We start from the raw sequence: 57,671 nt of genomic DNA on the forward strand, positions 1-57,671 counted from the left end.
CAGTATAATTTTTATTGAATTTTTCAGAGAACAAAATATAAACTACAAATTCTTCCATTTTGTCAAATTGTTTTAAGAAAAAAAAAAACACCACTTTATAAAAAGTGGTGTTTTTACCTTGTAGCGAGGACGGGAGTTGAACCCGTGACCTCAGGGTTATGAATCCTGCGCTCTAACCAACTGAGCTACCTCGCCTGGACTGCTATCATGAATTCCTGATTGCGGGTGCAAAGATAGAAATAATATTAAAGCATACAAGCATAAAGTGAAGAAAAAAAAATATTTTTAAAAACGCATTGTTTTTGGACATATATTCTTATATTTCGAAAAAATTAAAAGTAGCACATGGATTCAAAAATACGTTACGAAATCGAGTTTCCGATCAATTCTTCGCCGCAATTATTGTATCAATATATATCAACGCCGTCAGGTTTACAAGAATGGTTTGCTGACAATGTTAATTCTAGAGGTGAGTTTTTTACTTTCATTTGGAATGATTCACAAGAAAAAGCACGTCTTGCTTCTAAAAAATCCGGAGAAAAAGTAAAATTCAAATGGGTAGATGAAAGTAGTAAGGATACAGAATATTTTTTCGAATTGCATATTTTAGTTGATGAGTTGACTAAAGATGTTTCATTAATGGTTGTCGATTTTGCTGATAAAGAGGAAGTAGGAGAGGCTAAACAATTGTGGGAGAATCAAATTTCAGATTTAAAACATCTTATAGGATCAGTTTAGTAAAATTCTATTTTATACCTTATATTTGCCCTGAACAAAATTCAGGGTTTTTTTATGATTAATTTTAACGGTAACATCGGGCAGGAAGAGAATATATTAACTCAAAATCGTGCTTTTTTATACGGTGACGGAATATTCGAAACAGTAAAAATTATCAACGGAAAAATTTTGTTCCTAGAAGATCATTACTTTAGATTAATGGCTTCGATGCGTGTGGTTAGAATGCAGATTCCAATGAATTTTACAATGGAATATTTTGAAGAACAAATTCTTAATTTGGTAAACAAATTAAATATTGCATCTTCAGCGAGAGCCAGAATAACTGTTTTTAGAAATGATGGTGGTCTTTATCTTCCAAAAAGCAATGATATCTCTTTTTTAATTAATGCTATTGTGCTTGGCAATACTTCTTACTCCTTAAATACAAAAGAATATGAAGTAGATTTGTATAAAGACTTCTATGTGACCAAACAATTATTATCGTCTCTTAAAACAACTAATAAGATGATTAATATTACTGGTAGTATCTATGCCCATGAAAATGATTTAGCTAATTGTATTTTGCTAAATGACAGCAAAAATGTGGTAGAAGCACTTCAGGGAAATCTTTTTATGGTTGTTGGAAAAAAACTCGTTACGCCTCCAGTTTCAGAAGGAGCTTTAAACGGAATTATGCGTAAGCAGATTTTAGCTTTAGCTAAGAAAATAGAAGGCATAGAGGTGTCTGAAGAAATAATTTCGCCATTTGATCTTCAAAAAGCAGACGAATTATTCCTGACCAATGTAATCACGGGCATACAGCCGATAACTAAATATCGAAAAAAGGATTTTACAACAAATCTGGCTCATTTATTAGTACAGAAACTAAATGAATCCATTTCTGAAAATTAATTCAGATATGGATTTTCAGGTGCGTTAGACCAAATTAGATAATCACCGCCAAGCTCAATAATCTGCTCTTTCCAAAAGTGGGTAGTAGATTTTCCGATAATTTTGTTTTTGTAATTATTATCAGCAATGATCCAAGAGTTTCCCTGCATTTCATTTTCAAGCTGATTTTCGTCCCAACCTGTGTAGCCTAAGAAAAAGCGAATGTTGTTTTTGCTAATAGCTCCACTGTTTATTAAGTCTTTTGTCGACTCAAAATCGCCTCCCCAGTAAATTCCGTTAGAAATCTCTACACTGTTTGGAATTAAATCTGGAATGTTGTGAATAAAATAAAGGTTGTCTTGTTCTACAGGGCCTCCGTTATATATCTTAAAGTTGGCATCAATCTCCGGTATTAAGTCACTAATGGTGTATTTTAATGGCTTATTGATAATAAAACCTATTGATCCTTCTTTGTTATGGTCTGCTAATAAAATTACCGATCTGTTAAAAGATAAATCTCCAATTATTGAAGGCTCGGCAATAAGCAGGTGTCCTTTTTTTAATTTTTCTGAAATCATACGGTTACAATTTTTATTAAATTTAATCATAAAAAAATTAAAATCACAAAAAAAATCGTTAAACCGCATAAAAAAACCTTCCATGAGGAAGGTTTTAATTATATTATAAGTTTAGAGAACTTTCTTACTTAGTTCACTGCACCTTCTAATTCAGCTCCAGCTTTGAATTTTACAACGTTTTTAGCTGCAATCTTAATAGTTTTTCCTGTTTGTGGGTTTCTACCATCTCTAGCAGCTCTGTTTGAAACTGACCAAGATCCAAATCCTACTAATGAAACTCTTCCGCCTTTTTTCAAAGTAGTTCCTACATTACCTAAAAATGACTCTAAAGCTAATTTCGCCGCAGCTTTTGTGATTCCTGCATCAGCAGCGATAGCATCGATTAATTCTGATTTGTTCATAATAATTAGTTATTAATTGTTGGTTAAAAAAAATTGTTAATACACAAATTTAGTAGGAAATCCGTTGCGTGCAAGTGTTTTCTTTAATTTTAGCAAAAATTGTTAATAACTTGCTTTTTTTGTTCATAAAGCGTGTTGTTCATCGATTTTACTTACGTATAAACCCTTGTTTTACTGACCTTAATACACTTTTGCAGCGTCCGAAAAGCTAACTCCATTTAATAATTCGGAGGCAAGCATTCTCTTTTTTCCTGGAAATTGTAGACTTAATAACTGAATAAAGCCCTCTTTTATTGCAATCTTGATTTCTTTTTTATTACTAATTAACTTTCCTGTCTCATAAGAATGTGATTCTGAGACTAGTTTTGCTTCGTAGATTTTTATATTTAATTCTTCATTCTGATCCTTTAAGAAACACCAAGATGCAGGATATGGACTCAAACCGCGAATCAAATTATTGATTTCTACTCCCGATTTGCTCCAGTCGATTTTGCAGTTTTCTTTGTTTAATTTATAAGCTGTTTTAATTTCGGCATTGTCTTCCTGAATGGTTGTCTTCACATTTCCTTTTTCAATGACTTTTAAAGTATCAATTACAGTCGAGCTTCCTAAATGCATTAAACGATCGTGCAGTTGTCCAGCAGTTTCTTCTGGTTCTATATTGATTTCAGAATTTAAAATCATTGCACCGGTATCAATTTTATCATCAATAAAAAATGTAGTGACACCAGTTTTGGTTTCTCCATTAATGATGGCCCAATTGATAGGGGCAGCACCTCTATAGTTGGGCAATAAAGAAGCATGTAAGTTGAATGTTCCTAAAGCAGGCATTTCCCAAACTACTTTTGGCAACATTCTAAAAGCAACTACAATTTGTAAATTGGCATTTAAAGCTTTTAATTCTGCTAAGAAATTTTCGTCTTTTAAATTGGTTGGCTGTAATAAAGTAAGATTGTTGGCAAGTGCGTATTCTTTTACTGCCGAATATTTTATTTTTTGTCCGCGCCCAGCTGGTTTGTCTGCAGCAGTAATTACGCCGACAACTTCATAGTTATTTTTAATAATGGTGTCCAAAATGCCCACGGCAAATTCTGGCGTTCCCATAAATATAATTCTCAATTTCTCCATTATGATTTTAAAGTGTATTTATTATTCGCTTGTATGGTAATATGATTGTTTTCGAGTAATTCTTGAAGAACCGAAATAATGTCTTTGGTATCCATTTTTATTTGGTTTTCAATTTCTCTGGAAGTTAAAGAGGCTGTTTTTAGCAACGAAAGGATTTTATCGGCAATCGAATCGGCTTCGGTTATTTTTCCTTTTTGTGTTATGCAGTAGGAACAAATGCCACAGTTTTCTTTGGTTTCTTCTCCAAAATAATCCAACACCAATCTGTTTTTGCAAGATTTGGTGTCTTTTATATAGTGTAAAACAGATAAAAGTTGTTCTTTTTTTACCAGGTTTTGTTTTTCTAAATATTTCGAAACTCTATTTATAGTATGATCATCTTCTCGAACTTCGTTGAACAATATAGTAGCGTCGTTGTTTTTAGATTTATATTCAATGATTTCTTTTTCTTTCAGTTTTTCTAAAAGAGCAATAATTTGTTCTTCTGTTCGATTTGATTTTTTTGCAATTAAACCTAGATTCAAATTTGATTTTACTTCATAAACGCCAGGATAAGTTCTTAAAATGGCCAAAATAATCTCTTCATCATTAGGATTAAGACTCATGTACCGAATCACTTCTTTGGATTCAATTAAAAACTGAATATTGATTTTTTCTGAAAATTCCTGAGACATTGTAATGATTCCCTGCTGATTCAAAAACTGTAAAGCATTGTACGTTTTTAAAGTTGGAAAATCATATTTGTTGCAAAAATGATTCATTTTAAAAGAAAACGATTCATCCAGTCCTTCGCCGTAGGCAATCTGGAAATAATTGCACAATTTGTTGTATACTGTTTTTAAGAATTTTTTATCTGGAAGAATATTCAAAAACTGCTCTTCGGTCTGAATTGCGTCAGAATTATTATAAAGCAAAACGGAAAAAGCTTTTGCTCCATTTCGTCCAGCACGTCCAGATTCCTGATAGTAATTTTCTAAGTTTTCCGGAAGCTGTGTATGAATAACCGTTTTTACATTGTCCTTGTCGATTCCCATTCCAAAGGCATTCGTAGCAACAATAACTTGTGCCTGCTCAGACATCCACAATTGCATGTTTTTGTCTTTTTCTTTTGAAGAAAGTCCGCCGTGATAATATGTTGCAGTAAAACCTAAAGATTGTAATTGCGAAGAAATGTTCAAACACGCTTTACGATTGCGTACGTAAATGATGGAAGGTTGCGGGTTCTTTTTTAAAATTTGTTCGGTTCTATATAATTTATCTTCTACCTCAAAAACCATATAGGCGATATTTTTTCGCTCAAATGATTGTTGAAAATGTTTCGGATTTTTTAATTCTAGTTGTGTTCTAATATCTTCAATAACTCTTGGAGTTGCCGTTGCTGTCAAAGCTAAAAAAGGAATTTTCGGAAAATACTTTTTCAGTTCTGAAATTTTAAGATACGCAGGTCTAAAATCGTGTCCCCATTGCGAAACACAATGTGCTTCGTCAACCGCAATTAAATTGATAGGTAGGTTTTTAATACGTTCCAAAATCCAATCAGATTGTAATCTTTCTGGCGATAGATATAAGAATTTGTAATTTCCGTATTGGCAATTATCTAAAAGATCAATTAATTCTTCGGTATGAATTCCGCCAGTAAGTGCGATGGCTTTAATGTCTCGTTTTTGAAGATTCATCACCTGGTCTTTCATTAAGGCAATCAAAGGTGAAATAACGAGACAAATTCCTTCCTGCATCATTGCGGGTACTTGGAAACAGATCGATTTTCCGCCTCCTGTCGGGAGTACGGCAAAAGTGTCCTGTCCTTCAAGAACAGAATCGATGATTTCTTTTTGCAACGGTCTAAAACTGTCGTGTTTCCAGTATTTTAGAAGAATATCCTGCGCTCCGAGCATTGCGTAAGTTTTAAAGTTAAAAATTTAGAAAAACAGTTTCTAGTTTTACAACTTTAAACCATGTCGCTAAATTTTGTCTAAGATATAAAGAATTCTGTTTTCAACTGTATCTTTTGGAACTTCAATCAGTTCGTAACCATATTTTTTATAGGTCTCAATAAGATGTTCCTGAATTTTAACAGCCTGCTCAAAATTTTCATAGCGTTCAGAATCACTTTGGTAAATTTCTTCCCAAGGCGGTAGAATAAAAGTTTTAGTGTATTTGTAATCTTCACAAGCTTGAACAAAACCTTCCGGATATTCGTCTCCGATATAGTCCATATAAGCTACGACATCTGGAATTCCTCGGTCAATAAAAACCACATTATCTGGTTCTTCAAGAGCGTTTTTGTATTGTTCAATACGTCCCTCTAGTAACATTTGACTAAACAAAAGAGGTTGTTCTAAAAACAATTGTTCGATACCTTCTTGCTGCGCTTTCATGGTAACCTGTCTGGATATTTCAGGATAGCAGCAAAAGCCACGAGCTACCAATTCGTTAATAAGTGTTGATTTTCCAGTACCAGGTCCGCCAAGCAAGACTATAATTTCTTTTTGCACTATTCTAAAAATAAAGCGCAAATTTACCTAAACTTATTTATAATTAAAAAGAATATTTATTAGAAACGAAAGATTTGATATTTTGATAAAGAGAGTTACTACTTTCGGTACTGTCTTTTGGGATAAAAAACATTATAAAAGATATCTCCTCAAATCGGAATTATTTCTAATAGACGACTCCTGCAAGGTTTTCAAAACCTTGTAGGTATTCGATAAACATTGCGTTGAACTGGACTGAAGTCCAGCTCTACAATATATGTTGTTCCTTCGGAACTGGAAAAAAGAGTCAGAGGCTCTCAGGATATTGTAGGGCTGGACTTCAGTCCAGTTGAAATGATAATTTATATGTGTCGCTCCGCTGGAGCTTTTGATTGTGTTAAATTGAATTTGCTATAAATATTTTGCTCCGCTGGAGCATTTTTTAAAATGATAAATCAAAAAAGATATTCCCAAATAAATTTATTTGAATTGCCGTTGGTTTTAACCAACGGGATTTTTGAATGTATAGAATTTCGGCTTTAGCCAAAAAAATTACTCACAAAACAAATACTTCCCAGAATTCTTTCCTTTTTTATTAGAAGGAACAATCAAATGCGAGTGAAACTTTTTACCATTCAAAACATCATTCACAAAATCCAAAACATATTGTTTCCCTTCATGAAAAAGGTAGCCTGAAAATTCATGTCCGCCACCACAGAAAGTAATCAATTCAATGTCCTTATATAAATCTTGCATTTGATTGTAAACGGCATAAGAACCAAAAAGAATCAGCCAGCCAGAAGCATTTGTTGGACAAGAACGATGCGAACCAGCCGCGTACGGAACAGTATCATCATTATTTCCGTGAGCCAATAACATAGGAATCGCTTTTTCTTTCGTAATCAAATTAATATCCTGAATAGCTCCCGAACCTCCAATGAAACCTTTGTATTTGAAGTTTTCTGGAAGATTGCTTTTGTATAAATTCATTAATTTATAATCCCAAAAAGAAGCTTGGAAACCAATTTCAGCGCCAGCACTAATACCAGAAATAAAGAATTTTGAAGTGTCAAGATTGTATTTGTCGGCATTTTCAATCATGAAAGCTGTCGCTTGCCACATATCGCTCACGCCAATTTGAATCGCTTTTATTTTTTCGGTTAAAGTTCCTTTACAGCCAAAATCTTTTCCTTTCATGTATAAACTATACGAAATACTCGCAACCGCATAGCCATTTTTAGCCATGAATAAACCGAAGTCTTTTTCGCTTGTACGCTCTCCGCCAGAAAAACCTCCGCCAAAAGCGAACATAATCAAAGGGATTTTTTCTCCTGCTTTTTTCTTTGGTAGATATAAATCTAAATCTAGTTTTAAAGTGTCGTTTTGAAAATAAGTCAGCGTTTTGACTTCTTGTGCGTTGCTATTGTAAAAAGTGAAAAATGTAAAAAGTAAGAAGAAGATTTTTTTCATTGTATTGTGTTTTTAATCTCGCAAAGTCGCGGAGTCGCAAAGTTTTTTTGCCACAAATTCCACGAATTTTCGCTAATTTTTATTTTTTTGATTTGCCAAGTTACTTAAAATTGATGAAATTGAATTTTAGGATTGAATAATTTGTGTTAATTAGTGGAATTTGTGGCAAAAAAACACCCTGATTTTTAGAGTCAAAAAATCTAAAATCTAAAATCTGAAATCTGAAATCAAAACCGTATATTTGCGTTTATTTTTAATTACGAATGGAGAACGATAAAGAAAAAAATACAGCCGAATTTTACGAAAGATTGAAATTGGAGCTTGATAACGCAAATACTTGGCCAGCAGAATACTTGTATAAATTCATTGTGCCATCTGTAGCAGATAATGTAGAGCGTGTCGAAAAAGCTTTTGACAGAATGGGAGCGGTTATTAAAACAACAAAATCAAAAACAGGTAAATTTACCAGTGTGTCTGTAGATGTTACCATGCACAGCTCAGATGATGTCATCAGTAAATACAAAGAAGTTTCTACAATAGAAGGTATAGTTTCATTATAGACTTATGATCGAAAAATATAAAAGAGAAGCCGCAAGCGATGTTGTTTACAATCTGGAATATAATTCCGAGAGACAACGCTTAATTATTCCCGAATATGGTCGTCATTTACAAAAATTGATTGATCAGGCAACCGCAATCGAAGATGATGAAACGCGCAATAAAGCAGCGAAATATATCATTCAGGTTATGGGAAGTCTGAATCCGCATTTGCGTGATGTACCAGATTTTCAGCATAAACTTTGGGATCAGCTTTTTATCATGTCTGATTTCAAACTGAATGTAGAATCGCCTTATCCGATTCCGTCAAGAGAAGTTCTGGAGTTGAAACCGGATGCTTTGCAATATCCACAAAACTTTCCAAAATATAGATTTTATGGAAACAACATCAAATATATGATTGATGTTGCTAATAAATGGGAAGAAGGCGAAATGAAAAATGCATTGGTAATGGTTATTGCCAATCATATGAAAAAATCTTTCTTAAGCTGGAACAAAGACACTGTAAAAGACGATGTAATTTTTGAGCATTTGTATGAATTGTCTGGAGGCAAAATTAATTTATTGCAAAGCACAGAAGAACTGCTAAATACAACAGATTTAATGCGTACCAACAAGCGTATGTCTAATAAAACAGCTTCTGGTGTACAGCCAAAAAATCAGAATAACAAAAACAATAATAATAAAGGCGGTCAGAAAAAGACGTTTCAAAAAAATAATAATCAGAAATAAAAAAGCTGCTAAGTTGCTAAGCTACTAAGTTGCTGAGTTTATACTTAGAATCTTAGGATCTCAGAATCTTAGAAACTTTGAAAGAACCTAAAAAAGATCTATGGGAATTTTTAAAATCGAAGGAGGAACTCCTTTAAAAGGAGAAATCACTCCGCAAGGAGCAAAAAATGAGGCGTTACAAATTTTATGTGCCGTGCTTCTAACAGGAGAGAAAGTAAAAATTAATAACATTCCTGATATTATAGACATCAATAAATTAATCACTTTGTTGGGTAATTTAGGGGTGAAGATTCAGCGTAATGAGCCAGGTTCGATTACTTTTCAAGCTGATGAAGTTAATGTAGGTTATTTAGAAACTGAAGCTTTCAAAAAAGAAGGTGGAGCGCTTCGTGGTTCTATTATGATTGTTGGTCCGCTTTTGGCTCGTTTCGGAAAAGGATACATTCCAAAACCAGGAGGAGATAAAATCGGTCGTCGTAGATTAGATACACACTTTGAAGGTTTTATTAACCTTGGAGCAAAGTTTAGATACAACAGAGAAGATCACTTTTATGGAGTAGAATCTCCAGCAGAAGGACTTCAGGGAACAGATATGCTTTTAGACGAGGCATCTGTAACCGGAACTGCAAACATTGTAATGGCTGCGGTTTTAGCAAAAGGAACAACTACAGTTTACAACGCTGCTTGCGAGCCTTACTTACAACAGTTATGTAAAATGCTAAACTCTATGGGAGCAAAAATCACTGGAGTTGGTTCTAACTTATTGACTATCGAAGGTGTTGAAAGCCTTGGAGGATGCGAGCACAGAATTCTTCCTGATATGATTGAAATCGGTTCTTGGATTGGTCTTGCGGCTATGACAAAAAGCGAAATCACAATCAAAAATGTTAGTTGGGAAAATTTAGGTTTGATTCCAAATACTTTCAGAAAACTAGGTATTACAATCGAAAAACGTAACGATGATATTTACATTCCTGCTCATAAAGACGGATATGAAGTAAAAACAGATATCGACGGTTCTATCTTAACTATTGCCGATGCACCATGGCCAGGATTTACACCTGACTTGTTAAGTATCGTTTTAGTTGTGGCAACACAAGCAAAAGGAGACGTTTTAATTCATCAAAAAATGTTCGAAAGCCGTTTATTCTTCGTGGATAAACTAATTGATATGGGAGCAAAAATCATGTTATGTGACCCGCACAGAGCTGTGGTTATGGGACATAATTTCGAATCTCAATTGAAAGCAACTACAATGTCTTCTCCTGATATTCGTGCGGGAATTTCATTATTGATTGCAGCGCTTTCTGCAAAAGGTACAAGTACAATTCAGAATATTGAACAAATCGACCGTGGATACGAGCATATCGATGAACGTTTAAGAGCAATTGGCGCTAAAATCGTAAGAGCATAAAAAAGTTAGCCACGACCCGAGCGATAGCGAACAGGCGAAGCAATTCATGAATTACACTAATTTTTAAATTTGAAATTCAATTACACGAATTTATTTTAAAAATTTGAGTAATAAAACACAAAGCTAATCTTCGTGTAATTTGTGAAATTCGTGGCGAAAAAAAATAGTTTGAATGACAAACGAACAAAAAGCTATAAAAGCTACTATCTTTAGTATAGTCGGAAACACCTGCTTAGCCCTTGTAAAAGGCTTAGCAGGTTTTTTTGGCAATTCTTATGCCTTGATTGCCGATGCGATTGAGTCAACAACTGATATATTTTCGTCATTTTTGGTTTTATTCGGAATTAAATATTCGAATAAACCGGCAGATGAAAATCATCCTTACGGTCACGGTCGTGCAGAACCTTTAATTACATTTTTGGTTGTCGGATTTTTAATTACTTCTGCAACTATTATTGGTTACGAAAGTATTGCCAATATTGGAACTTCGCATGATTTGCCAAAATCTTGGACATTATATGTTTTAGGAGCCATTATTATCTGGAAAGAATATTCATTCCGTTTGGTGATGAAAAGAAGCCGACAAACAAATAGTTCTTCTCTTGCGGCAGATGCTTGGCATCATCGTAGCGATGCAATTACTTCTGTTGCAGCGTTTATCGGAATTACGGTTGCACTGGTAATGGGAAAAGGTTACGAATCTGCTGATGATTGGGCGGCACTTTTTGCAGCTTTTTTCATTTTGTACAACAGTTATAAAATCTTCAGACCTGCACTTGGCGAAATCATGGATGAAAATCTTAATGATGATTTGGTGGAAGAAATTCGTGTTGTTGCTTTAACAGTACCAGGAATTCTAGGAACTGAAAAATGTTACATCAGAAAAGCGGGAATGCGTTATCACGTAGACCTTCATGCAATTGTTTCAGCTAAAATTTCAGTTAAAGAAGGACATGATTTGTCTCATAAATTACAAGATAAATTAAAAGAAGAAATTCCGCAATTAGGAAATGTCCTGATTCATATTGAGCCAGATGATTATCATTGTTAGTGGTTCAAAGGGACAAAGTAACAAAGGGACAAAGGAACAGAGGGACAGAGGGACAAAGGTCCTGAGGTGCTAAGAAGCTAAGGTTTCTTTCTGTTGAAACTATATTTTGTCAGGCTGAGCGAAGTCGAAGCCCACGCAAAGAGAATCAAAAAAAAATCCGCTTAAATCTGTAAAATCTGCGTGAAACCAGACATAAAGATTTGAGCGGTTTTTTTAAGGTAGCAATAACTTTGTCTCTTTGTTACTTTGTTGCTTTGTCCCTCTGTTACTCTGTTACTTTGTCCCCCTAATCTAAAACATTCAAAATCTTCACCCCAAATACAACTCCATTTTGCTGAATACCACTTTGATAAGAATGTACATAGTCAACACGGAATAATTTGAATTTTCCAAAACCAAGATTGTCCAAACCAACAGTAAATTCAGAATAAGGTTTTCTATCTGGAATGGCTAAGGAGTGAAATCCTAGGTTAAGAGTTGATTTTAAAAGATTTAAAAGCGGAATTTTATTCATTATAAAACCAGTGTCATTGTATTCAGAATGCAATTCAAAATAGCTGTCATTAGTGCTGTTTGTGTAGTAAGGCATTAAATTAAAAACATTCAGATAACGACTACTTGTGCCAATATGGGTTTGGTTTCCATTAAAATGTCTGTAATCTATAAAAGAGATATTCTCTGCATTAAAGAACTTTCCTGCTCTGAAATTAGTTCCGAGAACTCCTTTGTTGTTTAGAGATAAATCGTACTGAACAGAGGCGCCAATTCTTTCAAACTCATATTTCTTTTCACTTGCTGCGAATGCTTTTTCGAAAGCTAAATAAATGGTTGGATATTTATCGTTTTTGAAATTATATCTTCCGTCTGGTCTTGAAATATATTTGTTTCCAAAATTAATTCTTGTTGTAATAAGCGCTTTAAATAAATGATGCTGATCGAAGGCAGGAGTTGTAAAATCATTTGGAGCCAAAGGATTGTTTGACGAATAAAGATCATCTTTTTTAAAGAAAGAATAATCAGTCGTATTGAAAAGTGGTTTTCGTTGTTCGTAGCCAATTCTTCCAGTCAAATTAATTCCGTTTGCGATATCTTGTCCGTAATTGATTTGCGCAAATTCTAAATTGTACAGTTTCATATAATTATCCTTGAAAAACAAAGAACTTATCGAATTGACCAATTTGGTAATAGGTTCAGCACTGTTAAATTGTGCTGTTTTTGTTCCTCCAGATCCCCAAATAGTGGCATTGTTGATGTTGTTGAAACGATGACTGAATTCTCCGATCGCACGAAAACGTTCATCTGAAAAACCATAATTGAAAGTAGTGCTTATAAAAGTTTCTTTCCCTTTTTCATCATCCCATTTTCTAAAAGAAAAACCAGAATCGAAATTAAACCCCTGAACGGTATTAAAACTTAAAGAAGAAATATTCAACAAGCCTTTATACTCAAAAGAATATTTTTCGAATGTGTTTCTATAATCATAACCCATTGCAATATCCCAAACTTTAAATTTATTGTTTTTAGCATCTATCGAATCGGTATATTTTCTGGATTTTCTGATGGTTTGAAGGCTATCCTTTTTATTGTAATCGTTTTGTTCCTCAATCGTTAACGGAATCGGACGAATTTCATTCCAGAAAGAATCATCTTTTTTGTTTGCATTTGCTTCAAAAGCAACGATTTCGTTTCCAAAAGTTTTCTTCTCGAAAGAATATGGAAATTCATAATTGGAATAAACATAATTGAAATTTCCGGAAAACTTTATTCCAAATAATCCAGCATTAAACGAAAGGGTTTGTGCATTTTTAGACCATATTTTATTCTTAGAATTGTAACTGAAGCTTTGTTTTAGGTTCATTGTTTCAGTAAATTCATTTTTCATTCTGTAACCTTTTATGTCTAAATCTATGGCATAAATGGCAAAACTATCATCGACAATATAGATATAGCCTTCAAAGACAGGTTCCTTGTCGCGTCTTGGAATGACTTTAATCTTATTCACTTGTTGATTATTATCGTCGTAAAAAGTGCTTTCTAATTTATATTTGTAATAGCTGAAAGCATTGTCTGCGATTGGAGAAATCATTCTAACATCAAAATCTAAAGTGTTGTCATAGAAGTCATAAGTAGATAAAGCTGCGGTATTGTAGCTATAACCACGATTGTTTCCTGAAATTTTCGAAGCAATAATTTTTTCCTTCAATTTATCTGGTTTCTGAAAAGTGACTTTCGAAATAGTCTCCGACAAGTATAGAATTCCAGTTCCGGTTGAATCTAAGTTGGAAGCCATATCTGGACCTAAATCTACTTTCTGACCAAGAATTTTTTTAGGAAGATCTTTCACTTTGAACATACCTTTCGAATAAAAATCGGCTGTATAGCGTCCAGTTTTATATGAGTTTTCCTTTTTATTTGCAATTGCACTTTTGATAATCGCATTTGCGGGATTATTTTTGGGATCAATAACTACCTCGTTTAGCGCAAAGCTTTCTTCCTGAAGTTTTACATCTAAAGTGATGGTTTTGGAATCTGAACCAACTTTGATTTTTTGAGTTTTAAAACCCAGATATTGAAAAACGATTTTGTTTTTACCAATTTCTTTTATATTCAATTGATACTTTCCTTGCTCGTTTGAGGTTGTTCCAGCATAAGTGTTTTCTTCAAAAACCGATACAAAAGGAAGTGGATTTCCTTTGTCATCTGTTATAGTTCCTTTGATTTGGGCAAAGTTTGAAATCGAAAATAATAGAAAGGCAATTAAAGTAAAGTTTCTCATGAAAGGGTGGTATATCTTACAAAAATATAATAAGTTAAATCTGAGCTTATTAATAATTTGTTAAATTGTATGAGAGACTAAAAAGACTGATTTTTACAAATTTGATTTGTCAAGCTAAGCTGAAGTCGAAGCACATTTTCCCTTCGACTTCATTCAATAGCTTTTTTATAGAAAAGACTGAATTGCCAATTCGTAGCTTTTAAGTCCGAAGCCTAAAATAACACCTTTGGCATTTCCAGATAAATAAGATTGATGTCTAAAGCTTTCGCGAGCATAAGTATTAGAAATGTGAACTTCGATAACAGGAGTTGTAACCGCTTTCATTGCGTCTCCCAAACCAATGGAAGTGTGCGTGTATGCCCCTGCGTTTAAGATGATTCCATCAAACGTAAAACCGCATTCTTGAATTTTACCAATTAATTCACCTTCAATATTACTTTGATAGTAAGAAAGTTCAACGTTAGGAAATTTTTGTTTCAACGTTTCAAAATAATCTTCAAAGGTTTGACTTCCATAAACTTCGGGTTCTCTTTTTCCTAAAAGATTCAAATTTGGTCCGTTGATAATGCAGATTTTCATGTTTACTTGTTTGTGATTATTATTGACATTCCAATTAAATTTTGACATTGTCATTGATTTGTAAAAATAAAAAAACCGCACTAATAAATAGAGCGGTTTTTGTAAAAGTATGTGATATTCTTTTAGAACATGAATCCAGCTGAAATTTGGAATACTGAGTTTTTGATATCAGCATTTTTAGAAGCTTCAGTTAGACCAAATCCGTAACGTCCTTGAAGAAAGATGCTTTCAGTAAGTTTTAAACCTAGACCTGCATTTAAACCAAAGTCAAATGTTTCAGCATTTTTAACATCAAAATCATTTTTCTCGCTTAGTAAGAAAGAGGCTTGTGGACCAACTTCTAAACTAAATGATTTAGTCAAATAGATTTTTGCCATTACAGGAATAGATAAATATCCTAATTCATTTTTGAATTCACCAAAAGCATTTTTGTAAGAAGCACCTTGTGTAGAGTACAAAAGCTCAGGTTGGATAGAGAATTTTTCTAATAATTTTACTTCTGCAACTAAACCTGCGTGGTAGCTTGTGATTCCGTCTTTGCTGTAGTCGATTCCATCAAGACTTGCATCTCCAGTCTGATTAGCAAAGTTAACCCCTGCTTTAACCCCGATTTTTAATAATTGCGCTTGCATTGCTGCTGATGTTGCCATGAACAAAACAGCTGCTAAAAGTATTTTTTTCATAAATAGGTTTTTTAAAATTTGGTATTTTAAATGTTATCTAAAGTTCAAAACTACATATTTAGCATTTTATTGCATTATGTTTTCGATTAAATAATTAATAAAATTCCCACTCAAATGTGAAATTTTGGGTTTTCAGAGCCGGAAATCTCTATTATCGTTCTGATTATCAGGATGATTTTTAGTGACTTTTTTCTGTCTTATTTTAATACTTTTTTGGCTTACTGTGTATTGTATTTTGTAAGTCTAATCTTAGTTTTGATTGGATTAATTTAAAATTTGAATCATGAAAAAAATTGTTTTAGCTGCTATCGCAGTAATGACTTTTGGTTTTGCAAATGCGCAAGAACAAACAGCAAAAGGAAAATGGTTAATTGAAGCTAATACTGGTTTTGGTGTTGGTGATGGCATTGAATCTTTAGCGAATACAAGCTTCCACTTAGCATCTTCTGATGGAGAAACAGCATGGGGTTTAGGTGCTGAAGGGGGCTACTTTGTAGCTGATAATTTAGCTGTTAAAGCTGGTTTAGGTTACAGTGATTTTGGACATAGTGTTAATGCATTCTCTTACAAAGTGGGAGCGAAATACTATTTATTAAATAAATTTCCTTTAGAAGCTTCTTACACTGGAGCAAGTGTTAAAGATGCTGATGAAAATCCATCTTTCATTGGTTTACAAGGTGGTTATGCTTGGTTTGTAGGTAAAAATATATCAATTGAGCCAGGTTTGCGTTACAACATTTCTATGAATGAAGATTATTCGAAAGATATTTTCCAATTTAATATTGGCTTTGCATTACATTTCTAAGAAAAACATTTAGTTAGTTTTTTAAAGGCCTTTCTCTTTTTGAGGAAGGCTTTTTTATTTGTTTACCAAATTTTAAGGCAATTGATTATGATTTAACAATTTATGTACTTATTACTACTTTATTTGTTAAATTCCAAATTAGTTTTTATGAAGAATATTTTTATATTTGATTTAATTAATTTTTAACCCTAAACAAATTAGAATGAAAAAAATAATTTTATCTGCCATTGCAATGATGGCTTTTGCATTTTCAAATGCTCAGGAAACAAGGTTTGGAGTAAAAGGAGGTCTTAATATTTCAACAGTAGTTGGAGGAGATGTGGATAATACTAAATCACTCATAGGATTTCATGTTGGAGGTTTAGCTGAAATTCACATAGTTGAAAAGTTTTATATTCAACCAGAGCTTTTATTTTCAGCTCAAGGAACTAAAGTTGATAGTGATTTTGGAGGTGATGCTACACTTAAATTAAATTATTTGAACATTCCTGTTGTGGCGAAGTACTACATAGTTGATAAAAAATTTAATGTTGAGGCTGGTCCGCAATTAGGAGTTTTATTGTCTGCTAAAGCTGAGGGTGAAGATATTAAGGATTTTACAAGATCTGTAGATTTCGGATTTAATATTGGAGCTGGATATAGTTTTACAGACAATCTTTCAGTTGGTCTTCGTTATACAATAGGTTTATCTCCTCTTTCTGATAGAGATATCGATAACACAGATGATTATTATGATAGTGCTAAAAATAGTAATTTACAACTTTCTCTAGCCTATAAATTCTAATCAGGATTTTAAAATAGAATAAACCTTCCATGAAAATGGAAGGTTTTTTTATACCAAAAAATCACTTACTTTGCAGCTATGAATTGGAGTAGGTATATAAAAGATTATCAGTCGTATTTGAGGATAGAACGTGGTTTGTCTAAAAATACAATTGAAAACTATGGCTTCGATATTGAACGTTTGTGTCTTTTTTTGGAAACCAATCAAATCGATGTTTCGCCAATAAAAATTGCCGATGAGACCTTGCAGCAATTCATTTATGCTGTTGCCAAAGAAGTCAACCCAAGATCTCAGGCACGTATTATTTCAGGACTGAAAAGCTTTTTTAATTATCTAGTTTTTGAAGATTATAGAAATGACAATCCGCTAGAATTGATAGAAGCGCCAAAAACGGGTCGGAAATTACCCGATACACTTTCTCTTCAGGAAATTGACGCTTTAATTGAAAATATAGATTTAAGTACCAACGAAGGAGAGCGAAATCGTGCTATGTTGGAAACTTTATATGGCTGCGGACTCCGTGTTTCGGAACTTATTACACTCAAAATTTCAGATTTGTTTTTTGATGAAGGGTTTATTAAAATAACCGGAAAAGGCAACAAAGAACGTTTTGTGCCAATTGGATCGTTAACGCAAAAATATATCGATATCTATAGAAAAGAAATTCGTGCCCATTTAAATGTAAAAAAAGGCGCAGAAGATACTTTGTTCTTAAATAGAAGGGGAAATCAATTAACGCGCGCGATGATATTTACGATAATAAAGGATCTTGCACAAAAAATTGGATTGAAAAAAAGTATAAGTCCGCATACATTACGCCATTCTTTTGCTACACATTTGCTAGAAAATGGTGCAGACTTAAGATCAATCCAGCTGATGTTAGGACATGAATCAATCACTACCACAGAGATTTATGTTCACTTAGATAGAAGTTTTTTAAAAGAGGTAATGCATAGTTTTCATCCAAGAAAATAATTTTTAGCAATTTTATATGTATTATTGCAAAAATTTATATATTGTGTTAAAATTTTGTTTTAATAAAAACAAAATTATATAAAGTTGTGATTTTTCTTTCTTTTGGCATAGAAAAACTCTTGAAATTTTATTTACATAAAAAAGTATAATATGGTTTTTGATTTATATGGGAATGACGATTGCTTAGAGGTAAATAATTTTTATAAAAAATTGTTGGCCGAAATGCCTGACCTACTTTTTCAATTTATTATTGATGCTGATAATAATTATTCATTTCCCCTTGTGAGTAAATCAGCTGACGAAATATTTGAGCTTACTGCAAAAGATTTTACCAATGATATAAAATTTCTGATTTACGATCGAATCTTGCCTCAAGATCGCGAACATTTTTTTCAGTCCTTAGTTAAGGCAAGGAAAGAAATCAAGCCTTGGGAAGTTGAGTTTAGAGCAATTTTGCCAAAAAAGGGAATGAGATGGTTTAAAATTTCTTGTAAAACAGAGTCGGCGAGTGAAGGAAAAGTGATTTTTTACGGACATGTTTCGGATATTACGGAGTTGAAGGACAAGGAAGAAAAGCTTCGTATATCGGAAGAGCGTTTTCAATTTGCACTTGATGCATCAACTGCTGGTATCTGGGATTGGGATATGGTTACAAATAGTGTTTTTTACTCTTCTTTGTCGCTTAAAATTTTAGAATTAGAATCTACTGATGTTTTTGATGATCCAGAACGCTGGGATAAAATTGTGCATCCAGACGATTTGCCAAAATACTATTCTGATATCCAAGAACATTTTGATAATAAGATTCCGTATTATGAAAATTACCATCGTGTCATGACATCGAGCGGTAATTATAAGTGGATTCTAGATCGTGGAAAAGTAATTAAGCGTGATGAGAACGGAAAGCCTTTGCGAGTAATTGGTACGCATACCGATGTTTCTGCTCAAAAAGAAAAAGAACTGGAGCTTATAAAAACAATGAAATTATACAGCGATCAAAATAGTCGTTTGTTGAATTTCTCGCACATAGTTTCGCATAATTTGAATACACAAGCAGGAAATATAAAATCGATTTTAGATTTTATTGATGCCGATGTGAATAAGCAAACCGTCTCAGAAATGCTAGAGCATTTAAGAACGGTTTCAAATGATTTGAATGAAACGATTTCAAATCTTACACAGATTGTAAAAACGCAGAGCAATATCAATATTGCTGTGGTTCCATTGATGCTTTGTGAGTATATAGAAAAAACTATTTCGACAATTAAGGGGTATGATAAGCAGCGTAAAGTGACGATTGTAAACAACGTTCCAAAATATTTGACGATTAATTTTAATCCGGCTTATATGGAAAGTGTTTTATTGAATTTTACCACAAATGCGATAAAATATGCACACCCAGAGAGAGATCCTGTTATTGTTTTTGATTTTTCGATTGAGCCGGAAGGGTATAAGTCGCTAAAAATTACAGATAATGGTTTAGGTATCGATTTGAAAACTTATGGTGATTTGTTGTTTGGAATGTATAAAACATTTCATAAACACGAGGAAGCACGTGGAATCGGTTTGTATATTACCAGAAATCAAATTGAAGCGATGAAAGGAACCGTTTTGGTGGAAAGTGAAGTTGGTGTAGGTACCAGTTTTAAAATTGTTTTTAATGATATGTAAATGTAAATTAATATAAAAAAAGAAAGGCTGTCCGATTGACAGCCTTTCTTTTTTATTTATGTTTTCCAAGATTATTTAGCAATGTTTACAGCTCTAGTTTCTCTAATAACTGTAACTTTTACTTGTCCAGGATAAGTCATTTCTGTTTGAATTTTTTGTGAAATTTCAAAAGATAAGTTTGCTGCATTATCATCAGAAACTTTTTCGCTTTCTACAATTACACGAAGTTCTCTACCTGCTTGGATTGCATATGCGTTTTTAACACCACTGAATCCGTAAGCTACATCTTCCAAATCTTTTAAACGTTGAATGTAAGAATCCAACACTTGGCGTCTTGCTCCTGGTCTTGCTCCAGAAATAGCATCACAAACCTGAATAATTGGAGATAATAAAGATTTCATTTCGATCTCGTCGTGGTGTGCTCCAATTGCGTTGCAAACTTCTTCTTTTTCTCCGTATTTCTCAGCCCACTGCATACCTAAAAGTGCGTGTGGTAAATCACTTTCTGTATCTGGCACTTTTCCGATATCGTGCAATAAACCAGCTCTTTTAGCTAGTTTTACGTTTAGCCCTAATTCTGCAGCCATAATACCGCAAAGTTTAGAGACTTCTCTTGAGTGTTGTAACAAGTTTTGTCCGTAAGAAGAACGGTATTTCATTCTACCAACCACTTTAATCAATTCTGGATGTAAACCATGAATTCCTAAGTCGATCACAGTACGTTTTCCAACTTCGATAATTTCGTCATCAATTTGTTTGGCTGTTTTAGCAACAACTTCTTCAATTCTTGCTGGGTGGATACGTCCATCTGTTACCAATTTGTGTAAAGACAAACGTGCAATTTCTCTACGAACAGGATCGAAACAAGAAAGAATAATTGCTTCTGGTGTATCGTCTACAATAATCTCAACTCCAGTTGCAGCTTCAAGAGCTCTAATGTTACGTCCTTCACGACCAATAATACGTCCTTTTACATCGTCTGACTCAATGTTGAAAACAGAAACACAGTTTTCAACCGCTTCTTCAGTTCCAACTCTTTGAATAGTATTGATGATGATTTTTTTAGCTTCTTGCTGTGCAGTTAGTTTTGCCTCTTCGATAGTTTCTTGAATATGAGACATCGCTTTGGTTTTAGCCTCTGCTTTTAAGCCCTCAACTAATTGCTCTTTTGCTTCTTCGGCAGAAAGACCAGAAATAACTTCTAATTGTTGTAATTGACTTTTGTGAAGTTTTTCAACTTCAGCTTGTTTTTTATCTAAAACTTCAATTTTGTTTTCGTATTCAGCTGTTCTTGCTTCGTAGTCATCGTTAACTTTCTTGGCTTTAGAAAGTTCGTTAGAAACTTGAGATTCTTTATCACGCACACGTTTTTCTACTTCAGCAACTTTTTTATCTCTTGCTAAAATTACTTGTTCGTGTTCTGATTTAAGTTCGATAAAACGCTCTTTTGCTTGAAGGATTTTATCTTTTTTGATATTTTCTGCTTCTAAATTAGCATCTTTTAAGATAGAAGCTGCTTCTTTTTTAGCGTTTTTGATTAGGTTTGAAATATTACTTTTCTCGATAATTTTAGCTATCGCAAATCCTGCTGCGATACCTACAATACCAATAATGATCGTTATGATGTCCATGTTTGTTAGGGTTTATATATAAAAAAAGCCTACATTAATTGCTTGTATAAACTCGTAAAGACAAGTTTTGAGCTAACTCACTGTTCAAGTTTCCCAGCCAAAAGGAGGGCATACTATAGTAGCGACGATTTGCTCATTCTAAATTGTTAGTGTTGAGTTTACCAATTGTGAACTAATGTAGGCAGTATCTTAGTTTCTTGTAAAGAACGTTAATTTTCGAGATATTGATCTAAAAGCGTGTTTAATCTTTTAATTCTTTCGATAGTCTCTTCTCCATCGATTGCGTTATCAATTTGTTTTTGTTCCACTTGCGATGCAAATTGCAGGGCGCACATGGCCAGTACATCTTGTTTGTCGCGAACGGCATAATTTTCTTCGAATTGCTTTATCATGGCATCAATTTTTTTAGAAGCACTTCTAAGTCCTTCTTCCTGAGCGGGTTCAACCGTTAGTGGGTAAACGCGGTCGGCAATTGATATTTTTATTTTAAGCTTTCCGTCCATATTATTAATCTGATAATTGTGCTATACAATAATCAATTTCGCGAATTAATGAATTTATTTTAAGCTTTGTCTCTCTCTTGTTATTGTCGCTGCCGAGCAACGAATTGGCAATCTTAAGTGTTTCATTTTGCTTTTTCAAAGCTTCAATTTCCTCAGATTGTTTCTGGATAATTTGCGCAGCTTTGGCTAATTCTAATCGTAATTCCTGATTGTTTTTCTCCAGACCTTTTGATTTTTCAAAAAGCTTTTCGACTTTATATTCAAGAGTATCAATTATTTCGGCAATTACACTCATTATACATCCTATTCATTACTTAATCCTACAAAGTTAGTATTCCTTTTTATTAATGCAATTTTTTATCGATTTTTTTGCATTAAAAATAGACAAATAGATGAATTTCAAGATATTGTATTATTATGGATTTCTACTCGGTTTTAAGCTCTTTATTTTTTATCTTAGCAAAAATGTTGTTTATGAGATTTTCTGTACTTGCCCTTCTTATTTGTAATTCTATATTCGCCCAGACGCAATATCCAAAAGATTATTTTAGACCTCCGCTCGATATTCCAATGCAGCTCTCGGGTAATTTTGGAGAGCTAAGACCTAACCATTTTCATGCAGGTTTTGATCTAAAAACGAATCAGAGAGAGGGATTAAGCGTTCATGCTATTGCAGATGGATATGTTTCAAGAATTAAAATTTCGACTTTCGGAAACGGAAAGTGTATTTATATTACACATCCGAATGGATATACTTCTGTTTATGGGCATTTGCAAACTCCCGTAGGAGCAATTCTTGATTATGTTAAAGCGACTCATTACAGAGAGAAAGCTTATGAGATAGAAATGTTTCCGAAACCTGGTGAACTTCCTGTTGCGAAAGGAGATATAATAGGACTTTCAGGAAATACAGGCTCTTCTGAAGGACCGCACCTGCATTTTGAAATTCGTGATTCTAAAACTGAATTTGTGATTAATCCGATTTTCTTTGGCTTCGACCAGAATATAAAAGATACTAAAAAACCAACCTTGTCTAGTCTGTACGTTTATCCTTTGGATAATGCGACTGTAAATCAATCCAAACAACCTTTGTTGGTAAATATGGCGCTTCAGAAAGATGGAACTTACCTTGCTAGTAAAGTAAAGACTAACGGAAAAATTGGTTTTGGAATTAATGCTGTTGATACAGATGATGTGTCGCATAACAAAAATGGTGTTTTTAATGTTTCTACTTTTTTAAACGGAAATCAAAGTTATAATTATCAGTTCAATACTTATTCTTTTGATGAAATGCGATATATCAATGCTTTTATTGATTATTCTAGATACAAAAAGACCAGTCAGCGTGTGCAGAAACTTTTTATGAAAACGCCTTTTGCTTTAAGTATTATTAAGACAGATTCTCTGCGCGGAATTGTAAAAGCTGAACCTAATCTGGCATCTATTTATAGAATTGAAGTTTCTGATTATTTTGGAAATTTAAATTCGATCACAGTTCCAATCGAATATGATAGCGCTACAACGCTTGTTCAGTCTGAGCCTGTTGCTTCTAAGTATTTTGTAAGGTACAATAAGGATGCTAATTTTGAAAAAAACAATATGTCGGTTTTTTTTCCGGCAGGAACTTTCTACGAAGATTTTAATATGAATTTTGATGTTAGAAATAATAAAATTTATATTCATGATGACACTGTTCCGGTACATTCAAACTTTACAATTACAATAAAAGATTCTGTTTATCCTGAATCTTTGAGAGAGAAAGTTTATATAGGAAAAGGAACCAGTTTTAACGGAACTCTTAGAAAAGGCGATGTTTTTACTGCAAAATCTAAAATCTTAGGTGCTTACGGTTTGGTTTTAGATACGATTCCGCCGGTCATAAAAATTGCAAAACCTATTGAAGGAAAATGGATTAGCGAACAAAAGAAAATTGATTTTACAATTGGTGACTCTCTTTCTGGGATAAAATCATATAACGGTTATTTGAACGGAAGCTGGGTTTTGTTTGAATATGAAAATAAGGCTAGAAGAATCACTCATACTTTTGATTCGCAATATCTGGCTGAAGGCGAAAACTTTTTAAAAATTGAAGTAGTTGATAATGTAGGAAATACTACTATCTTTGAAACTCGTTTTTTTAGAAGTCAACAAAAATAAAATCCAAATCTTTGAATAACAACAGGTTTATAATCGCTTTTCTTTTTTTATTCTTTAGCTGTATTGCATTAGCTCAAAATGCTCGCGTAAAAGGAATTATTTTAGACGCAGATAAACATCCGGTGCCAAGCGTAAATATTGCTTTTCAAGGCAATATAGTACAGTCTGATTCAAATGGTTTTTTTGAAATAACAGTTCCTTCAAACAAGAAAGTTTCGCTGATATTTACTCACGTTTCTTTGAAAATGATCAGTTTGACGGTTAGTTTGAAAACGGATGAAGTTTTTGTTTTCAATCCGATAATGAATAATTCTTCAGAGCAAATGGGGGAGGTTTTTGTCTCTTCCAAAAATAGAAAACGTGTTCAGGGAATTGCGACTATAGACACCGAAACGATAAAGAAAATTCCGGGTGCAAATGCAGGTATTGAAAATATTCTGAAAACGCTTCCGGGTGTGAATTCAAACAATGAGTTGAGTTCGCAATATATGGTTCGTGGCGGAAATTTTGATGAAAACTTGGTCTATGTAAACGAAGTCGAAGTATATCGTCCGTTTTTAATCCGTTCGGGACAACAAGAAGGGTTGAGTTTTACAAATACGGATTTAGTTCAAAATGTTGATTTTTCTGCCGGTGGATTTCAAGCGAAATTTGGAGATAAATTATCATCGGTTTTAGATATTACTTATAGAAAATCGACTCAATTTGGAGCTTCGTTTGAGGCAAGTTTTTTAGGAGGAAGTGCTTCTGTAGATTTGGTTTCTAAAAATAAAAAATGGTCTGCTGTAACTGGGGTTCGTTATCGCAATAATAGCTTGCTGGTAAATAGTCAGGATACGCAAACCAATTATACACCGACTTTTGCTGATGTTCAAACTAATATTAATTATGATATTTCTGCAAAGTGGCAAATGAGCTTTTTAGGAAATATTTCTCAGAATAAATATTTGTATGAGCCGTTGGTTCGTCAGACAAAGTTCGGAACAATAGATCAGCCGATGGCGCTTGCGGTTTATTATGATGGTCAGGAAAAAGATCAATATGATACTTATTTTGGCGCATTAAAAACAACTTTTAAAGCTTCAGAATCATTAACTTTAAAGTTAATCGGTTCCTTGTTTCACACCACAGAAAAAGAACACTTTGATATTTTGGCGCAATATCGTTTAGGTAATGTCAATGCAGAAGATCCAACAAATGATGCGGCAATTGATTTTACACGCGGAATTGGTTCGCAATTAAATCATGCTCGAAACGATTTAGATGCTTTAATTGCCAATATAGAATTGAAGGGAACTAAAGAATGGAAAGAAAGTCAGCTGGAATTTGGTTTGAAATATACCAGAGAATCTATAAGAGATAGACTTGTAGAATGGGAAATGATTGATTCCGCAGGATTTTCAATCAATCCTCCGATAATTAGTTTACCTCAGAATAATCAGCCCTATTCGCCTTACACAGGGCCACTTTTACCTTATAATGATATAAGAGCAACAAATTTTAATACTATAAATCGTTTTTCAGGTTACACACAATGGAACAAACAATCTGAATTAGGTTCAAGCCAGATTTGGTACCATTTAGGAGCACGTTTTCAGGGATGGAATGTTTCGGGAGCTGCGGAAGAAGGAAAGACGCAATTTGTGGTAAGTCCGCGTGGGCAATTTGCCATAAAACCAGATTGGGAACGTGATATGGTTTTTAGGATCTCTGGAGGATTGTATCATCAACCGCCTTTTTATAGGGAACTTCGCAATTTGGAAGGAGTTGTAAATCCGGATGTGAAAGCGCAAGAAGCGGTTCATGTCGTTTTAGGAAATGATTATAATTTTAAAATGTGGAATCGCCCGTTTAAGTGGGTAACGGAGATTTATTATAAATCGCTTTCAGATGTAAATGTGTACTCTATAGACAATGTCCGCATTCGTTATGTTGCCAATAACAATGCGAAAGCGTATGCTCAAGGTCTTGATTTTAGATTAAACGGCGAATTTGTTCCGGGAACGGAATCTTGGGTGAGTTTTGGATATATGAAAACCGAAGAAAACTACGAGAACAAAGGTTATATCGCACGTCCGACAGATCAACGTTTGAAATTTGCAATGTTGTTCCAAGATTATATGCCTAATATACCGAGTGTTAAAGTGTATTTGAATTTGGTTTACAATACAGGTTTGCCGGGAGGTGCGCCTTCGTACACAGATCCTTATCTATTTCAAAACAGATTGAACGATTACAGAAGAGCGGATATTGGTTTTGCCAAAGTTTTTGTAGACAACAGTAATCAGAATTTGAAAAAAGGCTGGCTGAAAAATTTTAAAGAATTAGCAGTCGGGTTGGAAATATTCAATCTTTTTAATAATCAAAACGCTATTACAAATACTTGGGTGCGTGATGTGTATTCTAAAAATCAATATGCGATTCCAAATTATATGACTTCGAGAGTTTTTAACATTAAGATTAATGCGAGGTTATGATCGAAAAACGTAAAAAAAGAAAAAAGATTTTTTACGTTCCAGGAATGATTTCTCTGGTTTTGATTCCTTTGTTTTGTCTTTTTTATTTTTATCATTCAGGAGCATTCGAGGTTTGTGGTTCTTTACATTATTCAGTCCCAGCCAAGGAAGAATTTGAAAAGTATAAAGTCGGAGAATTAAGAAAATATAAGGTGTTTAATTTTAATAATCAAAAATCAAAAGAAGAACAGAAGCTAATAGAATTGCGGTTTTTTACACGTGATTTGGTAAAAAGATATGATAGTGTAAATGGTGCTAAAATTTATTTTGGACCAAATATGGATTATGATACTTTTGTTAGTGTGTTGGATATTATGACTGAAGAAAAAATGCCTTTTTGGGCTCAATTTTCAAATGAACTGTATGCATTCGCCTTTGCTAAACCAGATCCTAATAAAAAACGTCCATTTTTTTGTGGAACACCAGAATATTCAGAGAAAAATTCGCGTTTAATGGAAGAAGAAAATCGGAGAAAAGAACTTCGTATTTTTCAGAAGGAATTTTTAAAACAGCAATGGATTGTTTTTTTGGGCTATTTCGGACTTGTTTTAATTAGTATCTCTACTTTAGTAAAATTCAATAAAAACAAAAATTACAATCAAAAATAGTATATTTGATAATCGTATATAATCTCGTAGATGAAAAAGTATTTTAAATATATCGCCATTATCCTTGTCGGAACAGTAATTAGTTGCCGAGAAGAAGTTCAAAAGCCAAAAGTTAGCTATGGTGCTTCAAATAAAGTAAGTATTACTAAAACTGACACCACTCAAATTGAAATTGCCGATTTGCCAATTCAGATGGAAGGAACGAATTATCTGATTCATCCCGTTGGAGATTTAAGAGTTTTTGAAAGAGGTTCTAAAGCTCGTTACGGTTCTTCGAGCGTAAATGATGTAAGTTTTACGATTTCTAACTTAGGAGAATATGAAATTACAGGGTATTTGCAGAATTTAAAATTTCAAACTGTAGACTCAGATTCAATTCGTCCGTTATCTGATAAACCAATTTTGATTTTAACGGCTACTTACCTGAAAACGGTTGCAGATAAAACACATAATAATGTGATGGTTTATACTTTAACGGATTCTGATACTAATAAAGATGGAAAAATCGATACCAGCGATATCAAGACTTTATATTTAAGTGATATTAGCGGAGAAAACTTCACAAAAGTGTCGGCTGACTTAGAAGAATTGGTAGATTGGAATTTAATCGAATCTAAAAACCGTTTGTATTTTAGAACAATTGAAGATACCAACCAAAATGGTCAGTTTGATAAAAATGATGTTCTACATTATAATTATATAGATTTAGCTTCTAAGAAATGGGAAGTGAAGGCGTATAAACCTATTTAAAGTTGCTGAGGCTCTAAGATACTGAGTTGCTAAGTTTTCTTATTTTATCTTAAAAGAAAAACGCGTAGAAATTTAATTTCTACGCGTTTTTTTATGTTTCCAATCTATGTATCTTAGCAACTTAGTATCTTAGAGTCTTAGCATCTTTCAAATCAAAATATCACTTTCCAGATCTGATTTCTCTATTTCGAAACCAAAATCCAGACGTTCAACTAATTCTATCACGAGTTTTTTGTACCAATTTTCAGATTTTGGGTGAATGTAGATCTTTTCAATTAATTGATTTATATCGACATTGATTTTAAGTCCGTCATTCAATTTGATGTCACTTTTAGAAGTGTCTGTCAAAATGCGGACTTCACGCTCATATTGAAAACTTTTTCTTTTGAATAAAAACGGAAAGAACAAATCATCAAACGGAATATATTCTTTTCTGTAATCGATGTAATTGACTTCGCCAATATACTGATCGAAATTATTTTCTGGTTTTAATGCTTTCTGCAATCTTCCAATAGTAGACTGAATGGCCAAACCTTCGCTATTTTGAGTAAAAATCTGCCACATAGCAAATGATTCGTATTCGTTGATGTGCCAACTACTTATGGCGACTTGTTCGCGTTGTGTTTTATAGTATTTTAAAAAGTCAGGATTGTCAATCGCAAGCTTTTTAATCTCTTCGTAAGTGGGTTCGCTAAAAGTACCTTCATATTGATCTTCAAATTTATCGGAACGCGACATGAAGAGTTTTTTAGAAAGCAATAAATCAAGAAATTTAGATAAGTCTAAGTATTTCCAAACAATAGTGTCAGGATCTTCGGGTAATGTAATGTTTGGGTTGTTAAGATACATTTTAAGGTGATTAAATGATTTATTCTTTAACTAACCTAAAGTTATAAAAATAAACACAGATTAAAGAAATTAAACTGAGTTTTAATATTTCCTTAATCTGTGTAAAAGTAATTTTCGAATTGTTTTCTACGATTCTAAAGATTGCATCGTTACCAATTTATTATAAGTTCCGTTGAGAGCAATTAATTCTTCGTGAGTTCCTTGTTCTACAATTTTTCCTTTTTGCATTACTACAATCACATCTGCTTTTTGAATAGTCGAAAGACGGTGTGCGATTACGATAGAAGTTCTGTTCTGCATCATGTTTTCTAGAGCATCCTGAACATATTTTTCGCTTTCCGTATCTAATGCCGATGTTGCTTCATCCAAAATCATTATTGGAGGATTTTTCAATACGGCACGAGCAATAGATAAACGTTGTTTTTGTCCACCCGAAATTTTGCTTCCGCTGTCTCCAATATTGGTGTAAATGCCTTTTGGTAGATCTTTTACAAATTCATAAGCATTAGCGATTTTTAAAGCTTCGATAATTTCATCGTCGGTAGCGTCAAGTTTTCCTAATGCAACATTTGCTTTGATAGTATCGTTAAATAAAATAATGTCTTGTGTAACCAAAGCCATTAAATCTCTAAGTGATTTCAAAGTCATGTCTTTGATGTTGATTCCGTCAATAGCAATTGTTCCTTCATTTACATCATAAAAACGAGTTAGTAAATTTGCAATTGTGCTTTTTCCACTTCCAGATTGTCCAACCAAAGCAACGGTTTGTCCTTTTTTAATTTGAAGAGAAAAATCTTTTAAAATACTTGTTTCTTCATATTTGAAATTTACGTTTTTAATGTCTATTTCGCTGTCAAAAGAGGTTTTCTCAATAGCATTTTCTTTCGAAACTATAGTGTTTTCTTGTTCTAAAATTTCAAGAACTCGTTCTGCCGCAGCGTTTCCTCTTTTTACACCGTAAGAAGCTTTAGAAATTGCTTTCGCAGGAGTCAAGATATTGTAAGCTAGTCCCATGTAGGCAATAAAGGCGGCGCCTTGAAGCGTTTTGTCAATTAAAACCATTTGACCTCCGTACCAAAGTAAAATCGCAATTACTGTAATTCCCATGAATTCGCTGGCAGGCGATGCTAAGTTTTGGCGATTTCCGATACTATTTGATAAGTTGAAAAATCTTTCTGTAGAGTTTCTAAAAACGGTATTAAAATAATTTTCAGAATTATATCCTTTTACAACTTTTAGTCCGCCAATTGTTTCTTCAATGGTAGATAAAAATCTTCCTTGTTCTTCTTGAGCTTTTGTAGATTGTTTTTTAAGTTGTTTTCCAATCAATGAAATGATGTATCCAGAAACTGGAATGAAAATAAAAACAAACAAAGTCAGTTTTGCACTGATGAGAAGCATCGTGGTTATTGTAAAAATAATCGTTAAAGGCTCTTTTACAATAAGTTCTAAGATTGCTAAAAAAGAGTTTTGAACCTCGTTTACGTCGGCTGAAATTCTAGAAATTACATCGCCTTTTCTTTTTTCAGAATAAAATGCCAAAGGAAGCTCCAGCGTTTTTTTGTACAATGCATTTCTCATGTCCTTTAAAACTCCATTGCGAAGGAAATTGATAAAAAACATAGCCATATAATCTGCTAAGTTTTTAAGCAAAAAGATTGAAATGATAATGGCTACCATAACCGACAAAACATAACCTGGTTCATGGTTTTTTTGTGCAGTTGTGATGTAAAAAGCTAAATAGTTTTCAGCATATTCTTTTATTTTAAAAATACCTTCGTAAACTGGTTCTGTTGTGATTTTTGGACCTTTTTCAAATAAAACCTGAAGCATTGGTATTAGTGCAACAAAAGAAAGTGTACTGAAAAGCGCATACAGAATATTAAAGAAAATGTTTAAGTAAGCATATTTTTTATATGGATATATAAAAGGAACTATTTTTTTGAAATTACTCATTTATTTTTTGATGTTTTTTTTCTTTTAATGTGATAGCTCTTTTGGGAATGTTTGAGCGTGCAATTTTTGCTGTACAAAATTAATCCAATTGAGGTGTTTTCAATTTCTTTTTGGTTTTTTTTATAAAAAAAACTCTGATTTACTTTTAAGATTGTAAATCAGAGTTCAAATATATCGAATTTGCTAATTTTGCGAACAATTTGCAAAATTGCGTTTATTCTTTTTTTTAGTTCAATTGCATGTCTGCGATAATATTCTTGATTTTTCCGTCTAAGAATTTTTCAGCTTCGTCAAATTCTGAAACAGATTCTATGGCAGCATTTACACTGATGTAGAATTTAATTTTAGGTTCAGTTCCGCTTGGTCTTGCACAAATTTTAGAACCATCTTCTGTATAATAAATCAATACGTTAGATTTTGGAATATCCATCGTTGATTCTTCGTTTGTCAATAGATTTAATGCTGTAGACGATTGATAATCTTCAACCATAATAACACGTTGACCGTTGATTTCTTTCAATGGATTCTCACGTAAGTTAATCATCATCTGATTGATTTCTTCTAAACCTTCCATTCCTTTTTTAGTTAAAGAAACCAAATATTCTTTATAAAAACCATTTTCAACATAAAGTTGTAAAAGTTCTTTGTAGACTGAACTTCCGGCAGCTTTTGCTTGTGCGGCAACTTCGCAGATTAATAGGGTAGCAGCAACAGCATCTTTATCTCTAACAGCATCACCTACCATAAATCCGAAACTTTCTTCACCACCTCCAATAAACTGAAGTTCTGGGAAGTCTACGATCATTTTAGCGATCCATTTAAATCCTGTTAATCCAACTTTGCACTCAACACCATAGCTCGATGCTAATTCCATCATCATCGGAGTTGAAACGATTGTTGAGCCAACGAATTGTTTTCCGTTAAGTTTGCCTGCTTTTTTCCATTGTTTCAATAAAAAAGAAGTCATTAAAACCATGGTCTGGTTTCCGTTCAATAAAATCATTTTGCCATCGTTGTTGCGAACAGCAACTCCTAAACGATCACAATCAGGATCTGTTCCAACTACAATATCAGAATTTGTTTTATCCGCCAAAGCCAAAGCCATTGTCAAGGCTTCTGGTTCTTCTGGATTTGGAGATTTTACAGTTGGGAAATTTCCATCTGGAACTGCCTGTTCAGGAACAATATGAACATTTTTGTAACCAGCTTGCGCCAAAACGTCTGGAATAGATTTTATTGAAGTTCCGTGCAATGAAGTGAAAACAATATCAAGATTGTCTTTTGCTTCTGCTGGAGTATTAAAACTTGCGTTTTCGATTGAAGATTTTACAAATTCTTTGTCAATTTCTGTATCAATATATTGAATCAGACTTTCATTCGCATTGAATTTGATTTTGTCATAACTTAGATTTTCAATCACGTTGACAATCTCTTTGTCTTGCGGAGGAACAATTTGTCCTCCATCTTGCCAATACACTTTGTAACCATTATATTCTGGTGGATTATGAGAAGCTGTTAAGACAATTCCGCATTGGCATTTTAAATATTTAAGAGCAAAAGATAATTCCGGAGTTGGTCTTAAATCAGAAAATAGAAAAACCTGAATTCCGTTTGCAGAAAAAACATCTGCAACAACTTTTGCTAAAGTGTTGCTGTTATGACGACAATCATAAGCTATAACAACTTTTAGGGGTTCGTTTGGAAAAACTTTATGAAGATAATCAGATAATCCCTGAGTGTTTTTTCCAAGTGTATATTTGTTGATTCTGTTGTTTCCCACTCCCATAACCCCGCGCATTCCACCAGTTCCAAACTCTAAGTTTTTATAGAAACTTTCTTCAAGTTCTTTTGGAGAAGTTGTCATTAATTCTTTAACAGCAGCCTGTGTTTCCTGATCAAATGTCGGTGTCAACCATTCATTGACAGCGTTTAAAATGTTAGAAGCAATATTCATGTAAATTTTCTTTTATGTTTTAATAAAGATAGTTTTTCTTCAAAGGTTGATTTGACTCAAAAGGATTTTTTTTTCCTGATTGGTGTCAAAAGTTTACTTCGCGTGCTACTTTATATCGTTCTTCATTGTTTTTGGTTCTTAAAATGATTTCGCCTAAAAATCCAGCCAGAAAAAGCTGAGTTCCTAAGATCATCGTGGTCAATGCAATATAAAACCAAGGATTATTGGTAACTAAAGAATATTTCATTCCGTTATACATATGGTATAATTTTGAAACTCCAATATAGCCAGCAGATAAAAATCCGATTATAAACATGATTGATCCCATTGCTCCAAAAAGGTGCATTGGTCTTTTTCCAAATCTTGATAAAAACCAAATTGTAATTAAATCCAAGAATCCGTTTATAAAACGTTCCATTCCGAATTTTGTTTCACCATATTTTCTGGCTTGGTGAATAACCACTTTTTCGCCAATTTTTCCGAATCCGGCATTCTTTGCCAAAACAGGAATATAGCGGTGCATCTCGCCAGAAACTTCGATGTTTTTTACTACTACATTTTTGTATGCTTTTAATCCGCAGTTAAAATCATTTAATTCTACGCCAGAAGTTTTTCTAGCAGCCCAGTTAAATAATTTTGAAGGAAGATTTTTAGCTACAACAGAATCGTAGCGTTTCTTTTTCCAGCCAGAAACCAAATCGTATTTCTGTGCTGTAATCATTTCATATAATTCGGGAATTTCGTCTGGACTGTCTTGCAAATCGGCATCCATGGTAATGATAACATCACCTTTTGCTTTTGCAAAACCAGCGTGTAAAGCCTGAGATTTTCCGAAGTTTTTCATGAAACGAATGCCTTTTACATTCGAATTCTCATTAGAAAAACCTTCAATAATTTGCCAAGAATTATCTGTACTACCATCATCCACAAAAATGATTTCATAAGAGTAATTGTTAGATTGCATCACTTGAATGATCCAAGCATAGAGTTCTTTAAGTGATTCCTCCTCGTTTAGAAGCGGTATAAGTATAGATAAATTCATTTATATTTTTATTCTTGTGTAGATTTGCTTTTGAAAAATGCTGCGAAAATTAATCCGAAAATAGCACTAATAACTATTGCGAAAACAGAACCTTTTAGTAATTCGAATGTAGAATAAGGACTGCTTTCTTTCATTTTAGCAACAGCTTCGTTGATCGCTGACGCCGGTGTACCAAATTTTTGCATCATTCCAACAGTGTATTTGATCATGATTTCGTTCAGAGTGTCTTTTGCTCCCGGATCAATTACATTAAAAAGGACGATGTTAAAAGTTGTAGAAATTAATATACCAATTACTGAAGCTATAAAATAAGTAGTAAAAGCATCTTTAAAAGTGAAAACGCCGTTTAATTCTTTCTTTGTTTTAGAAAGTAAAATAATACTAATGGTAAGGCTTATTGCGATTCCTAATATTCCCATCCACCAAGCTGTAAATAGATTTAAATCAACAGCATAGATAGTAGCGGTAACCAAAGCCGATGCAATTCCGATCATTACACCATAAGTAATCCCGTTCTTTTTTATAACTTCATTAATCATATTTCTATATGTTTTAAAATTAATCCACAAATATAGTAATTCCGAGTATAATCGGAGATAAAAAAAGCTTTTCGAAATAAACTAAAAAAAAGTAGGCTAACTGTTTGTTTATTAAAAAAGAATTGTAAATTTGCACACTCAAAAATAATTAAATTTTTAAACAAAAAAAGAGTAGCGTAGTTTATACCTTTTTCTAACCATGAAAAAGCTTCAAAATGAAAATGCTCTAAAACAATAAATAAAAGAAAAGATGAAAAAAGGAGTTCACCCAGAAAATTACAGATTAGTTGCATTTAAAGACATGTCTAATGATGACGTTTTTATCACTAAATCTACTGCAGATACAAAAGAAACAATTGAAGTTGACGGAGTTGAGTATCCAGTTGTAAAAATGGAGATTTCTAGAACATCTCACCCTTTTTATACTGGTAAGTCTAAACTTATCGATACTGCAGGACGTATTGATAAATTCAAAACTAAATATGCAAAACACGCTAAAAAATAATAGCTGTTTTTCTTTAAATACAAAAGCCTTCCTCTTCGGAAGGCTTTTTTTATGCGTTAAATTATGCTTATCATTAAAAAGCCGTTTTATTTAACCAGATAAATATTTGTAACTTTGACGCAAGGTAACCAAATCAATTTTTAATAAACACTCAAACATTTATGAACTACATTCTTTTCGACGGTCCCGTTCGGAATGCTTTATTGCCGTTTACTTTTACAAGACCAGTAGCTGATATTTTAGTCGGAATTATGACAATTCGCCAGAAATGGGAAAAATATCTTGGTTCGACAATTACCACTATAACGGAAGAGTATTTGTCAGAGAAATTTCCGATGGTGGAAATGGAAGAAAATGTAATGATCAATGCAGCGTATTTGCCAAATGATACACTTGCAGAGATGGTTTCTAATCTAACAGAAAATCAGGCTATTTTTAAAGGTGAAGATGTAATCGCATTTTTTGCAAGCGAAAATCAGGAAGAAGTCGATTTTGATTCTTATGAAATTATTCAATACAACGAAGATTGTATTACAATTGAGCATACTTGGGATATTTTCTCTAAAAATGATGCTGCAATTCGTCAGGATTTTAAATACTTGACGGAAGACCGCACATCGCAACCAATTCCTAAAAGTGTTAATGTAATTGCACCAGAAAATATTTTTATTGAAGAAGGAGCGAAATTAGAGTTTGTAACTTTAAATGCATCAAACGGACCTATATATATAGGTAAGAATTCCGAGATTATGGAAGGAACCGTAATTCGTGGACCATTTGCTTTATGCGAAAATGCAATGGTAAAAATGTCGGCTAAAGTTTATGGAGCAACAACCGTTGGACCTGGATCTAGAATAGGAGGCGAGGTTAAAAATTCTGTTCTTTTTGCAAATTCAAATAAAGGACACGAAGGATTTTTAGGTGATTCTGTTTTAGGAGAATGGTGTAACATTGGAGCAGATTCGAACAATTCAAATCTAAAAAACAATTACGAAGAAGTGAAATTATGGAGCTACGAGACAGAAGGTTTTGCTAAAACGGGACTTCAGTTTTGCGGTTTAATGATGGGAGATCATAGTAAATGCGGAATCAATACGATGTTTAATACCGGAACTGTTGTTGGTGTTAGTGCCAATATTTTTGGTTCTGGGTTTCCTCGCAATTTTGTACCAAGTTTTTCTTGGGGTGGAGCTGCTGGATTTACAACTTATGTAACTAAAAAAGCTTTTGAAACGGCACGTTTGGTTTTGTCAAGAAGAAATATCGATTTTGATGCAACGGAACAAGCCATTTTAGAGCATGTTTTTGAAGAAACTAAAAAATGGAGAAAAGACTAATTTTTAATGAGATAATTAGATAATTAGTCAATTAGATAATTTTTGCAAACCCGGCAGGTTTTTAAAACCTGTCGGGTTTTGATTTTTTATATGTTTTGCATGTAAACTGGACTGAAGTCCAGCCCTACAATATAGTAGGTTCTGACGGAACCAAAAAAAAGAGCCTTAGGCTCGAACGATATTGTAGGGCTGGACTTCAGTCCAGTTTAATGTAATTGATATATTTTTAAAATTATCTAATAGACACATTTTCAAAATTATCTAATTTTCAAATTGCCTAATTATCTAATTAATCTATCTTTGCACCACAAAAAAATGGGTGGTCAGATAAACGATTAACCGATTAAACAAATTAACAAGAACAAATGATTACAGTTAACGATATTTCGGTTCAGTTTGGCGGAACTACACTTTTTAGCGATGTTTCTTTCGCGATAAATGAAAATGATAAAATTGCCCTTATGGGTAAAAATGGTGCGGGAAAATCGACACTTCTGAAAATAATTGCTGGAGTAAATAAACCTTCTACCGGAAATGTTTCTGCTCCAAAAGAAGCTGTAATTGCTTACCTGCCTCAGCATTTGCTTACAGAAGATGGTGCTACAGTTATGGAAGAAGCATCAAAAGCATTTAGCGAAGTTTTTAAAATGAAAGCTGAAATCGACGAAATCAATGAACAATTAACAGTTCGTACGGATTATGAAAGTGACGAATACATGAAATTGATCGAAAGAGTTTCTGACTTGAGCGAGAAATTTTATGCAATCGAAGAAGTAAACTACGAAGCTGAAGTTGAAAAAATATTAGTTGGTTTAGGATTTGAAAGAGAAGATTTTACGCGTCAGACTTCTGAATTTTCAGGAGGATGGAGAATGCGTATCGAACTGGCAAAAATCTTGTTAAGAAAACCAGATTTGATTTTGCTGGATGAGCCTACCAACCACATGGATATTGAAAGTATTCAATGGTTAGAAGATTTCTTATTGAATCAGGCAAAAGCTGTAGTTGTAATTTCTCACGATAGAGCGTTTGTAGATAATATTACAAACCGTACGATTGAGGTTACTATGGGAAGAATCTACGATTACAAAGCAAAATATACACATTACTTAGAATTAAGAAAAGACCGTCGTATTCACCAGCAGAAAGCATACGATGAGCAGCAAAAAATGATTGCTGAAAACCGTGCTTTTATTGAGCGTTTTAAAGGAACATTCTCTAAAACAGATGCGGTTCAGTCTCGTGTAAAAATGTTGGAAAAATTAGAAATCGTTCAAGTTGATGAAGTAGATACATCGGCGTTAAGGTTGAAATTTCCGCCTGCGGCACGTTCTGGACAATATCCTGTTATTGTAAAAGAAATGTCTAAGGCTTACGGAGATCATGTCGTTTTTAAAGATGCCAACATTGTAATCGAGCGTGGACAAAAAGTGGCTTTTGTTGGAAAAAATGGTGAAGGAAAATCAACCATGATCAAAGCGATTATGAAAGAAATAGGCGTTGATTCTGGAAGTGTTGAAATTGGTCATAATGCTCAAATTGGATATTTTGCGCAAAATCAGGCTGCGTTATTAGATGAAAATGCGACTATTTTTGAAACTATCGATAGTATTGCAGTTGGAGATATTAGAACGCAGATTAAAAATATCTTAGGAGCTTTCATGTTCCAAGGAGATGATATTACGAAGAAAGTGAAAGTACTTTCTGGAGGAGAAAAAACGCGTTTGGCAATGATCAAATTATTGTTGGAGCCAGTTAACTTGTTGATTCTGGATGAGCCTTCGAATCACTTGGATATGAAAACTAAGGATATCATCAAAGATGCTTTAAGAGATTTTGACGGAACTTTAATCTTGGTTTCTCACGACCGTGATTTCCTTGACGGATTAGCGACTAAAGTTTTCGAATTCGGAAATAAAAGAGTAAAAGAACATTTTGAAGATGTTGCAGGTTTCTTAGCACATAAAAAAATGGATTCTATGCGAGAAATAGAAAAATAATTTTTTTGATATAAAAAACGAAAGGCACAAGATAGTTCTTGTGCCTTTTTTTTGTTTTGAATAGTTTTGATAACAGTATTTTAATGCAATTTTTTTTACAATAAATATATTTTTGTTATTTTTGGTTGTTCCCCTTTCTATCGCCTGTAAGTAGTTGTCTTTTTGTTTTTTCAAAAAGTAAAAGGCTGATTTCAAAGTCAGTTAGATTTTAAAGATTAATAATTTATTTTGAAGTCTATGAATAAAATTCTACCAGTGCCATTTTTTTTCTTTTTTTTAATTTTTCCGTTTTTTGTATACGCTCAAGGCGATGTGAATCAGGCGGAAGAAACTCCGGTTGCAGATAAATATCCGCAATTTCAATTCAAAGGACTTTTACAGGCAAGGTATCTCGAAAGTTTTGGAGATAATGTTGATGTTTTGGGGAATCATCATTCAACAGGAGATGTTACACAAAGTTCCTTCGATATTAAAAGAATGCGTGTAGGATTAAATACAAAATTAAGTGAAGCTACAGAAGTTGTAATTCTGGTCAATTTAGCCGATTTCAAATCAGATACCAAAGGCAAAGTTCTTGAAAATGCCTACGGAAAATATACTTTCAATAAATACATAGCTTTAACAGGAGGTCAATTTCGTCCCGCTTTTGGTATAGAAGAATTGGTTCCGGTTGATATCATTAAATCGTTTGATTTTTCGAATCAATATTATGAATTTGGAAAAAATGGCTGGACCAGTTTTCAAATCGGAGCATCGGCTACAGGAGCTTTTGATATCGGGAAAATTCCGGTAAATTATGCTGTTTCTGTTTTAAATGGAAATGGTAAAAATGTCGAAATGGATAAAGACAACGGAAAACAGTATTCTACAAGATGGGTTTTTGAGTTGTCTAAAGCGCATAAAATAAATCTAGGTTTAAATGTTGGTTTCGGAAAAGTTTTTAAAGAAGATGTTTTTGCAGTTGGAGCAGATATTACCAGCGATTTTAAACTGACAGATCGTTTTACTTTTGATCTTCAAATCGAATACAAACAAGGAACAAATCATAATTTGTATTTCTCGCTTCCTGCAGAAAACAGAGTAGGAGATGTATCTAATTACCAAATGCGAGGTATTTATTTTCTGCCGAATCTAAGATATGTAGTAAATTATAAAAAATTGACGGCTTTAGAATTGTCCTGTCGTTACGAGACTTTTGATCCGAGTTATAAAGTCAATTCAAACGTAAGACAAACCTATACACCAATGATAAGTTTAGAATTTGGAAAAGCCTATTTGGGCCGAATCGAAATGGGATTTGAAATCGATAGATTCGATAAAAGTATTCCTGATACATCCAATTATAATGATGATTTGTTTTTAATTCAGTTGCAGCTTCGACTTTAATTCACTTAAATTTTATTTTATGAAAGAAGTAAAAATTCCTCAGACCTTAATTACATTGGTGGTTTTAATTGCGATTTGGTTAATTCCTGCTCCAAATGGAGTTGTAACGGAGGCTTGGCATTTATTTGCCATTTTCGTTGCTACCATTTTAGGTATTATTCTAAAAGCTGCTCCAATGGGAACAATGTGTATGATTGCAATCGCTTTAACGGCAATGTCACAAGTTTTGGCACCTGGAGATCCGGGTAAATCAATTACTTTGGCTTTGAGAGGATTTGGAGATAAAGTAATCTGGTTAATCGGAATTTCATTTTTCATTGCTCGCGGATTCATAAAAACAGGTTTAGGGAACAGAATTGCGTTTCTATTCATAAAAATATTCGGAAAAAGTTCTTTAGGATTGGCTTACGGTTTAGGATTGGCAGATTTGGTTCTGGCGCCTGCGGTTCCAAGTAATACGGCGAGAGGAGGAGGAATTATTTATCCAATAATGAAGTCCATGTCGATGAGTTTTGGATCAATGCCAGATCAACCGGAAACACATAGGAAGTTGGGATCGTATTTGACTTTAAATTGTTATAATATGAATTTAATTGCTTCTTCCATGTTTCTAACAGGAACTGCGAGTAACCCAATGTGTCAGAAGTTTGCATTGAATTTAGGAATAAAAATTACTTGGATGTCTTGGGCTGCAGCAGCAATTGTTCCGGGTTTGTGCGCCTTTTTTGTGATTCCTTTTGTTTTATATAAAATTTATCCGCCAGAATTAAAGAAAACTGGTGACGCTCCTCAAATCGCAACTCAAAAATTAAAAGAAATGGGCGCAATTTCTAGAAACGAATGGATGATGTTGCTAACGTTTTTCATTTTGCTTTTTCTTTGGATGACAGGCGATTTGTTTTCTATTGATGCTACAACGACAGCTTTTATAGGTTTGGTAATTTTGCTTTTAACGTCTGTTTTAACTTGGGATGATGTCAAAGCCGAAAAAGGAGCTTGGGACACAATAGTTTGGTTTTCTGTTTTGGTGATGATGGCGAGTTCATTGAACGAACTAGGTTTTATAGCTTGGTTTAGTGATTTGGTAAAAATACAAATTGGAGGATTAAGCTGGCAGATGGCTTTTCCGATTATTGTTTTAGTGTATTTCTTTAGTCATTATCTTTTTGCGAGTGCAACAGCGCACGTGGCTGCAATGTACGCTGCTTTACTTGGAGTTGGCGTTTCGCTTGGAATTCCAGGATTATTGTTGGCTTTTATGCTCGGATTTATAGGCTCGCTTTACGGAACTTTAACCCATTATGGTCATGGTCCGGCACCCGTATTTTTCGGGAGCGGATACGTTGATTTAAAAAGCTGGTGGGTCAAAGGACTCGTAACCGGTTTGGTAATGCTCTTTATTTATATGATAATCGGAGGATTGTGGCTCCGAATTATTGGTGATTTTTAGATTCTAATTCCTGGAGGAAGTAATTCTTTGTATCTAGGATTTTTTTTGAAAAAAGAAACAATCTTTGGATGAATTGGAACCACTCTGTAATTTTTCTCAGAGCTTAAATCTAAAATATTTTTAAGAAGGGTATTGATTGCATCTTCGTTTTCGAAAGAATCAGGCTTTTTGATTTTGGTTAAGAAGATTTTTTTCTCTTGAAATTGATATTCAACTGCTAACATTCCTTCAGGGATAACAGTTTCAAATTGGCGTGCAAAAGTGTTGTCTTTGATTTCCATAGTTACAGAAGTTTCCATAGTAATTTCTTGTTAGGTTAGGGGTAAATAACGAATTTGGGAATCGAAAAATTAATGAAAGAAAATTCTTTATAAGTTTTTAAGTCAGAAAAATTTCGAATTACAAAGGTAATCATTTGATTTTCAATATTAAATTATTTTTTAAAGAAGCAAACTTTAAGTAACTGTTTCTGGTTTGATTTTTTTTGGTGGATTGGAATATTTAGGTCTGAAATTTGATTATCATGAGGTTAAAAAAAGTAACTTTATTTTTTTAAAATAAATATCGCAATGGTAATTTCATTTGAATGTTATGAGTAAAATTCCAGTTTATTTTATGCCGGGTCTGGCAGCAAGTTCGTCTATTTTTGAAAGAATAAAATTAGATGAAACTATCTTTGAAACACATCTTTTAGAATGGGAAATTCCTAAACAAAAAGAATCATTATCCGATTATGCATTTCGAATCAGTCAAAAAATAAAAGAAGAAAATCCGATTTTGATTGGTGTGTCATTTGGCGGAATTCTGGTTCAGGAAATTTCTAAACATATTCGGGCACGAAAAGTTATTGTTATATCAAGCGTGAGAAGCAATTTGGAATTTCCTAGAAGAATGAAAATAGGGAAAACAACAAAAGCATATAAATTAATTCCGATGCAATTGATTCTGAATGTGGAGAAATTGGCAAAGTTTTCTTTTGGAGAAAAAGTCAACAAGAGAATTAAATTATACGAGAAATTTTTAGCTGTTCGTGATTTAGGTTATCTCCAATGGGCGGTAGAAAATGTAATTCTGTGGGACAGAAATCAAATCGATGAAAATGTAGTACATATTCACGGAGATCAGGATGATGTTTTTCCTATAAAATATATTGACAAATGTATTATAGTAAAAGGAGGAACTCATATTATGATCTTGAATAAATATAAATGGCTGAATGAGAATTTGCCTTCTATTATATTGGAGGGCTAAAGTTTCAAGTTTCAAGTTTTGGAACTTTGTCAAAGTTTGAAACTTTTGCAAAGGTTTTGCTCAAAGTAACCACAAAGTTTTGTCCTCCTGAGCGAAGTCGAAGGATTTCATGTTTAATCCATTCCGTGTGTCTATGCTTTGTGTGTCCTTCGACTTCGCTCAGGAAGACATAAAAATGAGCATAATCTAAAATCTAAAAATAAAAAATCCCAAACTCTTTTTGGAATTTGGGACTTCAAATATTGTAATTTAAAGAAAAATTTAGATTTTCTTCATTTGTTCTTTCATCATCGTGATCTGCTCTTTCAGCATTCCTTGCTTGTCTAATTTTTTAGCTTCGTTTAATAAATTAGTCGCTTCCAATTTTCTTCTACGTGACATTGCAACTCCTGCAAGGTTTAATTTAGCTACAGCCAAATCCATATCCATTGATAATCCAAGTTCGATTGCTTTTTTGAAATGCTTCTCTGCTTGGTTGATATTTGTTTGAGACAACATGATACCTTGTAAATAATTTAAGTATCCTTGTTGTTTTCTTACTAATGCTCCTTCTGGATTTTTGATGTATGATAGCCATTTATTAGCGCCTTCGAAGTCTTGTTTTCTTAATTTTAGGAAGGCTAAAAGGATAAATTCATTTTTGAAATAAAGAAAAATTGGAATTGCAGTCAATAATATAAGAAAGATTCCATTTCCGATATTACTTTCTGTAAATTGCCAAATGCCCGCCACTACTAGAAGTCCGGCCAAAATAAGTTTAATATTTTTCTGAAACATAATTAATGTAAATTTGTGATTGCAAAGATAGTAAAAGGAATTAAAAATATTTTTATAAAAGTGCTTGCCAGTGAAAAAAGTCTTTGTATATTTGCACTCGGTTTTTGAACAACGATATCCAAAACCAAAATAAAGAGTTAATAGATACCATTTTTAAAGATACAAAGCAATGAGCAAAAGAACATTTCAACCATCGAAAAGAAAAAGAAGAAATAAGCACGGATTTATGGACAGAATGGCTTCTGCGAATGGAAGAAAAGTTCTAGCGCGTAGAAGAGCAAAAGGAAGACATAAATTAACTGTTTCTAGCGAGCCTAGACACAAAAAATAATGTTTGTATAAACATACATAAGGCGATTACTTTTTTAGTATCGCCTTTTTTTATACCTTGTCGGTAAAAAATTTCTCAACTTTCTAGTTTTTAGTCTACTAGAAAAGTTTTTTTAAGTACTTTATATAACTACACAATACATAAAAAATGCCTAAAGACACATCAATTAAATCCGTTTTAATAATAGGTTCAGGACCTATTGTTATTGGTCAAGCTTGCGAATTCGATTATGCGGGATCTCAATCTGCTCGTTCTATTCGCGAAGAAGGAATTGAAGTTATCTTGATTAACTCAAATCCAGCGACAATTATGACCGACCCATCTATGGCCGATCATATTTATTTGAAACCATTAACTACAAAATCGATTATTGAAATTCTTAAGGAACATCCACAAATTGATGCTGTTTTACCAACAATGGGAGGTCAGACTGCTTTGAACTTGTGTTTGGAAGCTGAAGAAAAAGGAATCTGGCAAGATTTCGGAGTAAGATTAATCGGTGTTGATGTTAACGCAATTAATATTACTGAGGACAGAGAGCAATTCAAACAGCTTTTAGAAAAAATTAATGTACCAACTGCACCAGCAAAAACAGCTACTTCTTACTTAGAAGGAAAAGAAATTGCTCAAGAATTTGGTTTCCCTCTTGTAATTCGTCCTTCGTTTACACTTGGAGGAACTGGAGCAGCTGTGGTTTACAAAAAAGAAGATTTTGATGAGCTTTTAACTCGTGGTTTAGAGGCTTCTCCAATTCACGAAGTTTTAATTGATAAAGCTTTAATGGGATGGAAAGAATACGAGTTGGAGCTTTTAAGAGATAAAAATGACAACGTTGTAATTATCTGTTCTATCGAAAACATGGACCCAATGGGAATCCACACTGGAGATTCGATTACAGTAGCGCCAGCAATGACATTATCAGATACTACTTTCCAAAAATTACGTGACTATGCCATCTTAATGATGAGAAGTATCGGAAACTTTGCAGGAGGATGTAACGTACAATTTGCAGTTTCGCCAGACGAAAAAGAAGATATCGTAGCAATCGAAATCAACCCTCGTGTATCTCGTTCTTCTGCTTTAGCATCAAAAGCAACTGGATATCCAATTGCAAAAATTGCTTCTAAACTGGCTTTAGGATACAATTTAGATGAATTACAAAACCAAATTACAAAATCTACTTCGGCTCTTTTCGAACCAACTTTAGATTATGTAATCGTAAAAATACCACGTTGGAACTTCGATAAATTTGAAGGTTCAGACAGAACTTTAGGTCTTCAGATGAAATCTGTAGGTGAGGTTATGGGAATCGGACGTTCTTTCCAAGAGGCACTTCACAAAGCAACTCAATCTTTAGAGATTAAGAGAAATGGTTTAGGTGCTGACGGAAAAGGATACAAAGATTACGAATTAATCATCGATAAACTGACTCACGCAAGTTGGGATCGTGTTTTCGTAATTTACGATGCAATTGCAATGGGAATTCCGTTGAGTACGATTCACGAAATTACAAGAATCGATATGTGGTTCTTGAAACAATACGAGGAACTTTATACTTTAGAAAAAGAAATCTCAAACTACAAAGTTTATGATCTTCCTAAAGAATTATTGTTAGAAGCGAAACAAAAAGGTTTTGCTGACAGACAATTGGCGCACATGATGAATTGTTTAGAAAGTGAAGTTCACACTTTACGTATGGAGCAAAAAATCAACCGTGTGTTTAAATTAGTAGATACTTGTGCGGCTGAATTTAAAGCATTGACTCCATATTATTACTCCACTTTTGAGGCTGAAATCGAAAAAGCAAATGGAGAGCGTTTTGTAGACAATGAAAGTATCGTAACAGACAAAAAGAAAGTAATTGTTTTAGGTTCTGGACCAAACAGAATTGGACAAGGAATCGAATTTGATTACTCTTGTGTACACGGAGTTTTAGCTGCTAAAGAATGCGGTTACGAAACGATCATGATTAACTGTAATCCTGAAACGGTTTCTACAGATTTTGATACAGCTGATAAATTGTACTTCGAACCAGTTTTCTGGGAGCATATTTATGATATCATCCAACACGAAAAACCAGAAGGTGTTATTGTTCAGTTAGGAGGACAAACAGCTCTTAAATTAGCTGATAAACTTTCTAAATACGGAGTAAAAATCATCGGAACTAGTTTTGACGCACTTGACTTAGCAGAAGATAGAGGACGTTTCTCTGACTTATTAACTGAGTTAAATATTCCTTTCCCAAGATTCGGAATCGCTGAAACTGCTGACGAGGCTTCAAAATTAGCGGATACTTTAGATTTCCCACTTTTAATTCGTCCTTCTTATGTATTAGGAGGTCAAGGAATGAAAATTGTAATCAACAAAAAAGAGCTTGAAGAACACGTTATCGATTTGTTGAAAGCAATTCCAGGAAACAAATTATTGCTAGATCACTACTTAGCTGGAGCAATCGAAGCTGAAGCTGATGCAATTTGTGATGCTGATGGAAATGTTTACATCATCGGAATTATGGAGCACATCGAGCCTTGTGGAGTTCACTCAGGAGATAGTAACGCAACATTGCCTCCTTTCAACTTAGGAGAATTTGTAATGCAGCAAATTAAAGATCACACACATAAAATAGCTAGAGCTTTAAAAACAGTTGGATTAATCAACATCCAGTTTGCGATTAAAGATGATACCGTTTACATTATCGAAGCAAATCCAAGAGCTTCTAGAACGGTTCCGTTCATTGCAAAAGCTTACGGAGAACCTTACGTAAACTACGCTACAAAAGTAATGTTAGGTCACAATAAAGTAACAGATTTTGATTTCAACCCACAATTAAACGGTTATGCAATCAAACAACCAGTTTTCTCTTTCAGTAAATTCCCGAATGTAAACAAAGCATTAGGACCAGAGATGAAATCAACAGGAGAAAGCATCTTGTTTATTGATGACTTAAAAGACGATCAATTCTACGAATTGTACTCTAGAAGAAAAATGTATTTGAGTAAATAATCTCAGATTCTATCATAAAACAAAAGCTCCAATTTAAATTGGAGCTTTTTTTTGTTATTGTTTTTTAAATTTTTTCTTTTCAAAATATCTGTATAATAAATAGAATACACAAATCCAAAAAGCAAAAAAGAAGAGTTGCCAAATAAAAAGGCCTAATTCAAATTGGTTGAAAGTTTTTTCCATCTTTTTGTATTTTAATGAAACAAAACAAATATAGGAAAATACTTATTATTTAAATCATGTGAATTTGATTCAATAAAAAAAACGGAGCTTCAAAATGAAACTCCGTTTTTTAAAATAAGATTGTATAAATTATTTAACCAATTGTTGCAAAGGTTTCAACTGCTCCATATCAATTTTAGATTGCTGTAAAACCGACATTAAAGTCATAATATTATTCGGGTTCATATTTTCACCTAAAACACGGACTACTGCAAATCCATTTTCTTTTCGGTTGGCAAAAATGACAAACTCTTTGATATTGTCATCGCTTCCCACATAGCTTACAGAAGCACCATCTTTTCCAGAACCAATCTTCATTAATTCCTGATATTTTGGATCTTTTAAAATGGCTTTCACCTTGGTTCTTTCTGTCTCAAACTCTGCCTGATTGGTTTTATCAGCTTTAAAAGCTAGTATATTCATTTTATCAAACGAATTTAAAGCTTCAGTTTGTGCTGCAGATAATTTTGTTTTATCCACATTTAAAATAGTTGGAGAAACATCCAAAGAGATAAATTCCTTTTTCTCTGAATTCTCCACAAAATATTTTTGAAGTGTCGGTTCAGAATTGCAGCTTCCTAATGTTAGCAAAGCAGCAAGTGCTAAGGTGAAAATAGTCGCTTTCATTTTATTTTTTGCCTTTAGAAGCTTTCTTTAAGTCTGAACCTCCAGGAAGCTGCATTTTATCTGTTAAAACTGAGATTTCGTTTAAATCAAAATTACCTGTAAGAGATAATAAAACAGTCTCGTCATTTTTTGCTCCGTCAACATACATTAACAATTCTCTTATTTGTGTGTCTGTAGCACCAGATTTTACCATGATTCGAACATTTTTACCGCTGTCATTTACTCGCATCAATTCTTCAAGACCTGCAGTTTTAATGTATTTGTCAGCAGAAGCTTTCATGTCCGCTTCGATTTTTGGATTTTTGGTTGTAAACACTTTTAAGTAATCTAATTTTTTAATCAGATTGATGTATTGTTGCGTTTCTTTATCTGATTTGTCTGCATTTACTTTGCTCATTAAAGTGAACATTTTTTTGTTTACAATCACAGAAGTTACATCGTCCTGACCATCAAATTTGTCAAAAGCACCTTGTGCATAGAAAACGTTGGTAACGAATGCGAAAACTAGAGTTATGATGAAATTTTTACTCATGCTTAGTCTATTGTTTTTTTTGTATTCGTGAATCGTTGATTTCATTTTATTTGAATTTAATTACCGTTTAAAAATTTTGTTTTTTGATTGTTCATATTCTTTAATGTAATGCACACTTTCAATTCCTGCATTAACATTGTTGGATAATAGTGCTAAAGCCTTTTGAGTTGCTTTTAGCGCTTCTTCGGGATCATCGTAAGTTCCTAATTCGGTTTGCGAAGCTACTGCAGCAGTATCTTTGTTTTCGCTTACAAAAAAGTAAGTTCCAATGCCCAGCAAAATAACGGCTGAAGCTGCAATCGATAACCACGCCACATTGCGTTTCTTAGTTTGTAGTGGAATCTCATACGTCGACTTTTGTTCTTTTGCTAGAGAGAAATAACCAAATATAGGTTTGTACTGCTCCAAATGCTGCGCAACATTTGGTGAAGAAAAGTATTCTTTTAATTGATTTTCCTCAGCAATAGAAGTTTCTCCCTCAAAGTATTTTTCTAATAGATCTTCTATTTTATTTAGTTCCATAAAGGTGTGTATTTGTCATTGATTCTCTAATTTTTTTTCTCGCTCTCGAAAGGGCAACCCGGATTGCCGTTTCATTCATATTGACAATTTTTGCAATTTCTTCAAATTCATATTGTTCAACATCCCGAAGCTGTAGTAACAACTGCATTTGTTCGGGCATTTCATTTATAATTTTTTCAACCCATTCAAGACTGTCCTGATCTTCAAGTTGTTTGTCTAATTGTGGTTGTCTATCAGTAAAATTGTTATGTACAATCTGTAAATTACTAGCTCTTTTAGATTTTAACTGATCCAGACAATAGTTTTTGGTCATCGTCATCGCTAGTGCCTCAATACTATTGTAACTTTCTAAGTTATCTTTTTTGTTCCATAATTTTACTAGTACTTCCTGAGTAGCGTCTTCGGCTTCTTCAGTACTCGTAAGCAATCTTTTTGCCAGACGAAAAACTTTGTCTTTAAAAGGATTTATTAATTCTATAAATACAACTTGGTTCATTAATCTGGTGGTTATTCGTTAGCTTATATAGTCAAGACGAGGTACAATTCTATTTGTTACAACAAAAAACTAATTTTTTTTTTATGTAAAAAAAATACTGCTTTTATTACGAAGGTAAAACTAAAGATACTACTTTTACGTTTATACGATATATAGAAACCAAATGATATGAAAACAATTTTAAAGCGTGCTCTTTTTCTTTTTTTATTCGCTTTTTCTTTGCAGTCTTGTGAAGATCAGGATGATGTTGCGCAACCAGCAGATGTACAGGTTAATAGTTTTATTTGGAAAGGACTAAATGAAGTTTATTTATGGCAGGCTGATGTTCCAAATTTAGCAGATAACCGTTTTGCAAGTGAAGATGATTTAAATAAGTTTTTAAGAGGTTACACAAAACCGGAAGATTTATTTCAAGATTTATTGAACAAACCAGTAAGTAAATATCCTAATGGGGATGCAATTGACCGTTTCAGTTGGATTGTGGACGATTATACTGTTTTGGAACAGGAATTAAGCGGGATTTCAAAAAATAATGGTGTAGATTTCAGATTAAGCCGAATTTCTTCTAATTCAAATGATATTGTTGGATATGTTCGATACATTATTCCGAACTCTGATGCTTCAACTAAAGCAATCAAACGTGGAGATTTATTCACAAGCGTTAACGGAACAAAACTTACGGTAGATAATTACCAGCAATTGTTAATCAATAGTGACAGCTATACTTTGAACTTGGCTGATTATAATGGAAGTAGTTTTGTTTTGAATGGAAAATCGGTTGCATTAACAAAAACTGTTTTAGAAGAAAATCCAATTTTTATCAATAAAGTAATTACTTCTGGAAGTCATAAAATAGGTTATTTAATGTATAATGGTTTTTATGACGAATATGATGATAAATTAAATCAAGCTTTTGGCGATTTAAAAGCGCAGGGAGTTACCGATTTTGTTTTAGATCTTCGATACAATGGAGGTGGTTCTATTGCAACTTCTGCTAAATTGGCAAGTATGATTACAGGGCAATTTGATACGCAGATTTTCTCAAAAATGACATTTAATGCCAAACAAATGAAAGGTATTAGTGATGCAGAATTGGAGCAATTGAATGTAAGATTTGTGAAAAATTTGAACAGCTTGAATATGAGTACTGTTTATGTAATTACAACTGCAAGTACAGCTTCTGCTAGTGAATTGATCATTAACGGATTAAAACCTTATATTAATGTTGTTCAGATTGGAGAAACTACAGTTGGAAAAAATGTTGGATCTTTTACGGTTTATGATTCAGAAACCTTGACGACTAAAAAAGGAATCAATCCAAATCATAAATATGCGATGCAGCCTTTGGTTCTTAAAATAACAAATTCTGCTAATTTTGGAGATTATACTTCAGGTTTGCAACCAACTTACCAGCAGTTTGAGCAAATTCTTAATTATGGCGTTTTGGGAGAACCAACAGAACCATTACTGGGAATTGCAATCTCAAAAATTACAGGAGCAACTGCTAAGAGAATCATGATTGATACAGAACCAGAACGTCCTTATCTTACAGATTCTAAAATCTTAAACGGATTAAATCACGGAATGTATCTTAAAAATGCACCAAAAGTATTTTAAGTAAATTCTAATAATAAAAAAAGGCTTTCAGAGATGAAAGCCTTTTTTTGTAAAAAACAAAAACAATTCTAAAATTAGGTTTAATCGTTGAAATAGAAACCGTTGGATCCTGCTCCAGTAGTTAATTCTATTTGTAAAGCTCCAGATAAGTTGTAGATAAACGCTTTGCTATCTGCTCCGAATTTTGCATCTGCAATATAAATGCGATTATCTTTAACAGTAAAACCATATACGTAGCTGGCAGCCGAAGTAAATAGTGGTGATGTCGCCGCTGTCGTAGCGCTTGGGCTTATAGTATAAATGGCATTTGAAGCTGTATAATAAACTTTATTGTCTTCAATATCCAAGAAACCAGCTTCTCCTATACTTGCAGGAAGTGCAATGCGAGAAACAGATTTATCAGAGATTTTAACTTTTACAATTTCTCCAGCTCCTTGGTAAGGTTTTCTTAGAATAAATATTACTCCATCTTCTTCTTCAATAGAATCTCCATCATAACCAATTGTTACAGGAGTTTCAAGTGTTTTTGTTGCAATGTTGTAAATTAACATCTTATCATTATATCCATCTGTAATATAAAGCTTTCCGTTTTCCTCAATAACCCTGTTTGCAGTTGAGTTTAAAGCTACTTTAGATTCTACAGTATTTGTAGATAAATTGATTACTGCAATGTAGTCATCTGTATTTCCGCTTGTTGGATTTTGATAAGAATAAGTGTTTGCGTTTATCACATATGCCTTTCCGTCTTTTACAACACCATATCGTGGAGCAACAAGATCAGAGTCAATTTTTGCAATTAATTTGAACGTATAACGATTTACTACATTAATTACATTAGATCCGCCTGCAATGATATAAGCTCTGTCTCCGCTAAAAAAGATGTTTTGAAGATATCCTCCAACGGCATCAGTACCGTTTTCTGTTTTATAAACGTCTTTAGTAAACGTACTTAAATCATTACTTGAGAAAGAAATGGTTCCAAGGCTTTGACTTCCTTCATTCAAAATAAAAAAACCATTGTCATAAGCACCTTTCGGAGTCTTATCATCATCATCGTTCGAACAAGAAACGAACAATGAAATGCTTAAAGCTATTAAAAGTAATTTACTGAACTTCATATATTAAAATTTTAAGGTTAAATACATATTAAAATTGCGACCTGGCATTGGTCTGTTTTCTAAGCTTTCGTAATTTTTATTTAGAAGATTTAAAACCTGAAAACCTAGCTTAAAAGATTCTAAAAATTTAAAATCATAATCGATTCCAATATTCGAAACAGTGTAATCATTTATAATATCATTAGAATTATTATCTGCTGTTGTATAAACAAAGCCATTGTAGAGAATTTGATAATAGGCATTTATTTTATTTCTAGAGTAAGAAATTGCTCCTGTAGCTTTGTGAAAAGGCACATAGAAAATCTGATTTTTAGTTTCTTCGTCTTCTGAAATAGTATAAGCGTAAGTTGCATTTAATGCGAAAGTATTTTTGCCATAGCTTTTTCTCCAATTTACAAGTGTTTCTGTACCGTAGCTGTTTACTTTATCTTGATTTACTGGAGCCCATAGACCTCCTGCGCCTGGAACCCATTGCAACATATCTTTTACTTTTATGTAATAAAAGTTTTGTGTCCAAGTGATGTTTTTAAATTTGAAAACGTTCCCAATTTCTCCCTGATAAGAACTTTCTGGTTTCAGGTCAGGATTTCCTCCTGTTTCCCAATACAGATCGTTATAAGTAGGGATTCTGAAATTTCTAGAAACATTCAGTTTTAGATTGTACCATTCGGTGAACTTATACGAAGAGCCAAAATTGAATAAAAGTGGAGATTTGTAATTGTCTGTAAATTCCTTTCTAACCCCAAGCTCATTTTTCCAATTACTTCCGATATCTTGTTTTACTAAGAATGATGCAGAACTTATTTCGCGAACATTACTTCCAAAACTAGTTCCATAACCATTTGTTCTGCTGTAATCTACAATTCCGTTGATCTGTGTAGATTTAAATAAAGTATAATCTAAATCGAGTTTTGTAATTAGGTTTTCAGTTTTTCCGTAAGTGAAATTTTTGGAATTTATGTTTGAGAAATATTGATAGTTTTCGAAAATGTAAGCCGTTTTAAAGTTGGTTTTTAATTTCCCAAAGTTTCCGTCATATTCAAGCAGGTTTCTATTGAAACCGTTGACATATTTACTTTTAGTATCTGTTTCAGTAATTAAAGAAGTGTTACGGTCAGTATTTGAAGTCTGGCTGTAAAGCTTTAAAATGTGGTTGTCGTTTATCTTATAGCCAACATTTGCATTCAAAGTGATAATGTCATATTGCCCGTTCTGATTCCAGCGTTGTTCGCCTCTCCAAGTATATCGATTTAAGTACTTATAATCGTTTGTGGAGCTATTTTTAGAAAAACTAATTTGAGTGCTCCATTTTTTATTAGAAATAGAAGTTTTATAATTAATTCCAATGGTATTAAAACTACCGTAATCTAGTTTTAGATTACTCTCAAATCGATTAAAAAATAACAAATCGTTATTTAAGTGCACGGTTCCTCCAATTGCTCCACTTCCATAGATCACACTTCCTCCACCGGCTTTTATGCTTATCGAGTTATAGTCAGAACCTGAAATAGTATTGAAATCAGTACTTCCATTCATTTGCGAATTGATATTGATTCCGTTCCAAATTACTGCTGTTTGCGAAGAAGTTGTTCCTCTAAAAGAAACGGTAGAAAGCATTCCGCGACCATATTCTTTGAAATATAAAGTAGAGTTAAAGTTCAGTAAATCAGTTAGTAAAGCTTCGTTTTTATTAATAATAGAATCATTAAGTTTCAAAACGGATTGAGAGGTAGAATATTTATTCAGATTTTTGTCAGAAACATAAACTTCCTTTAAACCGATAATAGAATCTTTCTGCGCCCAAGAAATCTGGCACAACAAAAGCAAACAAAAAGCAAATCTTAATTTTATAGTCATAATTTCTACACTCTTTTTCCCGAGAGCTCGATATTGATTATAAAGGCAGGTCTCCTGGCTTGCGTCTTGTTGTTTACCTTCCCATCGCGCTTAGCGTGACAGTGGTTTGTAGTTAACAACAAGCATTCATTTAGAACTAAGCTTACAGTTGCGGGTACAGCTCAAGAATTTACTTGATTCCCTTTTAATGTGTTAATAAAAACACAACCTTAATTTGCTGCAAAGATAAAGTTAAAAATATTTATTAATCAAATTTGTTTTACTTTTAAAGTATAATCGTTAAACTAAACAGGAATTTATAATTCAATTCTGATAACTTCACCAAAATCAACTTTATTTTCGAAAGCATCTTTTAATGGCAGTGAACTATAATGACACAATATGCTTCTGATAATTCCGGCATGGGCAACAATAACAATTGGCTGATTTATATTTTGAATTTTATCTTGTAAAAAAGCAACAACCCTTTCGTGCAATTCGATAAAAGATTCTCCGTTTGAAACTTTGATATTTACAAAATCTTCCATCCACGGATTGAGCTCTTCTGGCGGAATTTCATTCCAGTTTTTCAATTCCCAATCACCAAAATTCATCTCTTTTAAACGATCGTCTTCATTATAAGAAATAACGTTTATGTTTTTTTGAATATGTTTGGCTAAAAGAACGCAACGCTTTAAAGGACTAGAAAAAATTACAGCTTCGGCAGGTAGTTGTGAGATGATTTTATTAAAAACGGCATCAAAAGGTTCTGCAATGTTTACATCCGATTGTCCGTAGCAGATTCCTTTTTCACAGATAGTTTCGGTATGACGTACTAGATAAATTTCCATAAAAATAAAATGCTTAAATAAAAAACAACTTCGCAAACTTGTTGCGTTGCGCCAAGACAATCGCCCGTGTAACCATCAATCCATTTTTGAAAATATCGTGCTAGAAAATATCTCGTTATAAAAACAGGAATTAAAACAAGAAGAAATTTTAATTCAAAACAAGAAAATACAATTAACGGAACTAAACCGAAAAAGAAAGAGCCAAAAACTTCTTTCCAAGTATATTGTTTTGCAATTGGCTTGCTTTTGCTCGAAGCATCATCACGAGAATATTCATGTGTAAAAATAATGCTGATTGCCGCTAATCGACTTAATGAATGTGCTGAAATAAATAAAAGAAAAACAGTAAAAATGTTGTTCGTAAAAAGTGAAATAGATTCTGAAAGCAATTTAAATTTTAATAAAAAAAGCAGAACCAATCCGATTGCTCCATAAGCGCCGATTGCACTGTCTTTCATAATCATTAGAATTTTTTCTTTGGTCCAACCACCACCAAATCCGTCGCAGACATCTGCGAATCCGTCTTCATGAAAAGCGCCTGTTGTTAAAACAGAAGCAATAATCGCTACTATTACAGCAATTTCTATAGAAAGGAAAAGTGAAAAAAGGTAGAAAACTAAAAATGAAATACTTCCGACAATCCATCCTATAAAAGGAAAATATCGTGTGGCTTTATTTAGATAATCAGGATGATGTGTAATGTTTTTTGGGCATGGAATTCTGGTGTAAAACATTAAACAGGTAAAGAAGATGTGGAGCTCTTTTTTCATTTAAAAGATTAATAATTACGATTTTTAGAGTTTGTAAACTGAGACCGAGACTGAAAACTATTTACGACTTATTCCCGCGCTTTCAAAACTTGCCATTTCATTCAAAAATGCTTCGGCCGATTTCAAAATAGGAAAAGCAACCGCACAGCCCGTTCCTTCGCCCAAGCGCAAATCCAGATTTAAAATTGGTTTTGCATTCAGATAATTTAGCAATTTTAAATGTGCTTTTTCGGCAGAACAATGGCAGAAAACTGCATTTTGTTTGATGTTCGGGTTTAATTTAGAAGAAATTAGAAAAGCAACTGTACAAATAAAACCATCCACTAAAATCAACATTTTGTTTTCGAAAGCTTCAAGCATTGCGCCAGACATTTGAAGGATTTCGAAACCTCCAAAATAAGAAAGCTGCGACATCAAATCGGCTTGACCGGAATAACTATCAATTGCTTTTTTGAGAATGTTTTGTTTTTGAATTAATCTCTCATCTGAAACTCCCGTTCCTTTTCCGACACATTCTTCAATAGAAAAACCTGTTAAAAGGCTCATTAAAACAGAAGCTGTAGAAGTATTTCCAATTCCCATCTCACCAAAACCGATACAATTTGAACCCAATTTTGCAATATTTTCGACAATCGATTTGCCTTTGTCGAAACACAATTGAACTTCAGTTTCGCTCATTGCAGGAACATGAAGGAAAGATTGGGTTCCTTTGGCAATTTTGGCATCAATTAATTTAGTGTTTGTTGGAAAATCGTAATTAACTCCAGCATCAACTATTTCTAATTCAATATTATGTTGTTTGCAGAAAACATTGATTGCTGCTCCACCTTCCAGAAAATTAGTCACCATTTGGCGTGTAACATCTTGAGGATAATCACTTACTCCGTGATTCGCAATTCCGTGATCTGCAGCAAAAACTATTATAGTGGGTTTTGTGATTTTCGGATTTAAGTTTTCGAAAACAGTAGACATTTGAAAAGCCAATGTTTCTAAAGTTCCCAAAGAACCAACTGGTTTTGTTTTAGAATCTATTTTTTCCTGTAAAAGCGTTTCGAAATCAGGTCTGTTTTCTGTTTTCTGATTTGATTTTACATCGAAATCAATATTATTGATTTTACGAATTTCGTTTATTTCCGTACAAATCGGTGCTTCAGATTTTTTTTTCCAATGCAATTGCTGCAACATGGGCTGATTGTTATAATTGGTTGCAGGTTTTCCGATGCAGAAATAACCAAGAGGTTCAATGTTTTCAGGTAAATCGAGGATTTTTTTAAACTCGTAATAATTCAGAATTGAAACCCATCCCATTCCATAACCTTGTTCCGTAAGCGAAAGCCAGATATTTTGCGCTGCACAAACCGAACTAAATTTCACCGCTTCATTACTTCCGATTGTGCCAATTGTAAACTGATTCAGTACAGATCGGTCGTAAGCAATAATAAGTCCGATTGGAGCTTCTTCTATTGCCTCAAGTTTTAAAGATCTGTACAGCTCTTTTTGTTCCAGATTATCCGTTAGTTCTTCAGCTTTTTTATTGTAATCTAAAAAGAGCATTTTGATCGAACTTTTAACTTCATCTGATTTAATGAGGTAATATCTTGTCGCATCGGTCAATCCGACAGAAGGTGCCCAATGTCCAGCTTGTAGTGCTTTTTGAATTACTTCATCTGGAACTTCATCGCAGGTAAAATGTCTTGTGTCGCGTCGGGATTTTAATATATCGTCTAAATGGCTCATTTTCAGAAAAATCAATATCAATTTCAAAAATCAATATTAATTTGATTCTCAAAATCCTTTAATTCTTGTAAAGTTAAAGTATTCGCTCTGGAATCAGAATTATTTATTAAAGAAAAAAAGAACTAAAAGAGAATATTGATTTTTGAGATTGTGATTGAAATTGATTTTTCACCCCTTTATTTTTACTGCAATTCCAGAAACCATTAAAACAACCTGATCGGCATTTTCAGCAAGAAACTGATTCATCCAGCCTTGCAATTCAACAAATTTTCTGCCAATGTGCGTTTCGGCATGAACACCCATTCCGATTTCGTTTGTTACAATGATTATGTTGGAATTTTTCTGTTGAGAAATGGCTAGAAATTCTTTTTTGGCTTCTTCTAAACTTAAAGCGACATCGTTTTTATGATCCACAAAAAAGTTGGTAAGCCAAAGCGTTACGCAATCAATTAAAGCCGTTTTTCCGGAAAAATCAATTTTACTTAAATACTTTTCTTCTTCGATGTTTGTCCAACGTTCATCTCTTTCTTGTTGATGGCGATCGATTCTGGTTTGAAAATCTGAATCCCATTTTCGTGCAGTTGCGACATACAACGGAGAATCAGAAAGTTGTAAAGCTAGTTTCTGAGCATAACCGCTTTTTCCAGAGCGTTCACCGCCGGTTACTAAATAAATCATTTTTGATTTGGTTATAAATTATGCTTGCCAAGTTAATAATTAACAACTAACAATTTATAATTAACAATTAATAAGGGCAATGTCGGCAGTCATTTCCGCAGCAAGTTCCTCGTTTGAGATGAAACCAAGGTTTGAAAACATAATTGCCATCTTCAAGATAATAATCGATTCCTTCAATTAATTTTTCTGTTTTGGGTAAAGATTGTGCTTTGTTTTGAAGTGCTCGTTCTGGTGTTAGAGTTTCTATGTACGCTTCGATTTTATCTTCGCAAGCTTCTTTGAAACAAACTGGACAGAGACAGTCGCCGCCTTCAGAAAGATTGAAGATTGGCGGATAGTCATTACACCAGCATTTATTTTCTACAGATATATCTCCACAGCTGAATTCAGAATCACAGCTTGAGCAAATTTTCATTTTTGTGGTATTCATGTT

53 protein-coding genes, 1 tRNA gene and 1 riboswitch are annotated in these 57,671 nt (G+C 33.3%); of the genes, 23 read left to right on the plus strand and 31 right to left on the minus strand.

The genetic code is table 11. From position 1 onward, the window contains the following. Window positions 1–121: 121 nt before the first annotated feature. A tRNA-Met gene (locus K6T82_RS23130) sits at window positions 122–195 on the minus strand. Between the two features lie 150 nt (window positions 196–345). On the opposite strand from K6T82_RS23130, the gene K6T82_RS23135 reads away from it, so the two are divergent. Further along, window positions 346–738, plus strand: a complete 393-nt coding sequence (locus K6T82_RS23135) for an START-like domain-containing protein (protein ID WP_223711251.1) — start codon at window positions 346–348, stop codon at window positions 736–738. Window positions 739–792: 54 nt separating this feature from the next. Next, the gene (locus tag K6T82_RS23140; protein WP_223711254.1) at window positions 793–1,629 is read left to right on the plus strand and encodes an aminotransferase class IV; all 837 of its coding nucleotides are present in this window, start codon (window positions 793–795) and stop codon (window positions 1,627–1,629) included. On the opposite strand, the gene K6T82_RS23145 is transcribed toward K6T82_RS23140, so the two are convergent. The 6 genes from K6T82_RS23145 to K6T82_RS23170 form a co-directional block, all read right to left on the minus strand. Continuing rightward, window positions 1,626–2,186, minus strand: coding sequence for a YqgE/AlgH family protein (locus K6T82_RS23145; RefSeq protein WP_223711257.1), 561 nt, complete (start codon window positions 2,184–2,186; stop codon window positions 1,626–1,628). The genes K6T82_RS23140 and K6T82_RS23145 overlap by 4 nt on opposite strands. A gap of 128 nt (window positions 2,187–2,314) precedes the next feature. After that, a complete protein-coding gene (locus K6T82_RS23150; RefSeq protein ID WP_223711259.1) occupies window positions 2,315–2,587 on the minus strand; it encodes an HU family DNA-binding protein in 273 nt (90 codons plus the stop codon). Window positions 2,588–2,767: 180 nt separating this feature from the next. Then, window positions 2,768–3,715 (minus strand): methionyl-tRNA formyltransferase, encoded by a 948-nt coding sequence (gene fmt / locus K6T82_RS23155; RefSeq protein ID WP_223711262.1) that lies wholly within the window; start codon window positions 3,713–3,715, stop codon window positions 2,768–2,770. Further along, window positions 3,715–5,610, minus strand: a complete 1,896-nt coding sequence (locus K6T82_RS23160) for a RecQ family ATP-dependent DNA helicase (RefSeq protein WP_223711263.1) — start codon at window positions 5,608–5,610, stop codon at window positions 3,715–3,717. The genes fmt and K6T82_RS23160 overlap by 1 nt, the downstream gene beginning before the upstream one ends. Window positions 5,611–5,676: 66 nt before the next feature. Continuing rightward, entirely contained in the window at window positions 5,677–6,210 is a 534-nt protein-coding gene (locus tag K6T82_RS23165) for an AAA family ATPase (RefSeq protein WP_223711266.1), read from the minus strand. 531 nt (window positions 6,211–6,741) lie between these two features. Next, complete coding sequence (locus K6T82_RS23170) at window positions 6,742–7,659, minus strand: carboxylesterase family protein (RefSeq protein ID WP_223711268.1); 918 nt, start codon at window positions 7,657–7,659, stop codon at window positions 6,742–6,744. 263 nt (window positions 7,660–7,922) lie between these two features. On the opposite strand from K6T82_RS23170, the gene K6T82_RS23175 reads away from it, so the two are divergent. The 4 genes from K6T82_RS23175 (at window position 7,923) to K6T82_RS23190 (ending at window position 11,414) form a co-directional block, all read left to right on the plus strand. Next, the gene (locus K6T82_RS23175) at window positions 7,923–8,219 is read left to right on the plus strand and encodes a DUF493 family protein (protein WP_035649758.1); all 297 of its coding nucleotides are present in this window, start codon (window positions 7,923–7,925) and stop codon (window positions 8,217–8,219) included. 4 nt (window positions 8,220–8,223) lie between these two features. Beyond that, the gene (locus K6T82_RS23180; protein ID WP_223711270.1) at window positions 8,224–8,949 is read left to right on the plus strand and encodes a DUF4290 domain-containing protein; all 726 of its coding nucleotides are present in this window, start codon (window positions 8,224–8,226) and stop codon (window positions 8,947–8,949) included. 100 nt (window positions 8,950–9,049) lie between these two features. Further along, entirely contained in the window at window positions 9,050–10,363 is a 1,314-nt protein-coding gene (gene murA / locus K6T82_RS23185; RefSeq protein WP_223711272.1) for a UDP-N-acetylglucosamine 1-carboxyvinyltransferase, read from the plus strand. A gap of 172 nt (window positions 10,364–10,535) precedes the next feature. Then, window positions 10,536–11,414: a cation diffusion facilitator family transporter gene (locus K6T82_RS23190; RefSeq protein ID WP_223711274.1), complete on the plus strand. Its 879-nt coding sequence runs from the start codon at window positions 10,536–10,538 to the stop codon at window positions 11,412–11,414. Between the two features lie 286 nt (window positions 11,415–11,700). On the opposite strand, the gene K6T82_RS23195 is transcribed toward K6T82_RS23190, so the two are convergent. The 3 genes from K6T82_RS23195 to K6T82_RS23205 form a co-directional block, all read right to left on the minus strand. Further along, entirely contained in the window at window positions 11,701–14,190 is a 2,490-nt protein-coding gene (locus tag K6T82_RS23195; RefSeq protein ID WP_223711276.1) for a DUF5686 and carboxypeptidase regulatory-like domain-containing protein, read from the minus strand. 165 nt (window positions 14,191–14,355) lie between these two features. Further along, entirely contained in the window at window positions 14,356–14,769 is a 414-nt protein-coding gene (aroQ, locus tag K6T82_RS23200; protein ID WP_125722683.1) for a type II 3-dehydroquinate dehydratase, read from the minus strand. A 122-nt stretch (window positions 14,770–14,891) separates the two neighbouring features. Further along, entirely contained in the window at window positions 14,892–15,452 is a 561-nt protein-coding gene (locus K6T82_RS23205) for a porin family protein (RefSeq protein WP_223711279.1), read from the minus strand. Between the two features lie 283 nt (window positions 15,453–15,735). On the opposite strand from K6T82_RS23205, the gene K6T82_RS23210 reads away from it, so the two are divergent. From K6T82_RS23210 to K6T82_RS23225, 4 genes are all read left to right on the plus strand, one after another. Then, window positions 15,736–16,257, plus strand: a complete 522-nt coding sequence (locus K6T82_RS23210; protein WP_223711281.1) for a porin family protein — start codon at window positions 15,736–15,738, stop codon at window positions 16,255–16,257. Between the two features lie 202 nt (window positions 16,258–16,459). Further along, on the plus strand, window positions 16,460–17,041 hold the full coding sequence (locus tag K6T82_RS23215; protein WP_223711283.1) for a porin family protein: 582 nt from the start codon (window positions 16,460–16,462) through the stop codon (window positions 17,039–17,041). A 78-nt stretch (window positions 17,042–17,119) separates the two neighbouring features. Next, window positions 17,120–18,016: a site-specific tyrosine recombinase XerD gene (xerD, locus tag K6T82_RS23220; protein WP_223711285.1), complete on the plus strand. Its 897-nt coding sequence runs from the start codon at window positions 17,120–17,122 to the stop codon at window positions 18,014–18,016. Window positions 18,017–18,238: 222 nt separating this feature from the next. Continuing rightward, complete coding sequence (locus tag K6T82_RS23225; protein ID WP_223711288.1) at window positions 18,239–19,687, plus strand: PAS domain-containing sensor histidine kinase; 1,449 nt, start codon at window positions 18,239–18,241, stop codon at window positions 19,685–19,687. 71 nt (window positions 19,688–19,758) lie between these two features. Here the strand turns inward: K6T82_RS23225 and rny are convergent, their stop codons facing one another. From rny to K6T82_RS23240, 3 genes are all read right to left on the minus strand, one after another. Further along, window positions 19,759–21,318: a ribonuclease Y gene (rny, locus tag K6T82_RS23230; protein WP_223711290.1), complete on the minus strand. Its 1,560-nt coding sequence runs from the start codon at window positions 21,316–21,318 to the stop codon at window positions 19,759–19,761. A gap of 209 nt (window positions 21,319–21,527) precedes the next feature. Beyond that, entirely contained in the window at window positions 21,528–21,821 is a 294-nt protein-coding gene (locus K6T82_RS23235) for a cell division protein ZapA (RefSeq protein WP_091497311.1), read from the minus strand. Window positions 21,822–21,825: 4 nt separating this feature from the next. Further along, complete coding sequence (locus tag K6T82_RS23240; RefSeq protein WP_223711293.1) at window positions 21,826–22,116, minus strand: hypothetical protein; 291 nt, start codon at window positions 22,114–22,116, stop codon at window positions 21,826–21,828. 179 nt (window positions 22,117–22,295) lie between these two features. On the opposite strand from K6T82_RS23240, the gene K6T82_RS23245 reads away from it, so the two are divergent. From K6T82_RS23245 to K6T82_RS23260, 4 genes are read left to right on the plus strand one after another with little or no spacing between them, the layout of a single operon-like run. Next, entirely contained in the window at window positions 22,296–23,978 is a 1,683-nt protein-coding gene (locus K6T82_RS23245; RefSeq protein ID WP_223711295.1) for a M23 family metallopeptidase, read from the plus strand. Window positions 23,979–23,989: 11 nt separating this feature from the next. Next, window positions 23,990–26,455: a TonB-dependent receptor gene (locus tag K6T82_RS23250; protein WP_223711297.1), complete on the plus strand. Its 2,466-nt coding sequence runs from the start codon at window positions 23,990–23,992 to the stop codon at window positions 26,453–26,455. Beyond that, complete coding sequence (locus tag K6T82_RS23255) at window positions 26,452–27,102, plus strand: hypothetical protein (RefSeq protein WP_223711299.1); 651 nt, start codon at window positions 26,452–26,454, stop codon at window positions 27,100–27,102. Before K6T82_RS23250 ends, K6T82_RS23255 begins: the two co-directional genes overlap by 4 nt. A gap of 30 nt (window positions 27,103–27,132) precedes the next feature. After that, entirely contained in the window at window positions 27,133–27,852 is a 720-nt protein-coding gene (locus tag K6T82_RS23260; protein ID WP_223711301.1) for a CREC-EF hand family protein, read from the plus strand. A 147-nt stretch (window positions 27,853–27,999) separates the two neighbouring features. On the opposite strand, the gene K6T82_RS23265 is transcribed toward K6T82_RS23260, so the two are convergent. From K6T82_RS23265 to K6T82_RS23285, 5 genes are all read right to left on the minus strand, one after another. After that, complete coding sequence (locus tag K6T82_RS23265) at window positions 28,000–28,701, minus strand: DUF2971 domain-containing protein (RefSeq protein ID WP_223711303.1); 702 nt, start codon at window positions 28,699–28,701, stop codon at window positions 28,000–28,002. A 126-nt stretch (window positions 28,702–28,827) separates the two neighbouring features. Then, the gene (locus K6T82_RS23270) at window positions 28,828–30,657 is read right to left on the minus strand and encodes an ABC transporter ATP-binding protein (RefSeq protein ID WP_223711305.1); all 1,830 of its coding nucleotides are present in this window, start codon (window positions 30,655–30,657) and stop codon (window positions 28,828–28,830) included. 226 nt (window positions 30,658–30,883) lie between these two features. Continuing rightward, window positions 30,884–32,611 carry a phospho-sugar mutase gene (locus K6T82_RS23275; RefSeq protein WP_223711307.1) on the minus strand — a complete coding sequence of 576 codons (1,728 nt, stop codon included), beginning with the start codon at window positions 32,609–32,611 and terminating at the stop codon, window positions 30,884–30,886. Window positions 32,612–32,696: 85 nt separating this feature from the next. After that, entirely contained in the window at window positions 32,697–33,653 is a 957-nt protein-coding gene (locus K6T82_RS23280; protein WP_223711309.1) for a glycosyltransferase family 2 protein, read from the minus strand. An 8-nt stretch (window positions 33,654–33,661) separates the two neighbouring features. Then, a complete protein-coding gene (locus tag K6T82_RS23285; protein ID WP_223711312.1) occupies window positions 33,662–34,192 on the minus strand; it encodes a DUF4199 domain-containing protein in 531 nt (176 codons plus the stop codon). A 250-nt stretch (window positions 34,193–34,442) separates the two neighbouring features. Between K6T82_RS23285 and K6T82_RS23290 the strand changes: the two genes are divergently transcribed. From K6T82_RS23290 to K6T82_RS23310, 5 genes are all read left to right on the plus strand, one after another. Next, window positions 34,443–34,697, plus strand: coding sequence for a type B 50S ribosomal protein L31 (locus tag K6T82_RS23290; RefSeq protein ID WP_007804523.1), 255 nt, complete (start codon window positions 34,443–34,445; stop codon window positions 34,695–34,697). 161 nt (window positions 34,698–34,858) lie between these two features. After that, entirely contained in the window at window positions 34,859–36,034 is a 1,176-nt protein-coding gene (locus K6T82_RS23295) for a GlmU family protein (protein WP_223711314.1), read from the plus strand. A 365-nt stretch (window positions 36,035–36,399) separates the two neighbouring features. Then, a complete protein-coding gene (locus K6T82_RS23300; protein ID WP_223711316.1) occupies window positions 36,400–38,034 on the plus strand; it encodes an ABC-F family ATP-binding cassette domain-containing protein in 1,635 nt (544 codons plus the stop codon). A gap of 237 nt (window positions 38,035–38,271) precedes the next feature. Then, window positions 38,272–39,420, plus strand: coding sequence for a porin (locus K6T82_RS23305; RefSeq protein WP_223711319.1), 1,149 nt, complete (start codon window positions 38,272–38,274; stop codon window positions 39,418–39,420). Window positions 39,421–39,439: 19 nt separating this feature from the next. Further along, complete coding sequence (locus tag K6T82_RS23310) at window positions 39,440–40,870, plus strand: anion permease (protein WP_223711321.1); 1,431 nt, start codon at window positions 39,440–39,442, stop codon at window positions 40,868–40,870. Here K6T82_RS23310 and K6T82_RS23315 read toward each other — a convergent pair. After that, window positions 40,867–41,169: a GNAT family N-acetyltransferase gene (locus K6T82_RS23315; RefSeq protein WP_223711323.1), complete on the minus strand. Its 303-nt coding sequence runs from the start codon at window positions 41,167–41,169 to the stop codon at window positions 40,867–40,869. The two genes, K6T82_RS23310 and K6T82_RS23315, sit on opposite strands and share 4 nt — an antisense overlap. Window positions 41,170–41,461: 292 nt before the next feature. On the opposite strand from K6T82_RS23315, the gene K6T82_RS23320 reads away from it, so the two are divergent. Then, window positions 41,462–42,121, plus strand: a complete 660-nt coding sequence (locus K6T82_RS23320; protein ID WP_223711326.1) for an alpha/beta hydrolase family protein — start codon at window positions 41,462–41,464, stop codon at window positions 42,119–42,121. Window positions 42,122–42,382: 261 nt separating this feature from the next. Here the strand turns inward: K6T82_RS23320 and K6T82_RS23325 are convergent, their stop codons facing one another. Beyond that, window positions 42,383–42,898 carry a DUF2892 domain-containing protein gene (locus K6T82_RS23325; protein WP_223711328.1) on the minus strand — a complete coding sequence of 172 codons (516 nt, stop codon included), beginning with the start codon at window positions 42,896–42,898 and terminating at the stop codon, window positions 42,383–42,385. A gap of 169 nt (window positions 42,899–43,067) precedes the next feature. On the opposite strand from K6T82_RS23325, the gene rpmH reads away from it, so the two are divergent. Both rpmH and carB read left to right on the plus strand, forming a co-directional pair. Further along, window positions 43,068–43,229, plus strand: a complete 162-nt coding sequence (gene rpmH, locus K6T82_RS23330; protein ID WP_008464848.1) for a 50S ribosomal protein L34 — start codon at window positions 43,068–43,070, stop codon at window positions 43,227–43,229. A 147-nt stretch (window positions 43,230–43,376) separates the two neighbouring features. Beyond that, window positions 43,377–46,232, plus strand: coding sequence for a carbamoyl-phosphate synthase large subunit (carB, locus tag K6T82_RS23335; protein ID WP_223711330.1), 2,856 nt, complete (start codon window positions 43,377–43,379; stop codon window positions 46,230–46,232). A 312-nt stretch (window positions 46,233–46,544) separates the two neighbouring features. Here carB and K6T82_RS23340 read toward each other — a convergent pair whose 3' ends face one another. From K6T82_RS23340 to K6T82_RS23355, 4 genes are read right to left on the minus strand one after another with little or no spacing between them, the layout of a single operon-like run. After that, window positions 46,545–47,081: a DUF4252 domain-containing protein gene (locus tag K6T82_RS23340; RefSeq protein WP_223711333.1), complete on the minus strand. Its 537-nt coding sequence runs from the start codon at window positions 47,079–47,081 to the stop codon at window positions 46,545–46,547. A gap of 1 nt (window position 47,082) precedes the next feature. Then, entirely contained in the window at window positions 47,083–47,658 is a 576-nt protein-coding gene (locus tag K6T82_RS23345; RefSeq protein WP_223711336.1) for a DUF4252 domain-containing protein, read from the minus strand. Between the two features lie 15 nt (window positions 47,659–47,673). Continuing rightward, entirely contained in the window at window positions 47,674–48,135 is a 462-nt protein-coding gene (locus K6T82_RS23350) for a hypothetical protein (RefSeq protein WP_223711338.1), read from the minus strand. Next, window positions 48,122–48,631, minus strand: a complete 510-nt coding sequence (locus tag K6T82_RS23355) for an RNA polymerase sigma factor (protein ID WP_223711340.1) — start codon at window positions 48,629–48,631, stop codon at window positions 48,122–48,124. Before K6T82_RS23355 ends, K6T82_RS23350 begins: the two co-directional genes overlap by 14 nt. A gap of 168 nt (window positions 48,632–48,799) precedes the next feature. Between K6T82_RS23355 and K6T82_RS23360 the strand changes: the two genes are divergently transcribed. After that, window positions 48,800–50,248: a S41 family peptidase gene (locus K6T82_RS23360; RefSeq protein ID WP_223711343.1), complete on the plus strand. Its 1,449-nt coding sequence runs from the start codon at window positions 48,800–48,802 to the stop codon at window positions 50,246–50,248. 80 nt (window positions 50,249–50,328) lie between these two features. On the opposite strand, the gene K6T82_RS23365 is transcribed toward K6T82_RS23360, so the two are convergent. The 7 genes from K6T82_RS23365 to K6T82_RS23395 all read right to left on the minus strand — a co-directional run bounded on the left by K6T82_RS23365 (window position 50,329) and on the right by K6T82_RS23395 (window position 57,668). Next, window positions 50,329–51,366, minus strand: a complete 1,038-nt coding sequence (locus K6T82_RS23365; RefSeq protein WP_223711345.1) for a DUF5074 domain-containing protein — start codon at window positions 51,364–51,366, stop codon at window positions 50,329–50,331. Between the two features lie 3 nt (window positions 51,367–51,369). Then, a complete protein-coding gene (locus K6T82_RS23370; protein WP_223711347.1) occupies window positions 51,370–53,223 on the minus strand; it encodes a TonB-dependent receptor plug domain-containing protein in 1,854 nt (617 codons plus the stop codon). Window positions 53,224–53,250: 27 nt separating this feature from the next. After that, a riboswitch (cobalamin riboswitch) is annotated at window positions 53,251–53,450 on the minus strand. Between the two features lie 69 nt (window positions 53,451–53,519). Beyond that, the gene (cobC, locus tag K6T82_RS23375) at window positions 53,520–54,053 is read right to left on the minus strand and encodes an alpha-ribazole phosphatase (protein ID WP_223711349.1); all 534 of its coding nucleotides are present in this window, start codon (window positions 54,051–54,053) and stop codon (window positions 53,520–53,522) included. Next, window positions 54,038–54,823, minus strand: coding sequence for an adenosylcobinamide-GDP ribazoletransferase (locus tag K6T82_RS23380; RefSeq protein ID WP_223711352.1), 786 nt, complete (start codon window positions 54,821–54,823; stop codon window positions 54,038–54,040). Before K6T82_RS23380 ends, cobC begins: the two co-directional genes overlap by 16 nt. Before the next feature lie 57 nt (window positions 54,824–54,880). Then, window positions 54,881–56,560 carry a nicotinate-nucleotide--dimethylbenzimidazole phosphoribosyltransferase gene (gene cobT, locus K6T82_RS23385; protein ID WP_223711355.1) on the minus strand — a complete coding sequence of 560 codons (1,680 nt, stop codon included), beginning with the start codon at window positions 56,558–56,560 and terminating at the stop codon, window positions 54,881–54,883. A 168-nt stretch (window positions 56,561–56,728) separates the two neighbouring features. Next, on the minus strand, window positions 56,729–57,238 hold the full coding sequence (cobU, locus tag K6T82_RS23390; RefSeq protein WP_223711358.1) for a bifunctional adenosylcobinamide kinase/adenosylcobinamide-phosphate guanylyltransferase: 510 nt from the start codon (window positions 57,236–57,238) through the stop codon (window positions 56,729–56,731). 67 nt (window positions 57,239–57,305) lie between these two features. Further along, a complete protein-coding gene (locus tag K6T82_RS23395; RefSeq protein WP_223711360.1) occupies window positions 57,306–57,668 on the minus strand; it encodes a C1orf53 family protein in 363 nt (120 codons plus the stop codon). Window positions 57,669–57,671 lie beyond the last annotated feature (3 nt).

The organism is Flavobacterium potami, from assembly GCF_020026915.1.
Lineage (GTDB): Bacteria > Bacteroidota > Bacteroidia > Flavobacteriales > Flavobacteriaceae > Flavobacterium > Flavobacterium potami.

What these genes read in the sequence shown, in the direction of transcription:
- K6T82_RS23135 (WP_223711251.1), top strand. Translation starts at nt 346, where the DNA reads ATGGATTCAAAAATACGTTACGAAATCGAGTTTCCGATCAATTCTTCG.
- K6T82_RS23140 (WP_223711254.1), top strand. Translation starts at nt 793, where the DNA reads ATGATTAATTTTAACGGTAACATCGGGCAGGAAGAGAATATATTAACT.
- K6T82_RS23145 (WP_223711257.1), bottom strand. Translation starts at nt 2,186, where the DNA reads ATGATTTCAGAAAAATTAAAAAAAGGACACCTGCTTATTGCCGAGCCT.
- K6T82_RS23150 (WP_223711259.1), bottom strand. Translation starts at nt 2,587, where the DNA reads ATGAACAAATCAGAATTAATCGATGCTATCGCTGCTGATGCAGGAATC.
- fmt (WP_223711262.1), bottom strand. Translation starts at nt 3,715, where the DNA reads ATGGAGAAATTGAGAATTATATTTATGGGAACGCCAGAATTTGCCGTG.
- K6T82_RS23160 (WP_223711263.1), bottom strand. Translation starts at nt 5,610, where the DNA reads ATGCTCGGAGCGCAGGATATTCTTCTAAAATACTGGAAACACGACAGT.
- K6T82_RS23170 (WP_223711268.1), bottom strand. Translation starts at nt 7,659, where the DNA reads ATGAAAAAAATCTTCTTCTTACTTTTTACATTTTTCACTTTTTACAAT.
- K6T82_RS23175 (WP_035649758.1), top strand. Translation starts at nt 7,923, where the DNA reads ATGGAGAACGATAAAGAAAAAAATACAGCCGAATTTTACGAAAGATTG.
- K6T82_RS23180 (WP_223711270.1), top strand. Translation starts at nt 8,224, where the DNA reads ATGATCGAAAAATATAAAAGAGAAGCCGCAAGCGATGTTGTTTACAAT.
- murA (WP_223711272.1), top strand. Translation starts at nt 9,050, where the DNA reads ATGGGAATTTTTAAAATCGAAGGAGGAACTCCTTTAAAAGGAGAAATC.
- K6T82_RS23190 (WP_223711274.1), top strand. Translation starts at nt 10,536, where the DNA reads ATGACAAACGAACAAAAAGCTATAAAAGCTACTATCTTTAGTATAGTC.
- K6T82_RS23195 (WP_223711276.1), bottom strand. Translation starts at nt 14,190, where the DNA reads ATGAGAAACTTTACTTTAATTGCCTTTCTATTATTTTCGATTTCAAAC.
- aroQ (WP_125722683.1), bottom strand. Translation starts at nt 14,769, where the DNA reads ATGAAAATCTGCATTATCAACGGACCAAATTTGAATCTTTTAGGAAAA.
- K6T82_RS23205 (WP_223711279.1), bottom strand. Translation starts at nt 15,452, where the DNA reads ATGAAAAAAATACTTTTAGCAGCTGTTTTGTTCATGGCAACATCAGCA.
- K6T82_RS23210 (WP_223711281.1), top strand. Translation starts at nt 15,736, where the DNA reads ATGAAAAAAATTGTTTTAGCTGCTATCGCAGTAATGACTTTTGGTTTT.
- K6T82_RS23215 (WP_223711283.1), top strand. Translation starts at nt 16,460, where the DNA reads ATGAAAAAAATAATTTTATCTGCCATTGCAATGATGGCTTTTGCATTT.
- xerD (WP_223711285.1), top strand. Translation starts at nt 17,120, where the DNA reads ATGAATTGGAGTAGGTATATAAAAGATTATCAGTCGTATTTGAGGATA.
- K6T82_RS23225 (WP_223711288.1), top strand. Translation starts at nt 18,239, where the DNA reads ATGCCTGACCTACTTTTTCAATTTATTATTGATGCTGATAATAATTAT.
- rny (WP_223711290.1), bottom strand. Translation starts at nt 21,318, where the DNA reads ATGGACATCATAACGATCATTATTGGTATTGTAGGTATCGCAGCAGGA.
- K6T82_RS23235 (WP_091497311.1), bottom strand. Translation starts at nt 21,821, where the DNA reads ATGGACGGAAAGCTTAAAATAAAAATATCAATTGCCGACCGCGTTTAC.
- K6T82_RS23240 (WP_223711293.1), bottom strand. Translation starts at nt 22,116, where the DNA reads ATGAGTGTAATTGCCGAAATAATTGATACTCTTGAATATAAAGTCGAA.
- K6T82_RS23245 (WP_223711295.1), top strand. Translation starts at nt 22,296, where the DNA reads ATGAGATTTTCTGTACTTGCCCTTCTTATTTGTAATTCTATATTCGCC.
- K6T82_RS23255 (WP_223711299.1), top strand. Translation starts at nt 26,452, where the DNA reads ATGATCGAAAAACGTAAAAAAAGAAAAAAGATTTTTTACGTTCCAGGA.
- K6T82_RS23260 (WP_223711301.1), top strand. Translation starts at nt 27,133, where the DNA reads ATGAAAAAGTATTTTAAATATATCGCCATTATCCTTGTCGGAACAGTA.
- K6T82_RS23265 (WP_223711303.1), bottom strand. Translation starts at nt 28,701, where the DNA reads ATGTATCTTAACAACCCAAACATTACATTACCCGAAGATCCTGACACT.
- K6T82_RS23270 (WP_223711305.1), bottom strand. Translation starts at nt 30,657, where the DNA reads ATGAGTAATTTCAAAAAAATAGTTCCTTTTATATATCCATATAAAAAA.
- K6T82_RS23275 (WP_223711307.1), bottom strand. Translation starts at nt 32,611, where the DNA reads ATGAATATTGCTTCTAACATTTTAAACGCTGTCAATGAATGGTTGACA.
- K6T82_RS23280 (WP_223711309.1), bottom strand. Translation starts at nt 33,653, where the DNA reads ATGAATTTATCTATACTTATACCGCTTCTAAACGAGGAGGAATCACTT.
- K6T82_RS23285 (WP_223711312.1), bottom strand. Translation starts at nt 34,192, where the DNA reads ATGATTAATGAAGTTATAAAAAAGAACGGGATTACTTATGGTGTAATG.
- K6T82_RS23290 (WP_007804523.1), top strand. Translation starts at nt 34,443, where the DNA reads ATGAAAAAAGGAGTTCACCCAGAAAATTACAGATTAGTTGCATTTAAA.
- K6T82_RS23295 (WP_223711314.1), top strand. Translation starts at nt 34,859, where the DNA reads ATGAACTACATTCTTTTCGACGGTCCCGTTCGGAATGCTTTATTGCCG.
- K6T82_RS23300 (WP_223711316.1), top strand. Translation starts at nt 36,400, where the DNA reads ATGATTACAGTTAACGATATTTCGGTTCAGTTTGGCGGAACTACACTT.
- K6T82_RS23305 (WP_223711319.1), top strand. Translation starts at nt 38,272, where the DNA reads ATGAATAAAATTCTACCAGTGCCATTTTTTTTCTTTTTTTTAATTTTT.
- K6T82_RS23310 (WP_223711321.1), top strand. Translation starts at nt 39,440, where the DNA reads ATGAAAGAAGTAAAAATTCCTCAGACCTTAATTACATTGGTGGTTTTA.
- K6T82_RS23315 (WP_223711323.1), bottom strand. Translation starts at nt 41,169, where the DNA reads ATGGAAACTTCTGTAACTATGGAAATCAAAGACAACACTTTTGCACGC.
- K6T82_RS23320 (WP_223711326.1), top strand. Translation starts at nt 41,462, where the DNA reads ATGAGTAAAATTCCAGTTTATTTTATGCCGGGTCTGGCAGCAAGTTCG.
- K6T82_RS23325 (WP_223711328.1), bottom strand. Translation starts at nt 42,898, where the DNA reads ATGTTTCAGAAAAATATTAAACTTATTTTGGCCGGACTTCTAGTAGTG.
- rpmH (WP_008464848.1), top strand. Translation starts at nt 43,068, where the DNA reads ATGAGCAAAAGAACATTTCAACCATCGAAAAGAAAAAGAAGAAATAAG.
- carB (WP_223711330.1), top strand. Translation starts at nt 43,377, where the DNA reads ATGCCTAAAGACACATCAATTAAATCCGTTTTAATAATAGGTTCAGGA.
- K6T82_RS23340 (WP_223711333.1), bottom strand. Translation starts at nt 47,081, where the DNA reads ATGAAAGCGACTATTTTCACCTTAGCACTTGCTGCTTTGCTAACATTA.
- K6T82_RS23345 (WP_223711336.1), bottom strand. Translation starts at nt 47,658, where the DNA reads ATGAAATCAACGATTCACGAATACAAAAAAAACAATAGACTAAGCATG.
- K6T82_RS23350 (WP_223711338.1), bottom strand. Translation starts at nt 48,135, where the DNA reads ATGGAACTAAATAAAATAGAAGATCTATTAGAAAAATACTTTGAGGGA.
- K6T82_RS23355 (WP_223711340.1), bottom strand. Translation starts at nt 48,631, where the DNA reads ATGAACCAAGTTGTATTTATAGAATTAATAAATCCTTTTAAAGACAAA.
- K6T82_RS23360 (WP_223711343.1), top strand. Translation starts at nt 48,800, where the DNA reads ATGAAAACAATTTTAAAGCGTGCTCTTTTTCTTTTTTTATTCGCTTTT.
- K6T82_RS23365 (WP_223711345.1), bottom strand. Translation starts at nt 51,366, where the DNA reads ATGAAGTTCAGTAAATTACTTTTAATAGCTTTAAGCATTTCATTGTTC.
- K6T82_RS23370 (WP_223711347.1), bottom strand. Translation starts at nt 53,223, where the DNA reads ATGACTATAAAATTAAGATTTGCTTTTTGTTTGCTTTTGTTGTGCCAG.
- cobC (WP_223711349.1), bottom strand. Translation starts at nt 54,053, where the DNA reads ATGGAAATTTATCTAGTACGTCATACCGAAACTATCTGTGAAAAAGGA.
- K6T82_RS23380 (WP_223711352.1), bottom strand. Translation starts at nt 54,823, where the DNA reads ATGAAAAAAGAGCTCCACATCTTCTTTACCTGTTTAATGTTTTACACC.
- cobT (WP_223711355.1), bottom strand. Translation starts at nt 56,560, where the DNA reads ATGAGCCATTTAGACGATATATTAAAATCCCGACGCGACACAAGACAT.
- cobU (WP_223711358.1), bottom strand. Translation starts at nt 57,238, where the DNA reads ATGATTTATTTAGTAACCGGCGGTGAACGCTCTGGAAAAAGCGGTTAT.
- K6T82_RS23395 (WP_223711360.1), bottom strand. Translation starts at nt 57,668, where the DNA reads ATGAATACCACAAAAATGAAAATTTGCTCAAGCTGTGATTCTGAATTC.